The following is a 45,862-nucleotide window of genomic DNA, read 5'->3' on the forward strand; positions in this document are numbered from 1 at the left end:
CGGCTGGATCGCCGCCGCGCTGCCGGCGCTCGGCTTCCTGACGATGGTGAAGATCGCCCTCGGCCGCGCCGACCCCGCCCCACCCGAGCGCACCGACCCGCCCACGCGGGTCGCCCCAGGACCGCCGCTGATCGCGGACGCCGCGGTCCCGGACACCCGCGAGCCGGTCCCCGCACCGCCACTGCCGGTCCCCACGAACACTGGCCCGGTCCGGGACTGCATCGCCGTGGTCCCCGCCCCGGCGGTCCCGGACCCGGCGGTCCCGGACCCGGCGGTCCCGGACCCGGCGGTCCCCGCCCCGGCGGGCCGAGGACACACCGGTCCGGGACCGAGGCCCGGGGATCACCGCGCTGGTCCCGGCCGCCCGGACCGCCGCCCGTACCCTCGACGCCCACGGAACACCCCTGTCCCGCAAGGCCCTCGCCGGACAGTTGCGCGCGGACGGGCACCAACTGTCCAACGCCACGGCCTCCACGCTCGTGCGCGTCGTGCGCGGCGAGAGCATCCCACCCGTGCCGGACCTGTCACACCGGGAGGCCGCGTGACAGAACCACAATCTGCGACCTCTGTCAGCCATAGCCGTCGCCGTGAGACCAGCACACGGGTCTGTCAGGAAGCCCGTCTCCTGACAAAACCTGACCCGACCTGGCAGAGCGAACACCGGCCCGCCCGTCACGGCAAGGCGAGCAGTGCGCACCCTTGCTCTCCATCCCCTGTTCGGATCCTCGAAGGAGCAACAAGCATGCTGACCCAGCTCAGCGACCCTCACCCGCGCCACCAGAGTCGCCACCGACCTGCGGCGCACTCGCTGTCAAACCACTGTCAAGGCGGAACCGGTGTGGCCGGCCGTGTCGACGTCGGTGTCGGTCTCCGTTGCACCGTCCGCCTTGATCCTGACCCCCAAACCGACCCGCCGAGCCCGCCTACAGCCCAGGTCAGGCCCCCTTTCAGGAGTGCGGGCCGGCTCCAGACACACCCTCATGTGTGGGGTGTCCCCCCAGGGGCCGCCCATGCGTAAACCGCTACCGGATCCGGACCCGCTGCTGCGCCTACAGGCCAGCATCACCACCCGCGACGACCGCCTCCTCGGCTGGCTCTACGACCATGGAGTCCTCACCACCGATCAGATCGGCGCCGCACTGTTCCCGTCCCTGGACTTCGCCCAACGCCGAATACGCCGCCTCACCGTCCTGCATGCGACAGACCGGTTCCGACCCAACCGGGCCTACGGCGGCTCCTACCCATACCACTACGTCCTGGACCAGCTCGGCTACGACCACGTCCACGCCCAACGCCGGCTCGGACGACCACGCCGGGACCAGGCCCGCCGCCGCAAGCAGTCCCTGACCGCCCGGCCGGACCTGCCGCACCTACTCGGCGGCAACCAGGTCTTCATCGACCTCGCCGCCCACGCCCGCACCCACCCCAACACGGCCCTGGACCGGTGGCAGCCCGCGTCCGCCTTCCACGAGCCCGGCGTGTTCTACCGCCGAGGCGGCAACCCGCAGATGATGGTCCACGGACCGACCGGACTGCCCCGCCCCGACGGCGCCGGGGTGTGGACCGAGCACGGACGGTCCGTGCCGTTCTTCCTCGAGTACGACACCGGAGGCGAACACCTCCAGGTCCTCATCGACAAGGTCATCAAATACAAGCGGCTGTACACAATGAGCACCTGGGCCTGGCCGGTGCTGTTCCACCTCCCCTCCGCACGAAGAGAGGCGAACCTGCACCACCGCCTCGCCGGCATCGGCCTGGAGACGGTCATCGCCACCACCACCGCCGACCTGCGCACCGCACTCGCCGCCAGCCCCGCCCACCAAGTCTGGCAACGGCCCGGCCGTACCGGCCGTCACCGCCTCATCGACCTGCCCTACACCGACACCTGCCACGATGACCAATACCCAACCCACGAGCGACCCGCCCCGGACGAACGGGCCGCCTGATGAGGCAAGGCGGGACACGCGGCGCGTGCGGCGGCCTAGAGGCCGCACGCGCCGCCGAACCCAATTACCGCCAACCCCGGGCGGACGGCCGTCGCCCGCCGTACGGGCGCGCACCGAGGCGACGGAACGGACTGCGCGCCGGACGGGAGCTGCCAAAGTCTGCCAGCCGCGCTGTTCAGCGACAGCGCCCGCGCGCCGCGCGCACCCACACCAGCGTCACGCCGCTGCGAGCCGCTCTGAGTGGCGAACGCCTTCACTTCCGCGGTCACCAGAGGTACCGTCCGCGGCCCCTCACCACACGCCGATCCGCCGCCGACTCCGGCTGGCGGAACCCGACGATCAATCGTCAGCGAATTCCTACCACCGAGAAGGAGATGCCCATGGCCCCACGCCTTGACCTCACGTCACGAGCCGTCCTGGGAGGGACATGGCCACACGCCGTGACCAGCAATCACGCGCGAACACACCACACCCGTCGCCGCCGACCCCGCCCACGCGGACAGTCGACGGCGAGGCCCCAACCGCGCACTCCGACCCCGAACCTGCCGTTCTGCCGGGGACGCTGTCGATGGCCCGCTACCTGACCGACACCGACACCGAAACCGAGATCCAAGCATTGGCCGCCGAAGCCGGCCTCCCCACCGTCGACCAAGCCGCCACACTCGCCCGCCTGCTGCGCCTGCACCAACCCGCACCGCCACGCGCCGCGTGACCTGCGCCCGCCCCCTTCAGGGCGGGCGCAGCCCGTCTCCCCGAACGCTGGTCCCGTGAGCATTGCGCGGCAGAGGACGACCCCCGCCGCGCGGCCACACCACGATGCGAGTCGTGGACGCCCCACGCCGACGAGAGAACGCCTACTACCTGCCGCCCGAGCTGCGTGGCCAGGAGATCGCCCCGGAGCAAGTCTTCGGCCAGCCCCGCCCCGGCTACGGCACCGTCTACCTACGCACGGCCAGTGGCGACTAGCTAGCGCGGCAGGCGCTGGAGACCGGCCTCAGGATCCAAGCTCGATGGTTGCGTACGGTTCCCACACGTACATCCCCTCGTCGCGGTTGAGGACGATGAGCTGGCAGGAGTTGATCAGGGCATTCGCGCTGAGGTTCGGAGCGGAGGAGAGAGCCTCGATAAGCGGTGCCGCAGGGCCGTGGGTGTTGGTGTTGGTGTAGGCCAGGCTGAGGTGAGGGTTGTAAGGCTCGGCGGCCTCGGGTACCCGATCCTGTCCCCAGACGTCCGCGATGGCGATGCGGATGGCGGCGCGTAGCTGCCGCACGGGCTCGACTGGGTCAACGGCGATCTGGATGGACTCAGGATCGACGTGGGGGGTGCCAATGGTGAGCTTGAACGGGGTCAGCCGTGCACAGCGACTTCTGGCGGCAGCAACGATGGCGTCGACGTCGTCGGTAGCGACGTCTTGAACGAAGCCGATGCCCTGCATGGTGAGGTGCAGCCATCGGTTCGGGATGACATCGAGGCTGGGCTGCGAGGACAGCAGGGACCGGTACTGATCGGCGAGTTCCTCGACCTCGGGTTGCCCATCGAAGGTGATGTGCCAGGTGTAGAAGCGGGAGCCGATTCCCCAACCCGGTCGCCAGTACCAGTGGTTACGGACGTCGGTGGCGTGCGGGACTGCCATGGGTTCTCCAGGTCTCACGGAAGTTGACGGGCGGCGCCGGTGGCGCAGAATTCGGTGATGGCTGCTTGGACACTGCGGGCCTCGATGCTCGTGCGCAGCGACGGGTCGCTGGCGAGGCTTCGGCCGACGCTACGCAGGCGGTGCACCAGCGGGTCGAGTCGCTGTTCGGGTGGCAGAGCGAGCACCGGAGACAGGACCGAAACCGCGCCGTCGAGGCTGCCGGCTTTGAGGTGCGCTGCAGCGGCCCAGATGCGGATTTGGGCCAGTGTGCCGTAGGCGACCGAGGGATCTGCGGCGGCTTCCGTGAGGGCGTGCTGGGCGTGCTCGATGGCGTTGGCGGCCTCGCCGATGCGAAGCAGCACTGAACCGGCGTAGTTGTGTTGGCGCACTGTGCCGCAGGCTAGGAGGCCACCTACCGGGTCGCGGCTGGCACCTTGGCGGGCTTCCTCAGCCCGTTGCAGTGCCGCTCGGGCCGGCTCGGCAGCGCCGATCTCCGCCCACGCGTCGGCTTCCTGGCAAGCCAGCATGACCGCCGCGCTTCCCTCGGCGGCGTGGCCGTAGCCGCGTACGGCGGCGTTGGCCGCGTCCTCGAACCGCCGCTCCCACAGGTGAATCTTGCTGATCGTCGACAGGACCCACGCGCGGAGCGTGTTGTCGCGGACGGTTTCAGCGCACATCCATGCGGTGTTCTGGCTCTGGACGGGTCTCCTCACGGTGCTGGCCGTCAGGGCCGTAACCTACGGCGGTCGTGGGTGGATCGCGTGGTGGCTCGAGGATGTGCGGGTCAGGCGGTCGCGCCGACCTGGTGGGTGAGGAACGGCAGCACCGCCGCTGGCAGGGCCGGCGCGCCGACGATGTCGTAGTGCGTGTGCCCGGGCAGCACGGCCAGCCGGGCGGCCGGACGGTCGGTGCCGTCCCAACCGGCGTCGCGGTGCCCGCCGCCGAGCAGCCCGAAGAACTCCGCCACATGACTGGTCGGGATCGAGTCGGCGTCGGCGAAGACCAGCAGCGTCGGGATGACCAGCCGCGCCACCTCCGCGGACCAGTCGTAGTCGCGGCGCAGCAGGTCACCGGTCTTGGCCCAGAGCTGCGGCCAGTCCTGCGGGCGCGGGGCGACCCGCTCGTAGAGCTGGTGCGGCGGCGTGCCGCGCATCTGCTCGCCGACCCGTTCGTCCTGCGTGGCCATGGCGGCCAGCACCTCCGGGTACCAGCCGGCCCGCTTGCACGGCGTGGAGACTAGCACCAGCCGGCGCACCAGCGCCGGATGTTGGATGGCGGTACGCAGCGCGACACCGCCGCCCAGCGAGTAGCCCAGCACGTCGGCCGAGGACAGGTCGAGGTGCCCGAGCAGCGCGGCGATGTCGTCGGCCAGCGTCTCGTAGCGCAGCGGGCGGTCGACGTCGGCGGTGCGCCCGTGGCCCTGGAGGTCGACCGCGACGACCCGCCGGCGTTGGCTCAGCGCTGGCACGATCGGGGCGAGCATCTCCACCGACCCGTAGCCGCCGTGCAGCAGCACCAACGGCTGGCCGTCGCCGTGAGACTCGTACCAGAGCCGCAGCCCGTTGACCTCGGCGTAGCTCACCCGGCACCCCCGTTCGTCGGCGTCACCCCGTCCCGATCCAACACCGGGCGTACGACATCGACGAACGAAATCCGGCGATCCGTCCGTACCTCGATCGCGGCTAGCCAGCGCTCCCGGTGCCGCTCGCGCAGCGGCACCGTCGCGTCGCCCGGCTCGCCACCGAGCCGGCGCTGGTCGGCGTACTCCGCGGTGACGCTGGTCAGCACCGACCGGGCCGCCGACGCGACCTCCGCCGGGCCTTCCAGCAACACCAGGTTGTACGCCTCGTCCACGGCGCGCATCGCCGCGTACGCCTCGTCGTAGCCGGGCGCCGGCTCGTCCCCGCCGGCCTCGACCCACCGCCGGTCCAACCGCCGGTACGCCTGGTCGCAGGCGCTCAGGAACCCGACGTACGCGTCCCGCCGCAGCTCGTCCCGGCGCGTCGCCCGCCGCTCGGCGTTCTCCTGTCGAGCGACGGTGAGCTGGTGAGCCAGTTGCCGACGGGTGCTGAACGAGCCGACCAACCCGGTCAGGGCTGCGGCGGCCAACGTGGACAGTGCGGTGATCAGCGCGACGGCGACGGTGTCCTGCACCCGCCCATCATGGCGTTACCAGGAGCACGGGCCGTCATCGGGAGCTGCCGACGCGGGCCGACCTGGCGCGACGCATCCCCCGGGCTGTCCGCAGGATGACCTGATGCACCAGCACGCCGCCGCCGGCGTTGGCCACGGCCAGTCCGGACGCGCCGAGCAACCCCACCTCGATCTGCATCGCGTGAGTGCCGAGCAGCAGGGCTGGCCAGAGCAGCGCGGCGGCGATGAGCGTTGAGCGCCACCACCGCCCGAACGCCAGACCGAACAGGATCATCGTCGGGATCATCGGAGCCCTCCGTCGTCCCTCCCACCGTACGCCCGCCGGCCGATTCCCGAATCACTCGGCACCTGCTGGACGACCTGCCCATGGCGGAGCGGCCCGACGACCATTTCCAGGTCGACCCCGCGAAGTGGTCCTTCTACGCCATGGACGCCTACCGGCTCGCCGAGGACGACACCCGGACGGAGCGGTACGCGGCCGAGGTGATCTTGGCCGCAACGGCACCGGACGGCGTCGAACGGTCGCCGATGCGGGTGGCGGAGGCTCGACTGACGCTGGCCGCCACCGCGGCGCGCACCGGAGAGCTGGAACTGGCCGTCCACACCGGCTTGACCGCCTTCGGTGCCGGTCGCCGCCCGCTTCCGTCGCTGCTGCTCATCGCCGGCGAGGTGGACGCCGAACTGCACCGCCGGTACCCGCGCGAGCAGGCCACCGCCGAGTTCGAAGGTGCCCTGCACGTCCTGCGAGAGACGGTGCTGGGCAACGGCTCGTCGGTGCGATGAAGCCTCGCGGATCCCCAGGTCACGGGGTCACGTTCACCGCAACGGCTTGGTACAGTCGCGCTTCCCCTTGATCGAATAAAGGACATCCGCATGGCCGACACCGGGCCTGAACCTGACGCAAACCAGACTCCGGTTCCGGATCCGGCCGCGGGAGCGGCATTCAGCCCCCAGGACGAGCAGGCACCGGAGACGGGTCCGGGCACGGCTCCTGACTTCGCGCCGGCCACCACCACCTGGGTCCCCACGCCACCGCCGCCGGCCCAGCCCAACCAGACCGGCATCATCGTCGCCGCGGTCGCGGGTGTTGTGGTGCTGGTGCTGATGGCCTGTGTCGGGCTGGTCGGCGGCATCTTCCTGCTCCGCGACGGGGAGACCCCGGTCGCCAGCCCGGCGTCCCGGGCGCCCCTGCTGCCCACGACCGGCGGCAGCCCCACGGCGAGCGGTCAGCCCGACCAGAGCGAGGAGCCAGTGGCGCAGGGGCCGCAGGCCAGCGCGTACCCGGCGGAGAAGGTCGAGGACCTGAACCGGGTGTGCGACGAGGACATCTACTACCCGGAGCTGCCGAAGCGCGCCGGCAAGGCTCCGCACCCGGTCGTCCTGCTCCTCTCGGACACCCCGGGCCTTCGCTACAAGGACGACGGCTACTACTACGACCTGGGCCTGTCGAAGAAGGTCGAGCAGACGTGGGCGTCGGAGGACCCCAGGAAGGTGCAGATGGTGGCCTGCCTCGACCGGGTCAGCACCGGCTCGACGATCCGCAACTGCAAGTTCGACGACCCGAAGCCGCAGACGCTGCCGCTGGTGCGGACCGGCTGGCGACTTCGGGTGTATGAGGCCGCGACCGGGCGCAAGCTGCTGGACAAGGCCATGAACGGCGATGACCAGAAGTGCCCGTACGTCGTCATGGTCGGCGCCGACAAGAAGATCTACGCCGAGGTCAGCGATCGGGCGGCGATCGCGGCACTGCGCAACCTCGTGAACAAGTAAGCCGTTTTCAGCCGGGACGGGGCCCTCGCCGGTGAGCCCGTCCACCGACTCCCGGACGAATCGCTGATCCTAGGGCCGGTGTTTGTGATGCAGGGTGGGCGCGGCAGGTTTCGAACCTGCGACCCCCCGCTTGTAAGGCGGGTGCTCTCCCACTGAGCTACGCGCCCGGAACGCCCGTACGGCGGGCCGGAGGCTGGCAAGCTTACCCTGCTCGCCGCCGGCTCGGGCGCACGGCGTACCCCGGGTGGTCAGGCCGCCGCCTCGGCGAGGGCCCTGCGCCAGCCCCGCTGGTCGCGGGCCTGCCCCGGGCCGTTCAGCTCGGCGAAGCGGACCACGCCGGCCTTGTCGACGACGAAGGTGCCCCGGTTGGCGATGCCGGCCACCTCGTTGAAGACCCCGTACGCCTGGGCGACACCGCCGTGCGGCCAGAAGTCGGCCAGCATCGGAAACTGGTAGCCCTCCCGGTCGGCCCAGATCTTGTGGCTGTAGACCGAGTCGACGCTGACCGTCAACACCTGGACGTCGTCGTTCACGTACTCGTCGAGGTTGTCTCGCACCTCGCCCAGCTCGCCCTGGCAGGTGCCGGTGAAGGCGAGCGGGTAGAAGACCAGCAGCACAGTCCGCTTACCCCGGAAGGCCGAGAGGCGGACCTCCTGGTTGTTCTGGTCCTTCAGCACGAAGTCCGGCGCCTCGGCGCCAACCTCGACGGGCATGCGAACTCCTCGGATCGAGTCAGGAGATGACGGCACGCCAGCCACACCCGGCGGTGCGGAGGACCGCCGGGCGCGAAGGGCAACGGTTGGGCTACTTCTTGCCCTTGACCCCTCGGCGCAGCACCAGGCGGGCGCCGCTCCAGTCCCGGCCGGCGTTGACGGTCGAGGTCTGCTGGAGCCCTGCGGTGGGCGCGGACTCCGCGACCTCACTCGGCTCGACGTGCCCCTCACGCCCTGCCTTCGGCGTGAGTAGCCACACGACCCCGTTGTCGGCCAGCGGGCCGAGGGCGTCGACGAGAAGCTCGAAGAGATCACCGTCGCCGTCGCGGTACCAGACCAGAACCGCGTCGACCACCTCGTCGGTGTCCTCGTCGACCAGCTCTCCAGAGCGGTCGGTCAGGGCGTCCCGGAGATCCTGGTCGACGTCATCGTCGTACCCCATCTCCATGACGACCATCCCCGGTTCGATCCCGAACCGGTCCGCCAGGCTGCGTACCCCGTCGGCGGCCTGACCAGCGGTCGCGCTCACTGTCGCGTGCCTCCTCATCTCGTCCCTGCTCGCGGCGTCGGTGCGACGCCGTCAGGCAAAGTCCACACAGTTGTGCGTCCGCGCGCAAGTGGCGCACCGGGTGGAACGGAATTTACCGTGCCAGCAGCGTACGGGCACCGTCGGTAATGGCTTCCGCGGAGACCAGAACCTGACGTGCTGCTGGACCTAATGGTACAAACGAGTCAACTCCTGCCACACGTCGCGCCGCACCGACATATCCGGCGTCGACCAGTGCGGCGATAACTCCCTCGCCGACACCGCCGGAACGGCGTGTCTCGTCCACCACCAGCACCCGACCGGTCGCCGAGGACTCCCGGATGATGTCGGCCACCGGCATCGGGGCCAGCCAGCGCAGGTCCACCACCCGGGTGCCCACCCCCTCCTCGGCGAGGACGGCCGCGGCCCGCAGCGACATCCGCACCCCGTTTCCGAAGGTGATGATGGTCAGGTCGTCGGCCGACCCGATGCGGTAGACCCGGGCCCGGCCGATCGGCACGTGCCCGGCCACCCAGGCGCCCGGCTCCGGATAGCCGGCCGACCACTCACCGTCACCCTCCGCGTACAGGTCGCGGGTGTGGTAGAGCGCGATCGGCTCCAGGAACACGCAGACGCTGCCGTCCACCGCCGCGCTGGCCAGGCAGGTCCGCAGCATGGGCGCGGCGTCGTCCGGCCGCGCCGGCACCGCGACCACCAGACCGGGCACGTCCCGGAGTACGGCCACCGAGTTGTCGTTGTGGAAGTGCCCGCCGAACCCCTCCTGGTACGCCAGCCCGGCCACCCGCAGCACCATGGGGTTACGGAACGCGCCCTGCGAGAAGAACTGCATGGTGGCCGCCTCGCCACGTAGCTGGTCCTCGGCGTTGTGCAGGTACGCCAGGTACTGGATCTCTGGCACCGGCAGCATCCCGGCCAGCCCGGCGCCCAGGCCCAGCCCGAGCACCGAGGTCTCGTCGAGCAGGGTGTCGAAGACCCGGGCCGGACCGAACCGGTCGCGCAGGCCCTTCGTCACCCCGTACACGCCGCCCTTGGCGGCCACGTCCTCGCCGAAGATGGCCATCTGCGGGTGGTCGAGCATCCCGTCGGCGAGCGCTGCGTTGATGCTCTGCGCCAGGGTCAACGGGCCGGCCAGTTCCGGCAGCTTGCCCCCGAACGCCTCCTCCCGGGCGCCCGCGCCCGGGCCGCTGGCCCGGGCCGCCGCGTCGGCCACCGCCCGTGCCACCCGCACCGGCCGGCGGGGCGCCAGCGCCGACACCACGTCGGCCGCGGAGGCCAGCTTCGGCTCGCCCAGCACCTGCTCGGCGAGCCGGCGTACCTGCCAGCCGGTCTCGTCGTACCGGGCCAGCAACTCCTCGCCCGTGGCCACGCCGGTGTCGACGAGCAGCCGCGCGGTGGCGGCCACCGGGTCCCGGTCCAGGTCCGCGGCGAGTTCCCCCGGGCTGCGGTACGCCGACTCCGCGTCGGCCCCGGCGTGCCCCATGAGCCGGACGGTGCGCAGGTGCAGCACGGCCGGCCGCCGGTGCCGGCGCACCCAGGCCGCGGCCTCCGCCGCCACCGCGTACGCCTGCACCGGATCGGCCCCGTCGGCGGTCAGGTAGCGGATGCCCGGCTTGGACCGCAGCGTCGCCTCCACCCAGCCTTCCGGGGAGCGGACGCTGATGCCCAGCCCGTTGTCCTCGCAGACGAAGAGCACTGGGATGCGCAGTCCGGCGTGGTCGTACCAGCCGGCGGTGTTGAAGGCGGCGGTGGCGCTGGCGTGGTTGACCGAGGCGTCGCCGAACGAGCAGACCACGATGGCGTCCGGTGGCCACGGGGCGTGCGTGGCGCCGCTGCCGACCCGCACTGCGGCACCGGTGCGCCGCCCGGCGCTGTCCAGCCGGCGCAGCCGCTCCACCGCCAGTCCCATCCCGACCGCCCGGGGCAGGTGCGAGGCGATGGTGGAGGTGGTCGGGACGATGGCCAGGTCGGCCCGGCCGAACACCTTGTGCCGGCCTCCGGCGATCGGCTCCTGACTGGAGGCGACCATCCCCCGCAGCACATCCCGGGCGGCCTCCGCGTACGCCGCGAACCCGCCGCTGGGCAGCGCCGTGGCCCCGGCCGGCTCGGCTGCGGGCTCGGATCCCAACGGCTCCGGCTCGGCGGGCGACTCCTGCTCGGCAGGTGACTCCTGGTCGGCGGGCGACTCCGGGTCGGCGGTGGGGGCCGAGTCGGAGTCGGGCACCGGCTCCTCGGTGGGCACCGGCTCGGTGGCGGCCTGGGCGGCGCGCACGCAGTAGAAGGCGCCGGAGCGGTAGTGCAGCAGCGCCGGATCGGTGGGGCGCAGCGCGGCGGCGACCGCCGCGTTGCCCTCGTGCCCGGCCGAGCCGATCGTGTAGAAGCCCTCCCCGAAGCTGCGCAGCCAGCGGCTTGCCAGGTCGAGCTGCCGGCTGGTGACCTGCGCGTCGAAGAGATCCAGCAGTTGCGCGCCGGTCAGCGGGGCGTCGTCGGTGACCGGGTCGGCGGGGTCACGCCGCCGCTCGGCGGCGGGAAGGGCCGCCAGCGTCTCCCGGAAGCGGTCGTCGAGATCTTGCGGGGTGGTCACGTCGCACAGCATTACCGACGGAAGCCCTGGTCGCCCAGTAGGACACGGTCGGCGCGGGTCGACTCACTCCGGGCCGCAGGGCTCCGGACAGCCCCCGTCGGACACCTTCCACACCAGGTCGCGCAGGGTGTCCAACTCCTGGTCGGTCAGCCCGGCCAGGAGTCGGGAGTCGGACATCACCTCGGTCACCCGGGCGCGCACGTTGCGGCCTTTCACGGTCACCACCAACGTCTTCTGCCGCCGGTCGGCCGGGTCGGTGCGACGCTCGACCAGGGCGGCCTGCTCCAGCTTGTCGACCAGCGCCGTCACGTTCGACCGGTCGCAGCCCAGCCGCTCGGCGAGGTCGCGGGCCGGCAACGGGCGGTCCGGGTCCAGCTCGTGCAGCGCCCGGGCCGCCGCCGGAGTGAGCCCCAGCTCGGCGAACGCGGAGCCCTGCCGATGCCGCAGCGCGGCGGTCACGTGCGCCATCCGGCGCACCACATCGGCGGCGAGGCCGGCACGGTCCACCGGCCCACCTGCTCCGGGAACGACCTCCTGCGCCACGGCGCCCATCGTACGCATCGCGTCGGCCGCCCAGCTCACCGATCAGGTTCGGTCACGCCGGCCGGGGCGGGCGATGCCGGACGCAGCCCCGGGCGGGGGCAGCGGCCCGGGTACGGATCGATCGCGGTGATCGGTGTTCGACTGCCGGCGACGGGCCAGGGCCCTCGCCTTTACCTGGCGGCCACCGGGGCTCGCGAGGCTCCCGGAGTCACGAAAGATTGGACCCTGGGGAGGAATTCGTGTCACTGTCCCGACGTACCATCCTGCTGTCCGGCGCCGCGCTCGGCGCCGCCGGCGCGGTCACCGGGCTGCCGGTGGCGGCCGCCGCGGCGGCGGCCCGCCGGCCACTGGCCTACCCGTTCACCCTCGGCGTGGCCTCCGGCGACCCGGACCACGACGGGTTCGTGCTGTGGACCCGACTGGCCCCGCAGCCGCTCGCCGAGGACGGCCTCGGCGGCATGCCGGACCGCGACGTCCCGGTGCACTGGGAGCTGGCCGCCGACGAGCGGTTCCGGCACGTGCTGCGGCGCGGGGTCGCGGTCGCCCGCACCCGCTCGGCGCACAGCGTGCACGTGGAGCTGGCCGGCCTGCTGCCCGGCCGGGAGTACTTCTACCGGTTCCGCGCCGAGCGGCACCTCTCGCCGGTCGGACGCACCCGTACCGCGCCGGCGCCGTGGACCATGCCGGCCGCCCTGGCGATGGGCTTCGTCTCCTGCTCCCAGTACGAGCACGGCTACTTCACCGCCTACCGGCGGCTGGCCGAGACCGAGCCGGAGCTGATCCTGCACCTGGGCGACTACCAGTACGAGTACGCCCCGGACACCTACAACGTCCCGGGTGGCAACCCGCGTGACCACGAGGGGCCGGAGACCCGGACGCTGGCCAACTACCGGCAGCGGCACGCCCAGTACAAGACCGACGCCGACCTGCAGGCGGCGCACGCGGTGGCGCCCTGGGTGGTGGTCTTCGACGACCACGAGGTGGAGAACAACTGGGCCGACGAGGTGCCGGAGGCGCCGGACCCGGAGTTCCCGGCCCGGCGGGCGGCGGCGTTCCAGGCGTACTACGAGAACATGCCGCTGCGGCGCACCTCGATCCCGCGCGGCATCGACATGCAGCTCTATCGGCGGGTCCGCTGGGGGCGGCTGGCCACCTTCCACATGCTCGACACCCGGCAGTACCGCGACGACCAGGCCTGCGGCGACGGGTACGACGCCTGCCCGGCGGCCTTCGACCCGGCCCGGTCGATCACCGGGGCGGAGCAGGAGGCGTGGCTGCTGGACGGCTTCCGCCGCTCGGACGCCCGCTGGGACATCCTCGGCCAGCAGGTCTTCTTCGCCCAGCGGGACAACAACGCCGGCCCGCTCACCGTCACCAGCATGGACGCGTGGGACGGCTACGTCGCCTCCCGGGATCGGATCACCCGGGGCTGGCTGGCCGCCGGGGTGCGCAATCCGGTGGTGCTGACCGGCGACGTGCACGCGCACTGGGCCAGCGACCTGAAGCTGGACTACGCCGACCCGGCCTCGCGCACCGTCGGCAGCGAGCTGGTCTGCTCGTCGATCACCTCGGGCGGCGACGGCGCGGACTCGGCGTCCGGCTCGCACCCGTGGTTCCCGTTCAACCCGCACCTGCGCTTCCAGAACAACCTGCGGGGGTACGTGAGCACCACGATCACCCCGGGGCAGCTCGCCGCCGACTTCGACGTGCTGCCGTACGTGAGTCAGCCGGGCGCGCCCGCGTACACCCGTGCCTCGTTCGTGATCGAGGACCGGGTGCCCGGCCTGCACCAGACGGCCGACACCCCGGTCCCGTCGGCGGCCCGCATGGCCACCGACGCCGGGGCGGACGAGGGCCGGCGCACGGTGGAGCGGGAGACCACCCGCCCCTGACCCACCCCGGTCGGGCCCGCCGCTCACGTCGCGAGCGGTGGGCCCGTCCCGGTCAGGCCGGGAGGAAGGAGAAGCGGACCTGGCGGGTGGGGTTGTCGCCGTTGGTGTCGACCAGGCAGAGGGACTGCCAGGTGCCCAGGGCCAGCCGCCCGCCGAGCACCGGCAGCGTGGCGTACGGCGGGACGAACGCCGGCAGCACATGGTCACGGCCGTGGCCGGGCGAGCCGTGCCGGTGCCGCCAACGGCCGTCGGTGGGCAGCAGCGCGTCGAGCGCGGTGAGCAGATCGTCGTCGGAGCCCGACCCGGTCTCGATGATCGCCAGGCCGGCGGTGGCGTGCGGCACGAAGACGTGCAGCAGGCCGTCGCCCTCGCTGGAGACGAACCCCTGGGCCTCGGCGGTGATGTCCCGGACGGCTGGCCGGGACCCGGTCTGGACGGTGATCACGTCACTGCGCATACGTCGCATTCTGCCGCAGTGCGGATTCAGGAGCCGCCACCACCGAGCAAGCCCGGCGCGCGACAAGGGGGCCGAACGAGAGGTGAACGGCGGTCGTAGCGCTAAGTTACCGACGGGTATCTGTGTTCAGCATCGCGTCCGGGGCACCTAGACGTGACGAGGGGTGCCACCAGGGGGCAGGATGGCGCTAGAGACCTATCCCACACACAACCGAGGGAACGCCTGTGGCTACGGAACGCAAGCGCCCGGTGATCAGCGACGGCCTACCGAGCCAGCTTCCGGACATCGACCCTGAAGAGACCAGCGAATGGGTCGAGTCGCTTGACGGTGTCATCGACGAGGGCGGCGCCAAACGCGCCCGCTACGTCATGCTGCGCCTGCTGGAGCGGGCCCGTGAGCGCCAGGTCGGGGTTCCGCCCCTGACCACGACCGACTACATCAACACCATCCCGCCGGAACGCGAGCCGTGGTTCCCGGGCGACGAGCACGTCGAGCGGCGGATCCGGGCCTACGTCCGGTGGAACGCCGCCATGCTGGTGCACCGGGCGCAGCGCCCGGAGATCGGCGTCGGCGGGCACATCTCCACCTTCGCCAGCTCCGCGTCGCTCTACGAGGTGGGCTTCAACCACTTCTTCCGGGGCAAGAACCACCCGGGCGGCGGCGACCACATCTTCTACCAGGGCCACGCCTCCCCCGGCATGTACGCGCGGGCGTTCCTGGAGGGCCGGCTCAGCGAGCACCAGCTCGACGGGTTCCGCCAGGAGTTGTCGCACCCCGGTGGTGGGCTGCCCTCGTACCCGCACCCGCGGCTGATGCCGGACTTCTGGGAGTTCCCCACCGTCTCGATGGGCCTCGGCGGGCTCAACGCGATCTACCAGGCCCGGTTCAACCGGTACCTGCAGCACCGGGGCATCAAGGACACCTCGCAGCAGCACGTGTGGGCGTTCCTCGGCGACGGTGAGATGGACGAGCCCGAGACGCTGGGCGCCATCGGCCTGGCCGCCCGCGAGGAGCTGGACAACCTCACCTTCGTGATCAACTGCAACCTTCAGCGGTTGGACGGCCCGGTCCGTGGCAACGGCAAGGTGATGCAGGAGCTGGAGTCGTTCTTCCGGGGTGCCGGCTGGAACGTGATCAAGGTGGTCTGGGGCCGCGAGTGGGACCCCCTGCTCGCCGCGGACACCGACGGCGCCCTGGTCAACCTCATGAACACCACGACCGACGGCGACTACCAGACCTACAAGGCGGAGTCCGGCGCGTACGTGCGGGAGCACTTCTTCGGCCGCGACGCGCGTACCCGCAAGATGGCCGACCCGCTCAGCGACGACGAGATCTGGAACCTCAAGCGGGGTGGGCACGACTACCGGAAGCTCTACGCGGCCTACAAGGCGGCCACCGAGCACACCGGTCAGCCGACCGTCATCCTGGCGAAGACGATCAAGGGCTGGACGCTCGGCTCGCACTTCGAGGGCCGCAACGCGACCCACCAGATGAAGAAGCTGACGCTGGAGGATTTGAAGACCTTCCGCGACCGGCTCTACCTGGACATCCCGGACTCGGCGCTGGAGGAGAACCCCTACCTGCCGCCGTACTACAACCCGGGTGAGAAGTCCGAGGAGATCCAGTACCTCAAGGAGCGGCGCGAGCAGCTCGGCGGTTACCTGCCGTCCCGGCGGACCAGCACCAAGCGGCTGGCCATCCCCGGTCCCGAGCGGTTCGCCGACGTCAAGCGCGGCTCGGGCAAGCAGAAGGTGGCCACCACGCAAGCCTTCGTCCGTCTGCTCAAGGACGTGATGAAGGACAAGGAGTTCGGCAAGCGCTGGGTGCCGATCATCCCGGACGAGGCCCGCACCTTCGGGCTCGACTCGATCTTCCCCACCGCGAAGATCTACTCGCCGCACGGCCAGCGCTACACCTCGGTCGACCGGGAGCTGTTCCTGTCGTACAAGGAGTCGACCACCGGGCAGATCCTGCACGAGGGGATCAACGAGGCCGGTTCGGTCGCCTCGTTCACCGCGGCCGGTTCGGCGTACGCCACCCACGACGAGCCGATGATCCCGATGTACATCTTCTACTCGATGTTCGGGTTCCAGCGGACCGCCGACGGGCTGTGGGCGGCGGCCGACCAGATGGCCCGGGGCTTCCTGCTCGGCGCCACCGCGGGGCGGACCACGCTCAACGGTGAGGGCCTGCAGCACGAGGACGGGCACTCGCTGCTGATCGCCGCCACCAACCCGGCGGTGGTCGCGTACGACCCGGCGTTCTCCTTCGAGATCGCGCACATCATGGAGAACGGCCTGCACCGGATGTACGGGGATGCGCAGGAGAACGTCTTCTACTACCTGACGGTCTACAACGAGCCGACCCTGCAGCCGGCCGAGCCGGCCGACGTGGACGTGGAGGGCCTGCTCAAGGGCATCTACCGCTACTCGCCGGCACCGCAGGTCGACGGCCCGAAGGCCAACGTCCTCGCCTCCGGCACCGGCATGCAGTGGGCGCTCAAGGCCCAGCAGTTGCTCGCCCAGGACTGGGGGGTGGCGGCCGATGTCTGGTCGGTGACCTCCTGGACCGAGCTGCGCCGCGACGCGGTGGCGGCCGAGGAGTTCAACCTGCTCAACCCGGGCGCCGAGGCGAAGGTGCCGTACATCCAGCAGAAGCTCGCCGACGCGGACGGGCCGAAGGTCGCGGTCAGCGACTGGATGCGGGCGGTGCCGGACCTGGTCGCCCGCTGGGTACCCGGTGACTACACGTCGCTCGGCACCGACGGCTTCGGCATGTCGGACACCCGGCACGCGCTGCGCCGGCACTTCCACGTCGACGCCGAGTCGATCGTGGTTGCCACGCTGCGGCAGTTGGCCCGCAGCGGCGCGGTGGCGGCCACCGTGCCGGCCGAGGCCGCGAAGAAGTACGCGATCGACGACGTCAACGCCGCCCCGGTCGGCGAGACCGGCGGCGACAGCTGACCCAGCACCACCCAGGAAGGGCCCGGCGCACCCGCGCCGGGCCCTTTTTGGTGCACCCGCACCCTCGCCCCGTGCTCCCCGATCGACCGGGCGGACGGCGGGTGAGATGGGGCGGCGGCGGTCCGGGGTCCCTGGCGGGGACCCGGGGCCACCGCCGGGGCGGGTGACGCCGGGGTTCGGCGGTCAGCCGACGGCGGCCAGGTCGGTCAGCCGGGCGAGCGAGTCCTCGAGGTCGGCGCCGACCCGACGCAGCCCGAGGCGCAGCAGGGCCGCCTTGACCGGACCGGCCGGCCAGCGGACCACGATGAGCCGCACGATGGTCCCGCCCTCCTCCTCCTCATCGGGAGTGAGCTGGACGTAGATCTCGGTGCGCGCCTCCGCACGGGCACCGGCGCCCTTGGCCCGTTCCCGCCAACCGATCAAGGTCGGCTCCTGGTAGGCGATCACCTCGGCCTCATGCGCCGAGCCGCGCCCCGCCTGGACCAACTGCCGCCGGCCGAAGCCCTCTCCCGAGAGCACTTCGGCCGCGCGGACCCCCGCCAGCCAGGCCGGCAACTGCTCGGCCCGCTGTACGACGTCCCAGACCACTTCAATCGGCGCCGCCACGTGCGCACTTCGTTCCACGAGGATCATTTCCGTCTTCCTCCAGTGAGGACATCCCACGATATCGGCACTCTATGCGCAAAATTGGACGTACCTGGACGGGTTTGGAAAAAGACACGCCGATCAACCATTGCGCATCTCGCCATCCCGGCCTATGGCGCATTCATTCGGAGCGCCCTAGAGTCCCGAGCACATTTCACGTTGACCGGGAGGGCGCATGTCGACCGCACCGATGCCCGAGTTCCCCGCCGGCTTCCGCTGGGGCGTCAGCACGTCCGCCCACCAGATCGAGGGGGCCACCACAGCCGACGGACGCGGGCCGTCCATCTGGGACACCTTCGCCCACTCCCCGGGCCGGATCAGCGACGGCAGCACCGGCGAGGTGGCCTGCGACCACTACCACCGGCACACCGAGGACGTCGCGCTGCTGGCCGGGTTGGGCGTCTCGGGATACCGGTTCTCCATCGCCTGGCCCCGGGTACAGCCCACCGGCTCCGGCGCGGCCAACACGGCCGGCCTGGACTTCTACGACCGGCTGGTGGACGACCTGCTGGCCGCCGGCATCGACCCGGTGGCCACCCTCTACCACTGGGACCTGCCCCAACCGCTCGAGGACGCCGGTGGCTGGCTGCACCGCGACACCGCCGCCCGGTTCGCCGAGTACGCCGAGAAGACCGCCGCCCGGCTCGGCGACCGGGTCCGGCTCTGGATCACCCTGAACGAGCCGTTCGTCCACATGAGCTTCGGCTACGGCCTGGGTGTGCACGCCCCCGGCCGGATGTTGCTCTTCGACGCCTTCCCGGTCGCCCACCACCAACTGCTCGGCCACGGGCTCGCGGTCGCCGCACTGCGGACCCGCACCGCCAGCCCGGTGGCGATCGCCAACAACTACTCCCCGGTGCGGGGGCTCGGTGACAGCGACGCCGACCGGGCCGCCGGGGAGGCGTACCAGGCCCTGCACAACCGGCTCTTCACCGACCCGCTGCTCGGCCGCGGCTACCCGGAGCTGCCCGGCTTCGACGCCAGCGTGATCCACCCCGGCGACCTGGACACGATCGCCGCGCCGATCGACGCGCTCGGGGTCAACTACTACAACCCAACCGGTGTACGGGCCGCCGAGGAGGGCTCGCCACTGCCGTTCGAGCTGGTCCCGCTGGAGGGTTACCCGCGCACCGCCTTCGACTGGCCGGTGGTCCCCGACGGGCTGCACGACCTGCTCGGCTGGCTGCGCGACACGTACGGCGACGCGCTGCCGCCCATCGAGATCACCGAGAGCGGCTGCGCGTACGACGACACCCCGGACCCGGACGGACGGGTGTCGGACCCGGACCGGATCGCCTACCTCGACGGGCACCTGCGGGCGGTGCGGGCCGCCATCGACGACGGGGTGGACGTACGCGGGTACTTCGTCTGGTCGCTGCTGGACAACTGGGAGTGGGCCGAGGGGTTCACCAAGCGCTTCGGTCTGGTGCACGTCGACTACGCCACTCAGACCCGCACGCCGAAGTCCTCGTACACCTGGCTGCGGGACGTGATCGCGGCCAGCCGGCCGGGGTCGGCCCGGTGACCACCCTCGACCCGACCCCGGCGTCGCTGCCAGCCGCGCTCGCCGAGCCGACCGTGCCGGTGCGGCGCGGCTGGATCGGGTTGATCTTCGCGGCCAACCTCGGGGTGTGGATGGCGTTCTTCACGCCGATCCAGGTGCTGTTGCCGCAGCAGGTCAAGCAGATCGCGCCGGGCGACAAGGAGACCATGCTGGCGGTGGTCACCGGCCTGGGCGCGCTGGCCGCGGTGCTGGCCAACCCCCTCGCGGGCGCGCTCTCCGACCGGACCTGCCTGCGGGTGGCCGGCCGGGAGTTCGGCCGCCGGCACGTCTGGACCGCCGGCGGCGCACTGGTCGGCGCGGCGGCCCTGATGCTGCTGGCCCAGCAGCGGACCATCCTGGGCGTCGCCCTCGCCTGGGTCGCCGCACAGGTCTGCTTCAACGCGATGCTGGCCAGCCTCACCGCGGCCATCCCGGACCGGGTGCCGGTGGTGCAGCGCGGCGGGGTCTCCGGCTGGGTGGGCATCCCGCAGGCGCTCGGGCTGGTGCTCGGCGCGGTGCTGGTCACCGCCGTCGTCACCGGCAACGCCGCCGGCTACCTGGCCATCGCGGTGGCCATCCTGCTGCTGTCACTGCCGTTCGCGCTGTTCACCACCGACGACCCGCTGCCCCGCGCGCACCGGCCGGCGCTGCGGGCGCGGGCGCTGCTGACCTCGATGTGGATCAACCCGCGCCGGCACCCGGACTTCGCCTGGGCCTGGATCACCCGGTTCCTGGTCCAGCTCGGCAACGCGCTGGGCACCCTCTACCTGCTGTACTTCCTCACCGACGGGGTGCGCCACCCCGACCCCGAGGGTGGCCTGCTCGTGCTGATCCTGCTCTACACGCTCGGCATGATGCTGACCGCGGTGGTCGCCGGCCGGCTGTCGGACCGCTCCGGGCGGCGCAAGATCTACGTGATCGTGTCCGGACTGATCATGGCGGTAGCAGCGCTGCTGCTCGCGGTCGCGCCGGTCTGGCCGATGGCGATCGTCGCGGCGCTGCTGCTCGGCGCCGGGTACGGCGTCTACCTCGCGGTGGACGCCGCGCTGATCACCCAGGTGCTGCCCCGGGCCACCGACCGGGCCAAGGACCTCGGCGTGATCAACATCGCCAACTCGGCGCCGCAGGTGCTCGGCCCAGCACTCTCCGCCCCGCTCGTGGTCCACCTTGGCGGCTATCCGACGCTCTACGCGGTCACCGCCGCGGTCACCCTGGTCGGCAGCGCCCTGGTCGTCAAGATCCGCTCAGTCCCGTGAGAGGGGGCCGTGGCGAAAAGCGGTCGCCGACCGCCGTAGGCTGGGGCACGTGACGGTACGTGTGCGCTTCGCCCCCTCCCCGACCGGTATGTTCCATGTCGGCGGCGCCCGCTCGGCGCTGCAGAACTGGATCTACGCCAAGCAGCAGGGCGGGGTGTTCGTGCTGCGCGTCGAGGACACCGACGCGGCCCGCAACAAGCCCGAATGGACCGAGGGCATCCTCTCCGCGCTGGACTGGATCGGCATCTCCCGCGGCAGCTACGAGGGGCCGTACTTCCAGTCGCAGAACGCTGGCGAGCACCGGGCCGCCGCCGCCCGGCTCTACGACTCGGGCCGCGCGTACTACTGCGACTGCACCCGCGAGGACGTGCAGGCCCGCACCGGCTCGCAGTACCAGGGCTACGACGGCTACCACCGCGACCTCGGCCTCGGCCCGGGTGAGGGGCGGGCGCTGCGCTTCCGTACGCCCGACGAGGGCGCGACCGTGGTGGTCGACCTGATCCGCGGCGAGCCCACCTTCGAGAACCGCCTGATCGAGGACTTCGTCATCGCCCGGGGCGACGGTTCGCCGGTCTTCCTGCTGGCCAACGTCGTCGACGACATGACCATGGGGATCACCCACGTGATCCGGGCCGAGGAGCACCTGCCCAACGCTCCCAAGCAGCAGCTGCTCTGGGACGCCCTCGGGGTCAAGCCGCCGATCTGGGCCCACGTGCCGGTGGTGGTCAACGAGAAGCGGCAGAAGCTCTCCAAGCGCCGGGACAAGGTCGCCCTGGAGGCGTACCGGGACGAGGGCTACCTCGCCGACGCGATGCGCAACTACCTGATGCTGCTCGGCTGGGCGCCCTCCGGGGACCGGGAGATCGTCCCCTGGTCGGTGATCGAGGACGAGTTCCGGCTGGAGGACGTCAACGCCTCCTCGGCGTTCTTCGACGAGAAGAAGCTGCGCGCGTTCAACGGCGACTACATCCGTGCGCTGCCGGTGGCCGAGTTCATCGACGCCTGCCAGCCGTGGCTGACCGGCACCGGGACCATCGCGCCGCCGCCGTGGCAGCCCGAGGAGTTCGACGCCGAGGCGTTCGCTGCCGTGGCGCCGCTGGCCCAGACCCGGATCACGGTGCTCAGCGAGATCGTGCCGAACGTCGACTTCCTGTTCCTGGCGTCACCGTTGATCGACGAGGCCGCCTGGGCCAAGACCATGAAGGACGGCTCCGCCGAACTGCTGGACGCCGCCATCGTGGCGTTCGACGCGCTGGAGTCCTGGGACGCCGAGTCGCTGAAGTCGACGCTGGAGGCGGTCGGCGCCGAGCGCGGCCTCAAGCTCGGCAAGACGCAGGCGCCGGTCCGGGTCGCGGTCACCGGTCGCACCGTGGGCCTGCCGCTGTTCGAGTCGCTGGAGGTGCTCGGTCGAGAGCGCACCCTGACCCGAATGCGCGCCGCCCGGCTCCGCCTGGTCTGACCGTCGGCCGCCAGCCAGCCAGCCAGGCTGGTGCCCGGCCGGCCAGCCGCGCGTGGTGTTCGCCGTCGGTCAGCGGCGCCGGGCTCGGTACCGTCGCTGCAACCCGACGACGAACGCGCCCACCAGCAGAGCCGCCGCGACCGTCCACAGCCAGCCGCGCAGCTGGCTGCTCTCCTGCGCGGTCGGCACCGGGGTGCCCGCCGGAGTCGCGCCGACGGTCGCGGTGGCGTCGGGCGTCCCCGAGGGCGCCACCTCTGCGGTCGGACCCGCCGCCGCGGCGGTCGGTGCGATGCCACCGGCGGGCGCGGACGGGTCGGCGGCCGTGCCGGTGGTGAGGGTGAACCGCACCTCGCCCTTCACCGGATGCCCGTCACCGGAGGCGACCTGGTAACCGACGATGTAGAGCCCTGCGGCACCGGGCCGGAACGGCACACGCACCCGGCTGCCGTCGAAGACCGGCGGGCCGCCAGCGACCACATTGTCCGGTCCGGTTACTGTGATCTTCGTCGTGGCCGGGGCCGGCTTGGCCAGGAAACGGAGCTCGATCCGGGTGGGCGCGGTGGCCACCCGGGCACCGTCGCGCGGGTCGCTGCCCGTCAGTGAGTTGTGCGCAGCCGCCGGCGTCGCCGGAACCAGCAACGACACACCGAACGCCACGCCGAGCACCACTGGCACGACCCGCGCCAAACGTGTAACCCTGCCCCCCATGAACCCCTCCGTAAGGGTACGATCCGCCCGCTGATCAAACAGCTCCTCATTAGTCGAGCAGAGATCGCAGATAGTTCCAATTACTGTTCCACAAGCTGTAAATCATCGACGTTCTGCGACTCTGTGAGAGTGGCTCCGACCGCCCGGTCGGTCCCGCCACCGACCAATCGATCCGGACGTCACGGCGAAGCCATCCATCGAACGGGGCGAGGAGGCGGGATGGTCCGACAGATGAGGCGCGGGGCCGCCGTGCTGACCGGCACGCTGACGGCGGCACTCCTGTCGCTCGGCACCGCCGGTCCGGCAACGGCGGCACCGAAGCCGGCACCGGCCGGGGTGGACATCACCGGCGTGGGGCTGTCCGAGCCGCTGCGGCTGCGCGCGGACACGCAGCCCACGCACGTGGTGGCGGTCATCGACCAGGTCAACTTCCTCGGACGCACCGGCCAGCCGACCGGGCCGAAGGCGGCCAACCTCGGTCCGAAGTACACCGTCGTGGTGCTCGTCGGGGAGACGCCGAAGCAGACCTACGACCTCTACCCCAAGGCCGTCGGCGGCCCGCGCATCCACCGGCCGGCGAAGCAGCCGGACGGGCGCAAGACGAGCGCCGGTTGGTTCCTCGGCCGGCTCAGCATGTCCGAGACGCTGCGCACCGCCGGGGTGCCTCTGGAGCGGCAGTTCGACACGGTCAGCGGCGGCGTCGGTGGCGGCGAGCGGGTGCTCCCGGAGGACACTCTCGACCCGGCCAAGGACCTCGACGAGGCGCTCGGCGAGTTGCAGCGACTGCTGCTGCTCAACGTCGCGGTGATGTTGACCATCACGGTCGGCCTCGCCGGGATCGCGCTGCTGATCCGCCGCCGCACCCGCTGACCCACCGCCGGGCCCGCGCACTGCCGGTCGGACCTCCAGGATCAGCTTGCCCCGGCGTGGCCCGCCTCGACGAGGCGGCGCGCGTCCGCGGGCCTGCGCCAGCGGGACCGTGTCACGGCTGGCCGCCGCCGCACGGCCGGGTGGTCAGCACCAACGGCGCGGCGGGCGCTCCCGGCGGGTGGCCCGCTGCCGTGGCCGGACCGGGCCGTGCCGGTGCGCGCCCGCCCAGCCGGGTAGGTCGCTGAGGCAACCAGCGGCGATGTCGGGCTCCGGCTCGCCGAGGGCCGCCGGCTCGCCGGACCGCTGGCGCGGGAGCGAGGTCTCCTCGTCGGGCCGAGCGGCGAGCGGCTCCGCCGGATGGGGCGGCACGCCACCGACCGGCCGACGGTGCTTGGCAGCCGACTGCGGGTCGTGCCCCGGCCGGCAGGGCTCGCCCTGGGCGCAGCCGTGATCGGCCTCCCCATGCGCCATCCCCGGTCTCCTCACGCTCGCACTCACCCCCGGGTGCTCCCCCGACGTGCCCTGACACCGTACTGGCCGGGACCGACGGGTCGTGCACGGCGTACCCCGGGGTCAGCGCTTCGGGCGGCGCGGGAACAGGGTCTCCCAGACCGGGAAGGCGACCAGCCAGATCACGATGGCGACGGTGAGCCTCTGAATCCAGCCCACCAGTTCGCGGGTCCTTTCCGCGTCGTTCACCCAGAGGATCGCGGCGCCGAGCAGACCGCAGGCGATGACCCAGCCGAGCAGAGCCTTGGCCCACTCACGCCACTCGTAACGGGTGCGCGCCCAGCCGTGGCGGGGCGGCCGGACCGGCGGCGGACCGCCGGCGAACCGGTGGGCGAAGCGTTGGTCCGCCCAACGCACCATCGAATGGCCGAAGGCCACCGAGAAGCCCAGGTAGGCGGCGGCAAGACCATGACTGAAGCCGGCGGTCGCGCCGCGGCGCAGGTCGATCACCGTCGCCGCGAGCAACGCCAGGTCCACCAGGGGTACGCAGACCAGCAGCGCCGCGCCCAGCCGTGGCCTGCGCAGCGGGTAGCGGGCCACCAGCCCGGCGGCGAGCACCACCCAGAACCCGATCTCACATCCGATGATCACCGCGACCAACACGTCGACCTCCCCGTTCCGTCACCCAGCGTCGCCGCTCGGCGGGGTCCGAGCCTCGACGTGGAAGAGGAGATCCGGGTCCGTCCTTCGGTGGACCCGCCGCCGTTGACGGTCGGTGCGGGCGGCACCGCCGGAGCGGGTCAACGGGTCCGGTGGGCCTCCAGGTCGGCGCGGGTGAACAGTGCCCGCAGCGCCACGCCCTGCTCGGCCAGCAGGGCAGCGCCACCCTCCGCGCGGTCGATCACGCAGAGCGCGTGATCGACCCGGGCGCCCAGCTCGCGCAGCTGCCCGGTGGAGCTGACCACCTGCCCACCGGAGGTGACCACGTCCTCGACCACCAGCACCCGTCGGCCGGCCAGCTCCGCCCCCTCGGCCAGCCGGGCCGTGCCGTACGGCTTGGCGGTCTTCCGGACGAAGGCGCAGGGCAGCCCGGTGTGCCGGCCGAGCGCGGTCACCACCGGGATCCCGCCCAGCTCCAGTCCAGCCAGCACCTCGGTGCCGGTCGGGACCAGGTGCGCGAGGTGGGCAGCCACCCGGTCCAGCAGGCGGGGATCCGCCTCGAACCGGTACTTGTCGAAGTACTCGTCGGCGGTCCGCCCGGAGCGGAGCACGAACTGTCCGGTCAGCCGGCAGGTGCTGTCGATCTCTCGGGCGAGTGCGGCTGTGGTCTCTGCAGGAGTCATGATGATCATTCTGGCCGGATCGGCGCGTGGTGGGCGTACCCCTTTCGGCGCATGCCGGGGCCGGCCAGGTCGTCCCGGGGGCGGAGTCCGACGGTCGGCGGCTGTGGTGGGATCGGGGGCATGCGACCGCCACCGTGGCTCGGCTCCGGCACCCGCGGCCGGGACCTCACCCTGGCCGGCGCGTCGCTGGCCGGCGGCCTGGTGCTGTGGGCCCTCGGTTGGCAACCGCAGATCCGTCCGCACCCGGAGGTGCCGCCCGCGCTGTACCTGCCGCCGCTGCTGGCGATGTGCGTGGCCGTGGGCCTGCGCCGCGTCGCCCCGCGCACCAGCCTGGCCGTCGGCACCGGGGCGCTGGTCGCGGACACCGCGCTCGGCGGCTCGCTGGGGACGATCCTGATCTACACCCAGGTGCTCTACGACGCCTGCGTGTACGGCCCGCCCCGGCTGTGGCGGTGGCTGCTGCGGGTGACCATCGGGCTGAGTCTGGTCGGCGCGGTGGTCGGCGTGCTCATCTTCGACCAGTGGCGTGGGGTCGCCGTCGGGGTGCCGGTGGTGCTCGCCGGCCTGCTGCCGGTGCTGACCGGGGTCAGCGTGCGGCAGTACCGCGACCAGGCCGCCGCCGAGCGGGCCCGGGCCGAGCAGACCGCCCGCCTGGTCGAGCTGGACCGCTGGCAGGCGGTCAGCGCCGAGCGGGCCCGGATGGCCCGGGAGCTGCACGACCTGGTCGCCAACCACCTCAGCGCGGTTGCCATCCACGCCACCGCCGTGCTGTCGGTGAAGGGGCTGGACCGCGGCCAGGTCGAGTCGGCGTTGCGGGTGATCCGGGAGAGCAGCGTGCAGGGCCTGGCGGAGATGCGGCAGATGATCGAGCTGCTGCGGGAGCCGGGCTCCGGCGGCGGCCGGGCGCCGGGGGCCGGCGGCGGCCGGGCGCCGGGGGCCGACGGCGGCGCGCTGCCGGAGGCGGTCACCGCGCGGCTCGCCGAGGCGGACCGGCTGGTCGAGCGGATCCGGGCCGCCGGCCTCGCGGTGCGGGTCCGCACCGACGGCACGCCGGGCCCGCTGCCGGTGGGGGTGGATCTCGCGGCGTACCGGATCGTGCAGGAGTCGCTGACCAACGCGCTCAAGCACGGCGCGGGCGAGGCGGAGCTGACCATCGCGTACCGGCCGGCGGAGGTGGTGCTGACGGTGGAGAACCCGGTCCGCCGGGGCGGGGCCGGGCTGCCCGGCGCCGGTGCCGGGCTGATCGGCATGCGGGAGCGCGCCACGCTGCTGGCGGGCCGGTTCAGCGCCGGACCGCACGACGGCCGCTGGCAGGTCCGGGCGGCGCTGCCCACCCGGGAGGACGGATGACCGCGTCGGCCCGGGAACCGGCTGGCGTCGGCGCTGCGGAGCCATCGGTACGGGTGGTGCTGGCCGACGACCAGCCGGCGGTACGGGCCGGGCTGAGGCTGATCCTGGCCGGCTCGCCGGGCGTCGAGGTGGTCGGCGAGGCGGGCGACGGCGACGAGGCGGTCCGGCTGTGCCGGGAGCTGCGCCCCGACGTGGCGGTGCTCGACATCCAGATGCCGCTCCGGGACGGGATCTCCGCCACCCGGGCGATCGTGGCCGAAGAGCTCGCCGACGTGCTGGTGCTCACCACCTTCGACCTGGACGAGTACGTCTTCGGCGCGCTGCGCGCTGGCGCGGCCGGTTTCCTGCTCAAGGACACCGACGCCCCGGGGCTCGTCGCGGCGGTGCGGACGGTGGCGCGCGGTGACGGGTTCATCGCCCCCGCGGTGACCCGCCGGTTGATCGCGGCCTTCGCGGCCACCGCGCCGGGCGCGTCGGCGGCCACCCGGGCGGCGCTGGAAACGCTCACCCCGCGCGAACGCGACGTGCTGGCCTGCCTCGGCCTGGGCCTGTCGAACCAGCAGATCGCCGACCGGCTCGTGATGGCGGAGAGCACCACCAAGACACACGTGAGCCGGATCCTGGCGAAGCTGGACCTGCGCAGCCGGGTGCAGGCCGCGATCCTGGCCCAGGAGCTGGGCCTGCCCGCCCCTGCCCCGCCATCCTGAGCCCGGACCAGCCAGCCCGGCGTGAAGATCCAGGTCAGGACGTGCCAGGCTGGTGGTGTGGGGAGTACGCCGGGGGGTGGGGAGCTGACGGCCACGCTGCGCCGGATCGAGCGGGCAGCGGGGTCGCTGGCCACTGCCAGCGTCGCCCGCATGGACGAGACGCTGCCCTGGTTCCGCGCCCTGCCGGCCGACCAGCGCTCCTGGGTGATGCTGGTGGCCCAGGCCGGCGCTCAGTCGCTGGTGCAGTGGCTGCGCGAGGGCGGCGGCACGGCGGACAGCACCCAGGAGGTCTCCGACGAGGTCTTCGCCGCCGCCCCGCAGGCGCTGGCCCGGTCGATCACCCTTCAGCAGACCGTGGCGCTGATCAAGGTGACCATCGACGTGGTCGAGGAGCAGGTGTCACACCTGGCCGCCGAGGGCGAGGAGCACCAACTGCGCGAGGCGGTGCTGCGCTTCTCCCGGGAGATCGCGTTCGCCGCGGCCCGGGTGTACGCGCGGGCGGCCGAGTCACGCGGCGCGTGGGACGCCCGGTTGCAGGCGCTGCTGGTCGACGCGCTGCTGCGCGGTGACTCGCCCGACGTGCTGGCCAGCCGGGCCGCCGCACTGGGTTGGGCGGACGCGCCGCCGGTCGCGGTGGCGGTGGGCCGCTCCCCCGGTGGCGATGTCTCCGCCGTGCTGCACGTGGTCTACCGGCTGGCCCGCCGGATCGGCGTGGAGGTGATCGGCGGGGTGCACGGCGACCGGCTGGTGATCGTGCTGGGCGGCGCGGCGGACCCGCTGGCCGCCACCGGCAAGCTGCTGAGCGCGTTCGGCGACGGCCCCGTGGTGGTCGGTCCGGCCGTACCCAGTTTGGACGAGGCCACGGAATCGGCGCGGGCCGCGCTGTCCGGCTTCCGGGCGGCGCCGGCGTGGCCGACCGCTCCCCGGCCCGTGCTGGCCGCGGAGCTGTTGCCGGAGCGGGCGCTCGCCGGCGACGCTGAGGCCCGCCGCCGGTTGCGGCACGACGTGTACGCGACGCTGGTGCGCGCCGGCGGCGAGCTGCTGGAGACCCTGGACGCGTTCCTGGCTGCCGGTGGCACGTTGGAGAGCGCCGCCCGTGCGCTGTTCGTGCACCCGAACACGGTGCGGTACCGGCTGCGCCGGATCGCCGACGTGACCAGCTTCTCGCCGCTGACTCCCCGGGACGCGTTCACCCTCCAGGTGGCGCTGACCGTCGGCCGGCTGGATCCGGTGGTCTCGGTAACCTCGCCCGTCCCGACCCAGACATTGACCCCGGCCGTCCGGAAATCCGCCCAAACCGGCGACGACCACCGCCGATCTTTGTAGGAACCCTCCAAAGGTCCTAGTGCGGTTTGGTCGGGGCCGGCACAGCGTTACCCACGCGTATCCGGGAGAGTCATAGGCGTGCTCGCCGTACTTAGTCCCGGCCAGGGTTCTCAGAAACCCGGCTTCCTGACCCCCTGGCTCGACCTGACCGGCACCGAGGCGCGCCTGCGCTGGTGGTCAGCGTTGGCCGGGGTCGACCTGCTGCACCTCGGCACCGCCGCCGACGCCGACGAGATCAAGGACACCGCCCGCACCCAGCCACTGCTGGTCGCCGCGGCCCTCCTCGCCGCCGAGCACCTCCCGCTGTACGACGTGACGCTCACCGCCGGGCACAGCGTCGGCGAGCTGGGCGCCGCCGCGCTGGCCGGAGTGCTGCCGGCCGAGGCCGCGATCACCCTCGCCGGCGTGCGCGGCCGAGAGATGGCTGCCGCGTGCGCGCTCGAACCGACCGGGATGGCGGCCGTCCTCGGCGGCGACCCGGACGAGGTGCTCGCCGCGATCGCCGCACACGGGCTGCACCCGGCCAACCGCAACGGCGCCGGGCAGATCGTCGCCGCCGGTGCGCTGGACGGGCTGGACAAGCTCGCCGCCGATCCGCCAGCGAAGACCCGGATCATCCGGCTTCAGGTGGCCGGCGCGTTCCACACCCCGTACATGGCCCCGGCCGAGACCGCGCTGGCCGCCGTCGCCGCCGGGATCACCCCGGCCGACCCGGCCCGGATCCTGCTGTCGAACCTTGACGGCGCTGCCGTCAACCACGGCCGGGACATGGTGCAGCGCCTGGTCCGCCAGGTCACCGCCCCGGTGCGCTGGGATCTGTGCATGCGCACGCTGGCCGACCTCGGGGTGACCGGCGTGATCGAGCTGCCCCCGGCCGGCACGCTCGCCGGGCTGGTCAAGCGAGAGCTGAAGGGCGACGGCGCCCCGGAGATCGTCACCCTGAACACCCCGGACGACCTGCCGGCCGCGCGCGACCTGATCGCCCGGCACGGCATGGCGCCCAGCCACGAGCCCACCATGCAGTTCCGCGTGGTGGTGGCACCGTCCGCCGGCACCTTCGCCCCGGCCGATGACCTGACCGAGGGCGAGACGATCCGCGTCGGCCAGGTCATCGGGCACGTCGGCACCCGCCAAGGGCCGGTCGAGGTGGCCGCGCACCAGGGCGGCATCCTCACCGAATGGCTCGCCCACCACGACGACCCGGTCGCGCCGGGCCAACCGCTCGCCCGCATCGGAGGACACTCATGACTGGCAGTCGCATCGTCTCGATGGGGCACTACCAGCCCTCCCGGGTGGTGACCAACGACGAGATCGCCCAACTCGTGGACACCAACGACGAGTGGATCCGGGACCGGGTCGGCATCGTCACCCGGCGGATCGCCGACAGTGAGACGGTGGCCGACATGGCCACCGCCGCCGCCGGCAAGGCGCTGGCCAACTCCGGCCTGACCGCCGCCGACATCGACCTCGTCGTGGTCGCCACCTGCTCCTCGGTCGACCGCAGCCCCAACGTGGCCTGCCGGGTCGCCGCCAAGCTGGGCATCACCGCGCCGGGCGCGTACGACGTCAACACCGCCTGCTCGGGCTTCGGCTACGCGCTGGGCACCGTCGACCACGCCATCCGGGCCGGGGCATCGCGCAACGCGATCGTCATCGGCGCCGAGAAGCTCTCCGACTTCACCGACTGGACCGACCGCTCCACCTGCATCATCTTCGCTGACGGCGCCGGCGCGGCGGTGGTCACCGCGACCGCCGACGACGAGCCGGCCGGGATCGGTCCGGTGATCTGGGGTTCGGTGCCGGAGAAGAGCGACGCGGTCCGCATCGAGGGCTGGCGGCCGTACATCCAGCAGGAGGGGCAGGCCGTGTTCCGCTGGGCCACCACCGCGCTGGCGCCGCTGGCCCTGCAGGCGTGCGAGCGGGCCGGGGTCGACCCGTCGGAGCTGGCCGCGTTCGTGCCGCACCAGGCCAACGGCCGGATCATCGACGGCATCGCCAAGCGGCTCAACATTCCCAACGCGATCATCGCGAAGGACATCGTCGAGTCCGGCAACACCTCGGCGGCGAGCGTGCCGCTGGCCCTGTCCAAGCTGGTCGAGCGGCGGGAGGTGCCCTCGGGCGCACCGGTGCTGCTGTTCGGCTTCGGCGGTGGCCTGACCTACGCCGGTCAGGTCATCCGCTGCCCCTGAAGACCCCCTCCGGCGCGTACGCGCCGAGGAGTGGCGGCTGGCGACGCCAGCCGCCGGAGAACCCCCGATGAAAGGAACCAACCGCAATGACCCGTGACGAGATCACCACCGGCCTCGCCGAGATCCTCGAAGAGGTTGCCGGGGTGAACCCGGACGACGTGGCCGAGGGGAAGTCCTTCACCGACGACCTCGATGTCGACTCGCTCTCCATGGTGGAGGTCGTGGTGGCGGCCGAGGAGAAGTTCGGCGTCAAGATCCCGGACAACGAGGTGCAGAACCTCAAGACCGTCGGAGACGCCGTCAGCTACATCGAGGCGCAGTCCTGATCATGAGTCGTCCTGACGTCGTCGTCACCGGGCTCGGCGCGACGACCCCGCTCGGCGGGGACGTCGCGTCGACCTGGGACGCAATGCTCGCCGGCCGCTCCGGGGTGAGTGCCCTCACCCAGGAGTGGGCCGCGCAACTGCCGGTCCGGATCGCCGCCCAGCTGGCCGTGGATCCGTCCGAGGTGCTGGACCGGGTCCGGCTGCGCCGGCTGGACCGCTCGGAGGCGATCGCCATCATCGCCGCGCAGCAGGCCTGGGCGGACGCCGGCCTGGCCGACTCCGGCCTCGACGGGGAGCGGCTGGCCGTCAGCGTCGGTTCCGGCATCGGCGGCGCCACCACCCTGCTCGCCCAGGACGACATCCTGGAGGCATCCGGGCCGCGGCGGGTCTCCCCGCACACCATCCCGATGCTGATGCCGAACGGTCCGGCCGCCTGGGTCGGGCTGGAACTGGGCGCCAAGGCCGGCGTGCACTCGGTGGCCAGCGCCTGCGCCACCGGCGCCGAGGCCATCGCGCTCGGCCTGGACATCATCCGCGCCGGCCGGGCCGACGTGGTGGTGGCCGGCGGCACCGAGGCGGTCATCCACCCGCTGCCGATCGCCGGGTTCAGCTCGATGCGGGCCATGTCGACCCGCAACGACGACCCGGAGCGGGCCTCCCGCCCTTGGGACAAGGGCCGCGATGGCTTCGTCCTCGGCGAGGGCGCCGGCATCGTGGTGCTGGAGCGGGCCGAGCACGCCGCCGCCCGGGGCGCCCGGGTGTACGCGCGCCTCGCCGGCGCGGGGATCACCTCCGACGCGTACGACATCGTGCAGCCGCACGCCGAGGGCGAGGGCGCCGTCCGGGCCATCGCGAAGGCGATCGCGGACGCGGACGTGGCCAAGCGGGACATCGTGCACGTCAACGCGCACGCCACCTCGACCCCGGTCGGCGACATGCTGGAGATCGGCGCGCTGCACAAGGCGCTCGGCGATCACCCGGTGCTTGCCGCGACCAAGTCGATGACCGGTCACCTGCTCGGTGCGGCCGGCGCGCTGGAGTCGATAGCCACGATCCTCGCCATCCGCGACGGTGTCGTTCCTCCGACGATCAACCTCGACGACCCGGAGGACGGCCTCACCCTGGAGGTGGCCGCCCAGAAGGCGCGCCACATGGAGATCCCCGCCGCGTTGAACAACGCGTTCGGCTTCGGCGGCCACAACGTGGCTCTCGTCTTCACGCGGGCCTGAAACCCACAGCCTTGGAGGCTGACGTGACCACCACCGCCGTCGGTGCGGACACATCCACCGTGGACTACCGGGATCCCGAGGTCCGGCTCCGGGCCCTGTTCGACGCCGGCTCGCTGCGCCTGCTGGCACCCCGGGACAGTTCCGGGGTGCTCTGGGCGCGCGGCGAGATCGAGGGCACGCCGGCCATCGCGTACGCCACCGACGCCACCCGGATGGGCGGCGCGATGGGCACCGACGGGTGCCGGCACGTCGTCGACGCGATCGACACCGCCGTCCGGGAGCGGGTGCCGGTGCTGGGCCTCTGGCACTCCGGTGGTGCGCGGCTGGCCGAGGGCGTGGTCGCGCTCGACGCGGTGGGGCAGGTCTTCGCGGCAATGGTCCGCGCGTCGGGCCGGGTGCCGCAGATCTCCGTGGTGCTCGGGCCGGCGGCGGGTGGTGCGGCGTACGGGCCGGCGCTGACCGACATCGTGGTGATGAGCGGCGCCGGGCGGATCTTCGTGACCGGGCCCGAGGTGGTCCGTAGCGTCACCGGCGAGCAGGTCGACATGGAGCGCCTGGGTGGCCCCGAGCCGCACGGCCGGCGCTCCGGGGTGGTGCACGTGACCTGCGCCGACGACGAGGCGGCGATGACCGAGTCGCGCAAGCTCGCCGCGCTGCTCGGCCACCAGGGCCGGCTCTCCCCCGACGACGTGCCGGCCACCGACGCCGACGGGCACGACCTGGCGGCCAAGATGCCGGCCGAGACCAACCGGGCGTACGACGTCAAGCCGGTGGTCAAGGCGCTGCTCGACGCCCCGGGTGTGGAGTTGCACGCCAAGTGGGCGCCGAACGTGGTGACGACGCTGGGCCGTTTCGGCGGCCGGACGGTCGGCGTGATCGCCAACAACCCGCTGCGTTTGGGTGGTTGCCTGGACGCGTCCAGCGCGGAGAAGGCGGCCCGGTTCGTGCGGATGTGCGATTCGCTGGGCGTGCCGCTGATCGTGCTGGTCGACGTGCCCGGCTACCTTCCCGGCCTCGGCCAGGAGTGGGACGGCGTGGTGCGGCGCGGTGCGAAGTTGCTGCACGCGTTCGCCGAGGCGGTGGTGCCGCGGGTGACCCTGGTGACCCGCAAGGCGTACGGCGGCGCGTACATCGCGATGAACTCCCGCTCGCTGGGTGCCACCGCGGTCTTCGCCTGGCCGAACGCGGAGGTCGCGGTGATGGGTGCCAGCGCGGCGGTCAACATCCTGTACCGCAAGAAGCTGGCGGCCGCTCAGGCGGAGGAGCGGGAGACGCTGCGCGCGCAGCTGATCGAGGAGCAGACCCGCACGGCGGGCGGGGTCAACCGGGCGCTGGAGATCGGCGTGGTGGACGACGTGATCAAGCCGGCGGAGACCCGCCGGCGGATCGCCGAGGCGCTGGCCGCCGCTCCGGCCGCCCGCGGTGCGCACGGCAACATCCCGCTGTAGCGGTGTGCGAAAGGGCCCCTTCTTGTGAAGGGGCCCTTTCTGACGTTCAGGCCCGGTTGCGGGGGTGCTGTTTGGCGGTGCGCTCGTTGCCCCGGCGGTAGTTGCCGGTCCAGCGGGCCATCACCAGCTGCGGGTCGTCGTCCACCTCGGCGAGGAACTCCGCCGCCCGGCCGCCGCGCAGCGTGGTGGCCACCCGCCCGTGGTGCGTGATCACCACCGTGCCGTCGGCCCGTTCCACCCATTCGAAGTCCTGCGCCTGACTCATGGCCGCGACCGTGCCAGACCCGGGTGGTCGGCGCGACCGGTTTCCCGACTCCCGCCCACCGCAGGGACCCGGCGGACTGGTTGCCGACGGCTACCATGCGGGCGTGCCCGACGAGAGCGCGGACGGCGTCGATCTGGATTCCGGTCGGCGGTTCGTGGTCTGCGGGGACAACGCACTGGCCCGCCGGCTGGTCAACGAACTGGTCGACCGGTACGGCGTGGCGGTGACCGTGGTGTTGCCGTCGCTGACCGACAACCACGCCCCGGACATCGCCGAGTTCGCCGCCGAGGCCGCCGCGGACCTACGCCCCGAGGTGGTGGTGGCCCGCCGGCTGACCAGCGAGGTGCTGCAGCGGGTGGGCGTGTGCGGGGCCGCCGCGGTCGCGCTGGTGAGCGCGGACGACGTGGCCAACGTGGATGCCGCGCTGATCGTCCGGGAGTTCGATCCGGATGTGCGGATCGTCGTGCGGCTGTTCAACCCGGTGCTCGGCGAGGGCGTGGCGACCATGCTCGGTGACTGCGCGGTGCTGTCCGGGTCGGAGATCGCCGCTCCGGCGTTCGTGGCCGCGACGCTCGGCGATGACACGCCGACCTACCTGCGGTTGCCCGACGACGAGCTGCTGCGAACAGCCAGCCGCGCCGCGCTCGACCCTGCCACGGCGGACGTGGTCTGCGCGCTGGCCGACACCAGCGGCCCCGAGCCGGTCACCCTCCCCGCCGACGAGGAAGCAGCCGACCTGGTGCTGGTGCGGGCGTACGGCCGCCGGCGGTCGGCGCCGGCCCCACCGCGCCGCCGGCTGCTGCGGACCGCCCGGTTGGTGCTCGGCCGGCGCCTGCGCCTGGCGCTGGGCGCGACAGCCGCGGTGCTCGCCGTTGGCAGCGTGCTGCTCGGGCAGGCCCGGGACCTGGACCCGGTGCAGGCCGGCTACCTGACGCTGCTGACCGCCCTGGGCAGCGCGGACGCGGACCCGGCCGGATCACCGGTGGAGAAGATCACCGCCCTGCTGCTGGTGGTCACCGGCGTGGCGCTGGTCCCCACGGTGACCGCGCTGGTGGTCGATTCGGTGGTGCGGGCCCGGCTGGCGGTTGCGGCCGGTCGGCTCACCGACCCGCTCGACGACCACGTGATCGTGGTCGGGCTGGGCAACGTCGGCACCCGGGTGGTGCAGGAGTTGCACTCGTTCGGCCTGACCGTGGTGGCGGTGGACCGGGCGACGACGGCCCGCGGCGTGGCGGTGGCCCGGGAGCTGGGAATTCCGGTCCTGATCGGCGACGCGTCCAGCCCGGAGACGTTGCGGGCGGCGTCCGTGTCGACCTGCCGGGCGCTGGTGGTGCTCTGCGCCGACGATGTGACCAACCTGGAGACCGCGCTCCTCGGGCGCTCGCTGCACCGCGCGGCGGCGGGCGAGACGGCGGCTCCACTGCGGGTGGTGCTGCGGCTGTTCGACGAGGGGTTCGCGCAGCGGGTGCAGCGCGCCTTCGGGATCAACCACTCACGGAGTGTCTCCTACCTGGCCGCACCAGCGTTCGCGGCGGCCATGATGGGCCGTGAGGTGATCGACACGATCTCGGTGGGGCGGCGCGTCCTGCTGGTCGCCGAACTGCCGGTCGGGGCCGGCTCGGATGTGGAGGGCACGTTCTGCCCGCAGATCAGCCGTCCGCGCGAGGCCCGGGTGATCGCCATGCGAACTGGCCGGGTGGGGCAGACCATCTGGACCCTGCCGCAGCGGCGGCCACTGGTGCGCACCGACCGGCTGCTGGTCGTTGCCACCCGGGCCGGGTTGGCGGCGCTGCTGGCACGGACGGTGCCGAGCGACGATCCGCCGCCGATGTCGCCGGGCACGGTCGGTGGGACGCCGTTGCGGTTGCTCACCCCACCGGCGCCACGCCGGACGGGCACGGACACCGCGCCGCCACGCCCGCCCACCGGTGACGCCGCCATCGACCGGCCGGTGGCCGGGGACGGCCGTTGACCCGGACGGGCGGTGCCGCCCAGGTGCTGCCGGCGGCCGGCGCAACCGGCGCGATCGGTCAGGCCGCGCAGGTGGTGGCGGGCAGCCCGGGTACGGCCACCGGGGACCGGCCGCCGGGGCGGGCCTTGCCGGCCAGCACGGCGGCCAGCGCTGTCATCGACGCCCGGCTGGAGGAGTACGTGGCCAGCAGCGTCGGCGACGCCGCCGTGGCCAGGACGTACGGGGTGTCCATGGCCACGGTGACCGCGGCGTCGGCGCGCAGGTCGCCGGTGCCGTCGCCGTAGCCGACCAGGTGCACCACCGTGCCGCCGCTGGGCTTGACCGGCACCCCGGCGGCGGTCAGCGCGGCGGTGAGCGCGGCCCGGGTGCCGTCCCGGCCGCCGGACGAGGTGACGGTGACCGGTCCGCGCACCGCGCCACCGCAGGCGCCCTTCAGCACGGTGACGGCGCCAGCGGCCAGCGCGTCCGCCGCCGCGCGGTGCGCCGGGGCGTTGAGCGTGGACATCTGCGCGGGCGGGAGCGCCGCCAGCCGGAACTTCATGGTCAGCACCCGGGTGACCGCCTCGACCAGCCGGGGGCGGGCCAGCGACCCGCCGCGCAGCGCGGCGAGCAGCCCGTCGTACGCCTGACCGACGTTCGGGGTCATCAGGATCAGGTCGTTGCCGGCGTTCAGCGCCCGGACGGCGGCCTCGCCGGGTGCCCAGCGCTTCGCCGGCGGCATGTTCATGCCGTCGGTGATCACCACACCCTTGAAACCGAGCTGACCACGCAGCACGTCGGTGAGCAGCTTGTGCGAGAAGGTCGCCGGGGTGCCCGGGTCGATGGCCCGCGCGTCCAGGTGGCCGGACATCACCGCCATCGCCCCGGCGTCGATCCCGGCGGTGAACGGCGGCCACGCGCCGCTCTGCAGCGCCGCTGCGGACTGGCTGAGCACCGGCAGGTCCTGGTGCGAGTCGTCGGCGCTGTGGCCGTGTCCCGGGAAGTGCTTCAAGGTGGCCGCGACCCCGGCCGCCTGCAGGCCACGGACCGCGCCCCCGACCTGTGCGGCGGCCTGCTTCGGGTCCGCGCCGTACGACCGGGAGCCGATCACCGCGCTGCGGGTGGCCAGCACGTCGGCCACCGGAGCGAAGTCGACGTTGATCCCCATGGCGGCCAGCTCGGTGCCGGCGGCCCGCCAGGCGGCCTCGGTGAGCGCCGGGTTGCCGGCCGCCCCGGCCGCGAGGGCGCTGGGCAGCACGGTGACCCCGTCGGTGACCCGGGTGACAACGCCGTACTCCTGGTCGGTGCCGATCAGGAAGGGCGCCGGGCCGGCGGCGAGCCGGCCGGCGGCGGCGCGCAGCCCGCCGGTCAGCTCGTGCACCTGCTTCGGGTTGTCGACGTTGCTGGTCTCCTGGTTGCCCTTGGTCGGGTCGTCGGCGCTGAACCCGACCAGGATCAGCCCGCCCAGCCGGTACTTGGCGATCATCTCGGCTGGGGTGTCGACCCCGGCCAGCGCCCGGTTGCCGGCCGCCGAGCCGGGTGAGACCTTCGTCGCCGAGTCGCCGTAGGCGTACGGCATCAGCACCTGGCCGACCAGATCCTCGTCGGGAAGCGTGGCGACCAGCGCGGCGGCCCGCACGGCCGGGTCGGCCGGGTCACCGGCCGGTGTCGCGCCGGGAGCGCTCGGGCCGGCGGACGTACCGCCCGAGCCGGGCGTCGGGGCGGGGCGGTCCGGCGAACCCGAGCAGCCGGAGACGAGAAGGGCGGTCAGGGCGGCGACGGCGACGCTTGCGCGGCGCGGGCGAATCGACACGTCGCCCATCCCACCAGTTCACCCTTATCGGGGCAACTTGACCTTACTGGCCAGCCGCCCCGCGTCACCGCCCCGACGACGTGCGGGCAGGTGGCCGGGTCGGTGGCTGCCGGGTCAGCCGACCCGGGTGAGCAAGGTCACCGGGGCGCCGTCGCCGGCGTACCGGTAGGGCTCCAGGTCAGCGTCCCACGCGGTGCCGAGCGCCTTGTCGAGGGCGTGCGCCAGCGCCTCCGGGGCGCGGGCGCCGGTCATCAGTGCCCGTAGCCGGTCCTCGCCGAGCTGGATGTCGCCGGCCGCACCGACGGTGGCCCGGAACAGGCCGCGTGCCGGCACGTACATGAAGCGCTCGCCGTCGGCGCCGGGACTCGGTTCCTCGGTCACCTCGAAACGGATCATGGGCCACTGCCGAAGGGCAGCAGCCAGCTCGGCGCCCGTCCCCGGACGACCGGTCCACCCGCATTCGGCCCGGCGTACGCCGGGGTCGACGGGCTGAGCCGTCCACTGCAGGTTGACCGGCGCGGCTAGGACGCGCGCGATCGCCCACTCGACGTGCGAGCACACGGCGAGCGGGGTCGAGTGGACGTATACGACGCCACGCGTTGGCACGGTGACCTCCCGGAGAGCGAGGTGCGTCTTCCCCTACGACCTCGTCCACCCAGGTGGTTGCTGCAACACATGATGACTCGTGTGACGGATGTTGCGCCAGGGAATCGGAAAAATCGCCGGTCGGAATAGCCGGACGGGTGGTCTCCGTTACCCCTCAGGACACCGCGACGACCAGCATGATGTCGTGGTCATGTACAGTTCCATCGGCGGCTTCTGCCGCGTTTCACCTTCGCGGGCCGACCCAGTGTCGCCCCGCACACAGCCCCCGGACGTCCAGTCCTCCCGTACGTCTTGCAAGGAGTACCTCCGTGGCGAGCAACACCTCTAAGACCGCGCGCGCGTCCGTCCGGGCCGGCCAGGCTGGCCAGGGTGGCGCCCTCAGCGTGCTGGGCGAGTTCAAGTACCTCATCCCGCTCAACGGCGGCAAGCACGCCTACGTGCGGAACCTGACCAACGGCAAGACCGCGCACCTGCGCACCGACTCCGACGCTTTCGTCGAGGAGATCCGTGTGCTGGCCGCCGCCGGCCACGCCGCCAAGATCCGGGCGGAGATCAACAACCTGGCCGAGACCCACCCGGGTGACGGCTGGGAGGCGACCGAGAAGCGCCTGGTCGCGGCCGGCGTCTTCGAGGGCTGAGCCCTCCCCCACCGCATCATCGGAAACCGCCCGCCGGGAGTTCCCGGCGGGCGGTTTCGCGTCCGGCCCCGCCGGAGTGACCGGGGTTCAGGCCGGGTCCAGCAGGGCGACCTCACCGGTGGCCAGGTCGTAGAGCCCGCCGACCACGGCGACCTGGCCGGCGGCGACCGGCCCCACCAGCAGGTCGTCGGCGCGCAGGGTCCGCACCGTGCGCCGGACGTGCCGGCGGATCGCCAGCGGATGCACCGCCGGATCGTTCAGCCCCGCCTCGGTCACCGCCGGGGCGATCTCGTCCACCAGGTGCGCGAGTGAGCCACCGGGACGCACCCCGCTGCGCAGCGCGTCCACCGCGGCCTCCACCGCGCCGCACCGTTCGTGGCCGAGCACCATCACCAGCGGTACGCCGAGCTGGCCGACCACGTACTCGATCGAGCCGCACACCGCGCGGTCGAGCACGTGCCCGCCGGTGCGGATCACGCAGATCGCACCGAAGGTCTGGTCGAAGATCGCCTCCAGTGGCACCCGCGAGTCGATGCAGCCGAGCACCACGGCGTACGGCTGCTGGTCGCCGGATGCGGCAGCCGCGGCGGCTGTCACGTCGTGACCGTGCACCGGCTGGCCGCTGACGAACCGCCGATTACCGGCGAGCAGCTCGGCCAGCGCGGCGCGGGGCGTACCACCGGCCTGTCGCCCCTGTGCGGAAGGTCCGCCCAGCGGCGGGCCGGGCGTTGCCCCCGACGACCCCATGCCGTCCAGCTTGGCCCGAGCCGGGCGGCCACGGGCGCGGTCGGGAATGTTCACACGGACGCGATTGACGTGGTGCGATGGCGGGTAGCCGGTGTTACCGCCGGGTATCCCGGTGCTCGTGGTACCGGACGGCCCTGGGGAGGTGGCGATGCCGGAGCGGTTCGAGGTCGGTCTGCCTGATGAGGTGCGGCTCCACGTCGAGGCGACGGGGCCGGCGGATGCCCAGGTCACCGCCATTCTGCTGCACGGTTGGACACTGGACGGGCGCAGCTGGCACCGGCAGGTCGACGCGCTCACCGAGCCGGCCGGCGGCGCGGTGCGGGTGATCACCTATGACGCGCGGGGGCACGGCCGGTCCAGCTGCATGGCGCTGCCCACGGCCACCCTGGCCCAGCTCGGCGACGACCTGGCCGCGGTGATCGACGCGGTGGCGCCGGTCGGGCGGGTCGTCCTGGTCGGGCATTCGATGGGCGGCATGACGATCATGGAGTACGCGCACCGCCACCCCGCACACTTCGCGGCCCGCACCGCCGGCCTGGTCTTCGTCTCGACCACCGCCGAGGGGCACACGCACACCGTCTACGGGCTCTCGCCGCGGATCGCCCGGCTGATCCGGCTGGCCGAGACGACCGGCGCCGGAGTGCTGGCCCGGTGCGGCTCGTGGCGACCGCCCCGGGCGCTGCTGCGCGCTCTGCAACCGAGCATCCGGTGGATGCTCTTCGGCGACCGCTGCGAGCCGGCCGACATCCGGTTGGTGACCTCGGCGGTGGCCCGCGCCTCGCTGCGCTCGATCGGCGGGTTCCGCGCCTCGATCGGCACCCAGCACCGGCTGGACACCCTCGCCGCGCTCGCCCACCTGCCGGCGGCCGCCCTGGTCGGCGACCGGGACCGGCTGACCCCACCGCCGTGCGCCGAGTCGATCGCCGAGGTCCTGCCGGCCACCGATTTGACCGTCTGCCCGGGTGCCGGGCACATGCTGATGATGGAACGTCCGGACGAGGTGAACGCCGCGCTGACCGGCGTCCTGCGCCAGGTGCTCGCCGAGCCGTCGCCACCCGCGAGTGGCGCGAGCGTCATCGGGGCGGGTGCCTGACCACGTTCCCGCACCTCGGGCGCGGCGGGCCTGGCCCGGGGCCGTACCCTTCTGCGGTTGGCCCGCGCGGTTCGCGCCGCTTGCCGGCGACATCGAAGGAGCGTGCGTTGACCGACCAGACCACCCTGGAGCAGGAGATCGCCGTCGAGCAACGGCACCTCGACCGGGTGTACGCCCGACTGGCCGAGTTACGGCGATCGGCGGTCCGCGCCGAGCGGGACGGCTACCGGATGGCCCGGGTGGGCACGTTCGGCGCGCTGGTCGAGCGCGACGCGATGGTCTTCCACGCCGCGCAACGGCGGCACACCCTGGACGCCGAACACGAGGGGCTGGTCTTCGGCCGGCTGGACCTGCGGGACCGACAGGTGCTGCACGTCGGGCGGCTCGGCATCCGCGACGAGGACGCCACCACACTGGTCGTCGACTGGCGGGCGCCGGCCGCCGCCGCCTTCTACCAGGCCACCCCGGCCCAGCCGCAGGGCGTGGTGCGCCGCCGCACGATCCAGTCCCGCAACGAGCGGGTCACCCGGATCGAGGACGACCTGCTGGACCCGACCGCCGCCCCGGAGGGGATGACGGTGGTGGGCGACGGCGCGCTGCTGGCCACCCTGTCCCGGGCCACCGGCCGGGGCATGCGCGACATCGTGGCGACCATCCAGCAGGAGCAGGACGAGGCGATCCGGTCGCCCGGTTCCGGGGTGACGATCGTCGCCGGCGGCCCGGGCACCGGCAAGACGGCGGTGGCCCTGCACCGGGCCGCGTACCTGCTCTACTCCGACCGCAGCCGGTACGCCGGCGGCGGCATCCTGGTGGTCGGCCCGTCCTCGGTCTTCGTCGAGTACATCGCCTCGGTGCTGCCCTCGCTCGGTGAGGACACCGCGACCCTGCACTCGCTGGGCACCCTCTTCCCGGGGATGACCGCCACCCGCACCGACCCGCCCGAGGTGGCCTCGGTGAAGGGCTCGTTGCGGATGCGCCGGGTGCTGGAGCGGGCGGTCCGGGACGCGGTGCCGGGTGGTCCGGGCGAGCTGCGGCTGCTCTACCGGGGCGGACTGCTGCGGCTGGACCGGGCCGAGCTGGACGGGATCCGGGACCGCGTGCTGCACCGGGGCGCCCGGCGCAACGAGGTACGCCGGGCCGGTTTCGACGGGGTCTTCGCCGCGCTCTGGGCGCAGGCCCGGCGGATGAACCTCCGGCTGCCGGAGCAGCCGGCGTTCGAGGCGGAGATCGCCGAGCGGCCGGAGTTCCGGGAGTTCCTCAAGGCGTGGTGGCCGCGGCTGCACCCCCGGCACGTACTCGGCTGGCTGGCCCGGCCGGACCGGCTGCACCGGTACGCCGGCGGGATCCTCTCCACGGCGGAGATCCGGCTGCTCAGCGCCGCGTACCAGAGCCTGGACGACGCCGGGCTGACCATCGCCGACGTGGCGCTGCTGGACGAGTTGGACGCGTTGCTCGGCAAGCCGGCGCAGCCGGCCCGGGCGCGGCGCGACCCGTTCCAGCTCGCTGGCGGGGTTCGCGAGCTGAGCACCTTCGCCGACCGGCAGCGGGCCGCCCGGGCGTCGGCCCGGGAGCGTCCGGCGGACTATCGGGAGTACGCGCACGTGGTGGTGGACGAGGCACAGGATGTCTCGCCGATGCAGTGGCGCATGATCGGCCGGCGCGGCCGGTTGGCCTCCTGGACCGTGGTGGGCGATCCGGCGCAGACCGCGTGGACCGGCGACCCGGAGGAGCTCGACCGGGCCCGGGACCACGCGTTGGGCCGGCGCAAGCGGCACGATTTCACGCTGACCACCAACTACCGCAACTCGTCGGAGATCTTCGCGGTGGCGGCGGCGGAGATCCGCCGGCTCTACCCCGACCTGCTGCTGCCGACAGCCGTCCGCTCCACCGGGGTCGATCCGGTCGAGCTGGTGGTGCCCCCCACCGCGCTGGAGACCGCGATCGTGGAGGCGGCCACCGGCCTGCTGGCCGAGGTCGAGGGCACGGTCGGGGTGATCACGCCGGTCCCCCGCCGCGACGAGGTCGCCGGTTGGCTCGGCGCGCTCGGCGCGCCGCGGCTGCAGGTGGTGACCAGCCTGGAGGCCAAGGGCATGGAGTACGACGGGGTGGTGCTGGTCGCCCCGAGTGAGATCCGGGCGGATCCGGGCGCTGGTGTGCGCACCCTCTACGTCGCGCTCTCCCGGGCCACTCAGCGGCTCACCACCATCGACCCGATCGGCTGACCTGCGGCGGTAGCCCTCACCGGGCGGCCGCCGGCCTTACACTTGCATACATAGCGATGTGCGCATACATTTGACCAAATCCAGACCGACGGCGGAGGGTGGTTTCGTGGGCGCAGGTCATGACCACCACCATGCGTCGGTCGCCAACGCCGCGCACCAGCACCGGGGCCGACTCTGGACGGCGTTCGGGCTGCTCGCCGCCCTGATGGTGGTCGAAGCGGTGGCCGCCTTCCACACCGGCTCACTGGCCCTGCTCTCCGACGCCGGGCACATGTTCACCGACGTGCTCGGCATCGGGATGGCGCTCGCCGCGATCACCGCCACCCAGCGGACCACGGGCGACCCGCAGCGCACCTTCGGGCTCTACCGGCTCGAGGTGCTCGCCGCACTGGCCAACGCCGTCCTGCTCTCCGGCGTGGCGGTCTACGTGGTGATCGAGGCGATCGGCCGGTTCGGCGACCCGCACGAGGTGCTGGCCGGCCCGATGCTCGCGGTGGCCACGCTCGGCCTGCTCGCCAACCTGGCCGCCTTCGCCCTGCTCCGCTCAGGTGCCCGGGAGAGCATCAACCTCCAGGGCGCCTACCTGGAGGTGCTCGGCGACCTGCTCGGCTCGCTCGGCGTGATCGGCGCGGCGCTGCTCATCCAGGTCACGGACTGGTGGTGGGCCGACCCGCTCGTCGCGGTCGCCATCGGCGTGTTCATCCTGCCGCGCACCTGGCGGCTGGGGCGGGCCGCGGTCCGCATCCTGGTGCAGGCCGCCCCGGAACACCTCCAGGTGACCGCCGTACACGACCGGCTGGCCGCGGTGCCCGGCGTGGTCGAGGTGCACGACCTGCACGTCTGGACGCTCACCTCGGGCATGGAGGTGGCCTCCGCACACCTGACGATGGCGCCCGACGCGGAGGTCGGCGCGGTGCTCACCGCGGCGCGTACCGCCCTGCACGAAGACTTCCGGATCGAGCACGCGACGTTGCAGATCGAGCCCGGCGCCGCCCCCGGGGCCTGCGGTTCGACCCGGTGGTAACGCCTTTTTCTGGAGCTTTCCTCAACTTCGCCCGAATTTGCCGTGACGACGCACGCACCGTCCGTCACATCGGCTGCATCAGTCCCACCGGCCCCGGTAGGCTCGGTCCCGGCCTCCACCCGGCGGCGCCCTAACGGCGCCGGTGGCGGCCGCCGCCTAATCGCCCGAGCGGGCGAACCGGGGAACCATGTTCCTGGGGTGCATCCGCGTCAGCGGTAGGGATCTTCCGTCCCGAACCCGTCAGCTAACCCGGTCGGCGGCTGACGGAAGGACATGCGTAGTGGCACCAGCACGACCGCCCGCCGCCCGACTGGCGGCCCTGATCGTCGCGATGCTCGCCCTCGGCGTCGCACTCCCGGCCGGCGCCGCCTCGGCCGCTCCCCAGACCGCCCTGCGGGCCGCCGCGGCACCCGACGGCGACGAGGAGGGTGGCACCCCGGCGCTGCGGGCCCAACTGGAGGCGGCCAGCAAGGGCTACCTGGACGCGAAGCGCGCCCTGGACACCTCCGTCCAGCGGCAGCAGCAGCTCACCACCCAACTGAAGACCACCGAGACCGAGCTGACCGAACGCAGCGGCAAGGTCGGCGAGATCGCCGGGATGGCCTACCGCACCGGCCGGCTCGGCACGATGTCGGCGTTGCTCAACAGCAACACCCCGGAGGGCTTCATGGACCGGGCCGCCGCGCTGGACGCGGTCGCCGCCAACGAGGACCGGGTGCTGCGCGAACTGCTCGCCACCAAGGACGAGGCCAACCGCACCCGGGTGGCCCTGGACGGCGAGATCCGCGAACAGCGCAAGCAGGTCACCGTGATGGCCAAGCGCAAGGACCAGGCCGAACGGGCCCTGAAAGTGGCCACCACCAAGCCCCAGACCACGGCCGACAGCGGCTCCAACCGGGGCACCTCCGCCGCCAACGCCCAGGCCGCGCCGCGCAACTCCGACGGCTCCTGGCCGTCCGAGTCGTGCAGCGTCAACGACCCCACCCCGGCCACCGGCTGCATCACCCCGCGCACCCTGCACGCGCTCAACCAGGCCAAGGCCGCCGGCTTCACCCGGTACGTGTCCTGCCACCGTTCCGGCGGCTCCGGTGAACACCCGAAGGGCCGGGCCTGCGACTTCGCCGCGCAGACGAACGGCTTCGGCGGGGACGCCACCGGCGGCGACAAGACGTACGGCAACAACCTGGCCGCGTACTTCATCCGCAACGCCGACCGGCTCGCCGTGCTGTACGTGATCTGGTACCGGCAGATCTGGCTGCCCAGCAGCGGGTGGAAGTCGTACAGCGGGGCGGGTGGCGACCCGTCCAGCGACCACACCAACCACGTACACCTGTCGGTGTACTGACCCGACCCGGCCGGGGGCCCCCCCCCCCGGGGTGGGGGGGGGGACAACCGGCGCGGGGGGGGGGGGGCGCGGCCGCGCGGGCCGCGCGCGACGGGGAGTTGGAGCGTGCC

Annotated in this window: 44 protein-coding genes, 1 tRNA gene and 1 riboswitch; of the genes, 25 read left to right on the forward strand and 20 right to left on the reverse strand. The window is 72.8% G+C overall.

The window, feature by feature from the left end; genetic code table 11:
* The first annotated feature begins 1,010 nt into the window (after window positions 1–1,010).
* The 3 genes from ABZV00_RS32505 (at window position 1,011) to ABZV00_RS32515 (ending at window position 2,912) form a co-directional block, all read left to right on the forward strand.
* Window positions 1,011–1,946, forward strand: coding sequence for a replication-relaxation family protein (locus ABZV00_RS32505; RefSeq protein ID WP_355613330.1), 936 nt, complete (start codon window positions 1,011–1,013; stop codon window positions 1,944–1,946).
* 568 nt (window positions 1,947–2,514) lie between these two features.
* The gene (locus ABZV00_RS32510; protein ID WP_355613332.1) at window positions 2,515–2,658 is read left to right on the forward strand and encodes a hypothetical protein; all 144 of its coding nucleotides are present in this window, start codon (window positions 2,515–2,517) and stop codon (window positions 2,656–2,658) included.
* A 113-nt stretch (window positions 2,659–2,771) separates the two neighbouring features.
* Window positions 2,772–2,912 carry a hypothetical protein gene (locus tag ABZV00_RS32515; RefSeq protein WP_355613334.1) on the forward strand — a complete coding sequence of 47 codons (141 nt, stop codon included), beginning with the start codon at window positions 2,772–2,774 and terminating at the stop codon, window positions 2,910–2,912.
* 28 nt (window positions 2,913–2,940) lie between these two features.
* On the opposite strand, the gene ABZV00_RS32520 is transcribed toward ABZV00_RS32515, so the two are convergent.
* The 5 genes from ABZV00_RS32520 to ABZV00_RS32540 all read right to left on the reverse strand — a co-directional run bounded on the left by ABZV00_RS32520 (window position 2,941) and on the right by ABZV00_RS32540 (window position 6,019).
* The gene (locus ABZV00_RS32520) at window positions 2,941–3,579 is read right to left on the reverse strand and encodes a 2'-5' RNA ligase family protein (RefSeq protein ID WP_355613336.1); all 639 of its coding nucleotides are present in this window, start codon (window positions 3,577–3,579) and stop codon (window positions 2,941–2,943) included.
* A gap of 14 nt (window positions 3,580–3,593) precedes the next feature.
* A complete protein-coding gene (locus tag ABZV00_RS32525; RefSeq protein WP_355613338.1) occupies window positions 3,594–4,256 on the reverse strand; it encodes a hypothetical protein in 663 nt (220 codons plus the stop codon).
* Between the two features lie 107 nt (window positions 4,257–4,363).
* Entirely contained in the window at window positions 4,364–5,161 is a 798-nt protein-coding gene (locus tag ABZV00_RS32530; protein ID WP_355613340.1) for an alpha/beta fold hydrolase, read from the reverse strand.
* Window positions 5,158–5,733, reverse strand: coding sequence for a hypothetical protein (locus ABZV00_RS32535; protein WP_355613342.1), 576 nt, complete (start codon window positions 5,731–5,733; stop codon window positions 5,158–5,160). Before ABZV00_RS32535 ends, ABZV00_RS32530 begins: the two co-directional genes overlap by 4 nt.
* Before the next feature lie 34 nt (window positions 5,734–5,767).
* Window positions 5,768–6,019, reverse strand: coding sequence for a hypothetical protein (locus tag ABZV00_RS32540; protein ID WP_328419057.1), 252 nt, complete (start codon window positions 6,017–6,019; stop codon window positions 5,768–5,770).
* Between the two features lie 80 nt (window positions 6,020–6,099).
* Here ABZV00_RS32540 and ABZV00_RS32545 point away from each other — a divergent pair, with 80 nt between their 5' ends.
* Window positions 6,100–6,516 carry a tetratricopeptide repeat protein gene (locus ABZV00_RS32545; RefSeq protein WP_355613344.1) on the forward strand — a complete coding sequence of 139 codons (417 nt, stop codon included), beginning with the start codon at window positions 6,100–6,102 and terminating at the stop codon, window positions 6,514–6,516.
* A 90-nt stretch (window positions 6,517–6,606) separates the two neighbouring features.
* Window positions 6,607–7,503: a hypothetical protein gene (locus ABZV00_RS32550; protein ID WP_355613346.1), complete on the forward strand. Its 897-nt coding sequence runs from the start codon at window positions 6,607–6,609 to the stop codon at window positions 7,501–7,503.
* A 95-nt stretch (window positions 7,504–7,598) separates the two neighbouring features.
* On the opposite strand, the gene ABZV00_RS32555 is transcribed toward ABZV00_RS32550, so the two are convergent.
* The 5 genes from ABZV00_RS32555 to ABZV00_RS32575 form a co-directional block, all read right to left on the reverse strand.
* Window positions 7,599–7,670 (reverse strand) — tRNA-Val (locus ABZV00_RS32555).
* 81 nt (window positions 7,671–7,751) lie between these two features.
* Window positions 7,752–8,216, reverse strand: a complete 465-nt coding sequence (locus tag ABZV00_RS32560; protein WP_355613348.1) for a peroxiredoxin — start codon at window positions 8,214–8,216, stop codon at window positions 7,752–7,754.
* 91 nt (window positions 8,217–8,307) lie between these two features.
* Complete coding sequence (locus tag ABZV00_RS32565; RefSeq protein WP_328419061.1) at window positions 8,308–8,745, reverse strand: DUF3052 domain-containing protein; 438 nt, start codon at window positions 8,743–8,745, stop codon at window positions 8,308–8,310.
* Between the two features lie 112 nt (window positions 8,746–8,857).
* Window positions 8,858–11,356, reverse strand: a complete 2,499-nt coding sequence (locus tag ABZV00_RS32570) for a thiamine pyrophosphate-dependent enzyme (protein WP_355613350.1) — start codon at window positions 11,354–11,356, stop codon at window positions 8,858–8,860.
* 51 nt (window positions 11,357–11,407) lie between these two features.
* Window positions 11,408–11,812, reverse strand: a complete 405-nt coding sequence (locus tag ABZV00_RS32575; protein WP_355613399.1) for a MarR family winged helix-turn-helix transcriptional regulator — start codon at window positions 11,810–11,812, stop codon at window positions 11,408–11,410.
* Between the two features lie 314 nt (window positions 11,813–12,126).
* Between ABZV00_RS32575 and ABZV00_RS32580 the strand changes: the two genes are divergently transcribed.
* Complete coding sequence (locus ABZV00_RS32580) at window positions 12,127–13,779, forward strand: alkaline phosphatase D family protein (RefSeq protein ID WP_355613352.1); 1,653 nt, start codon at window positions 12,127–12,129, stop codon at window positions 13,777–13,779.
* Window positions 13,780–13,831: 52 nt separating this feature from the next.
* Here ABZV00_RS32580 and ABZV00_RS32585 read toward each other — a convergent pair whose 3' ends face one another.
* On the reverse strand, window positions 13,832–14,236 hold the full coding sequence (locus ABZV00_RS32585; RefSeq protein ID WP_355613354.1) for a YjbQ family protein: 405 nt from the start codon (window positions 14,234–14,236) through the stop codon (window positions 13,832–13,834).
* 224 nt (window positions 14,237–14,460) lie between these two features.
* Here ABZV00_RS32585 and aceE point away from each other — a divergent pair, with 224 nt between their 5' ends.
* Window positions 14,461–17,199, forward strand: coding sequence for a pyruvate dehydrogenase (acetyl-transferring), homodimeric type (aceE, locus tag ABZV00_RS32590; protein WP_328419065.1), 2,739 nt, complete (start codon window positions 14,461–14,463; stop codon window positions 17,197–17,199).
* A gap of 183 nt (window positions 17,200–17,382) precedes the next feature.
* On the opposite strand, the gene ABZV00_RS32595 is transcribed toward aceE, so the two are convergent.
* Window positions 17,383–17,832: an SRPBCC domain-containing protein gene (locus ABZV00_RS32595; RefSeq protein ID WP_328419066.1), complete on the reverse strand. Its 450-nt coding sequence runs from the start codon at window positions 17,830–17,832 to the stop codon at window positions 17,383–17,385.
* 187 nt (window positions 17,833–18,019) lie between these two features.
* Here ABZV00_RS32595 and ABZV00_RS32600 point away from each other — a divergent pair, with 187 nt between their 5' ends.
* From ABZV00_RS32600 to gltX, 3 genes are read left to right on the forward strand one after another with little or no spacing between them, the layout of a single operon-like run.
* On the forward strand, window positions 18,020–19,369 hold the full coding sequence (locus ABZV00_RS32600) for a GH1 family beta-glucosidase (RefSeq protein ID WP_355613356.1): 1,350 nt from the start codon (window positions 18,020–18,022) through the stop codon (window positions 19,367–19,369).
* Window positions 19,366–20,643, forward strand: a complete 1,278-nt coding sequence (locus tag ABZV00_RS32605; protein ID WP_355613358.1) for an MFS transporter — start codon at window positions 19,366–19,368, stop codon at window positions 20,641–20,643. The genes ABZV00_RS32600 and ABZV00_RS32605 overlap by 4 nt, the downstream gene beginning before the upstream one ends.
* Window positions 20,644–20,692: 49 nt before the next feature.
* Window positions 20,693–22,102, forward strand: coding sequence for a glutamate--tRNA ligase (gltX, locus tag ABZV00_RS32610; protein WP_355613360.1), 1,410 nt, complete (start codon window positions 20,693–20,695; stop codon window positions 22,100–22,102).
* A 69-nt stretch (window positions 22,103–22,171) separates the two neighbouring features.
* Here the strand turns inward: gltX and ABZV00_RS32615 are convergent, their stop codons facing one another.
* Entirely contained in the window at window positions 22,172–22,789 is a 618-nt protein-coding gene (locus ABZV00_RS32615) for a copper resistance CopC family protein (protein ID WP_355613362.1), read from the reverse strand.
* Window positions 22,790–23,029: 240 nt separating this feature from the next.
* On the opposite strand from ABZV00_RS32615, the gene ABZV00_RS32620 reads away from it, so the two are divergent.
* Window positions 23,030–23,680, forward strand: a complete 651-nt coding sequence (locus ABZV00_RS32620; RefSeq protein WP_355613364.1) for a hypothetical protein — start codon at window positions 23,030–23,032, stop codon at window positions 23,678–23,680.
* A 144-nt stretch (window positions 23,681–23,824) separates the two neighbouring features.
* On the opposite strand, the gene ABZV00_RS32625 is transcribed toward ABZV00_RS32620, so the two are convergent.
* From ABZV00_RS32625 to pyrE, 3 genes are all read right to left on the reverse strand, one after another.
* Window positions 23,825–24,151, reverse strand: coding sequence for a hypothetical protein (locus tag ABZV00_RS32625; protein WP_355613366.1), 327 nt, complete (start codon window positions 24,149–24,151; stop codon window positions 23,825–23,827).
* A 102-nt stretch (window positions 24,152–24,253) separates the two neighbouring features.
* Window positions 24,254–24,793: a hypothetical protein gene (locus ABZV00_RS32630; RefSeq protein WP_355613367.1), complete on the reverse strand. Its 540-nt coding sequence runs from the start codon at window positions 24,791–24,793 to the stop codon at window positions 24,254–24,256.
* Between the two features lie 137 nt (window positions 24,794–24,930).
* Window positions 24,931–25,473 (reverse strand): orotate phosphoribosyltransferase, encoded by a 543-nt coding sequence (gene pyrE, locus ABZV00_RS32635; RefSeq protein WP_355613369.1) that lies wholly within the window; start codon window positions 25,471–25,473, stop codon window positions 24,931–24,933.
* Window positions 25,474–25,593: 120 nt separating this feature from the next.
* Between pyrE and ABZV00_RS32640 the strand changes: the two genes are divergently transcribed.
* The 8 genes from ABZV00_RS32640 (at window position 25,594) to ABZV00_RS32675 (ending at window position 34,048) form a co-directional block, all read left to right on the forward strand.
* Window positions 25,594–26,823 carry a histidine kinase gene (locus tag ABZV00_RS32640; protein WP_355613371.1) on the forward strand — a complete coding sequence of 410 codons (1,230 nt, stop codon included), beginning with the start codon at window positions 25,594–25,596 and terminating at the stop codon, window positions 26,821–26,823.
* Entirely contained in the window at window positions 26,820–27,530 is a 711-nt protein-coding gene (locus ABZV00_RS32645) for a response regulator transcription factor (protein WP_355613373.1), read from the forward strand. Before ABZV00_RS32640 ends, ABZV00_RS32645 begins: the two co-directional genes overlap by 4 nt.
* A gap of 57 nt (window positions 27,531–27,587) precedes the next feature.
* Entirely contained in the window at window positions 27,588–28,856 is a 1,269-nt protein-coding gene (locus tag ABZV00_RS32650; RefSeq protein WP_355613375.1) for a helix-turn-helix domain-containing protein, read from the forward strand.
* Window positions 28,857–28,934: 78 nt separating this feature from the next.
* Window positions 28,935–30,104, forward strand: coding sequence for an acyltransferase domain-containing protein (locus tag ABZV00_RS32655; protein WP_355613377.1), 1,170 nt, complete (start codon window positions 28,935–28,937; stop codon window positions 30,102–30,104).
* Window positions 30,101–31,045, forward strand: coding sequence for a beta-ketoacyl-ACP synthase III (locus ABZV00_RS32660; RefSeq protein ID WP_355613379.1), 945 nt, complete (start codon window positions 30,101–30,103; stop codon window positions 31,043–31,045). The genes ABZV00_RS32655 and ABZV00_RS32660 overlap by 4 nt, the downstream gene beginning before the upstream one ends.
* An 86-nt stretch (window positions 31,046–31,131) precedes the next feature.
* The gene (locus tag ABZV00_RS32665; protein ID WP_053653162.1) at window positions 31,132–31,371 is read left to right on the forward strand and encodes an acyl carrier protein; all 240 of its coding nucleotides are present in this window, start codon (window positions 31,132–31,134) and stop codon (window positions 31,369–31,371) included.
* Window positions 31,372–31,373: 2 nt separating this feature from the next.
* Window positions 31,374–32,600, forward strand: a complete 1,227-nt coding sequence (gene fabF / locus ABZV00_RS32670) for a beta-ketoacyl-ACP synthase II (protein ID WP_355613380.1) — start codon at window positions 31,374–31,376, stop codon at window positions 32,598–32,600.
* A 23-nt stretch (window positions 32,601–32,623) separates the two neighbouring features.
* Window positions 32,624–34,048: a carboxyl transferase domain-containing protein gene (locus ABZV00_RS32675; protein ID WP_355613382.1), complete on the forward strand. Its 1,425-nt coding sequence runs from the start codon at window positions 32,624–32,626 to the stop codon at window positions 34,046–34,048.
* 46 nt (window positions 34,049–34,094) lie between these two features.
* Here ABZV00_RS32675 and ABZV00_RS32680 read toward each other — a convergent pair whose 3' ends face one another.
* Window positions 34,095–34,313 (reverse strand): hypothetical protein, encoded by a 219-nt coding sequence (locus tag ABZV00_RS32680; protein WP_355613384.1) that lies wholly within the window; start codon window positions 34,311–34,313, stop codon window positions 34,095–34,097.
* 103 nt (window positions 34,314–34,416) lie between these two features.
* Between ABZV00_RS32680 and ABZV00_RS32685 the strand changes: the two genes are divergently transcribed.
* A complete protein-coding gene (locus tag ABZV00_RS32685) occupies window positions 34,417–36,285 on the forward strand; it encodes an NAD-binding protein (RefSeq protein ID WP_355613386.1) in 1,869 nt (622 codons plus the stop codon).
* Between the two features lie 58 nt (window positions 36,286–36,343).
* On the opposite strand, the gene ABZV00_RS32690 is transcribed toward ABZV00_RS32685, so the two are convergent.
* Together ABZV00_RS32690 and ABZV00_RS32695 are read right to left on the reverse strand one after the other, a co-directional pair.
* Complete coding sequence (locus ABZV00_RS32690) at window positions 36,344–38,086, reverse strand: glycoside hydrolase family 3 N-terminal domain-containing protein (RefSeq protein WP_355613388.1); 1,743 nt, start codon at window positions 38,084–38,086, stop codon at window positions 36,344–36,346.
* Between the two features lie 105 nt (window positions 38,087–38,191).
* Entirely contained in the window at window positions 38,192–38,683 is a 492-nt protein-coding gene (locus tag ABZV00_RS32695; protein ID WP_328419084.1) for a DUF3145 domain-containing protein, read from the reverse strand.
* A gap of 308 nt (window positions 38,684–38,991) precedes the next feature.
* On the opposite strand from ABZV00_RS32695, the gene ABZV00_RS32700 reads away from it, so the two are divergent.
* Window positions 38,992–39,321 (forward strand): hypothetical protein, encoded by a 330-nt coding sequence (locus ABZV00_RS32700; RefSeq protein WP_328419085.1) that lies wholly within the window; start codon window positions 38,992–38,994, stop codon window positions 39,319–39,321.
* Window positions 39,322–39,408: 87 nt separating this feature from the next.
* Here ABZV00_RS32700 and ABZV00_RS32705 read toward each other — a convergent pair whose 3' ends face one another.
* Window positions 39,409–40,122 carry a carbonic anhydrase gene (locus ABZV00_RS32705; RefSeq protein ID WP_355613391.1) on the reverse strand — a complete coding sequence of 238 codons (714 nt, stop codon included), beginning with the start codon at window positions 40,120–40,122 and terminating at the stop codon, window positions 39,409–39,411.
* Between the two features lie 94 nt (window positions 40,123–40,216).
* Between ABZV00_RS32705 and ABZV00_RS32710 the strand changes: the two genes are divergently transcribed.
* The 4 genes from ABZV00_RS32710 to ABZV00_RS32725 all read left to right on the forward strand — a co-directional run bounded on the left by ABZV00_RS32710 (window position 40,217) and on the right by ABZV00_RS32725 (window position 45,752).
* Window positions 40,217–41,161 (forward strand): alpha/beta hydrolase, encoded by a 945-nt coding sequence (locus tag ABZV00_RS32710; RefSeq protein WP_355613393.1) that lies wholly within the window; start codon window positions 40,217–40,219, stop codon window positions 41,159–41,161.
* 107 nt (window positions 41,162–41,268) lie between these two features.
* The gene (locus ABZV00_RS32715) at window positions 41,269–43,383 is read left to right on the forward strand and encodes an AAA family ATPase (protein ID WP_355613395.1); all 2,115 of its coding nucleotides are present in this window, start codon (window positions 41,269–41,271) and stop codon (window positions 43,381–43,383) included.
* Window positions 43,384–43,489: 106 nt separating this feature from the next.
* Window positions 43,490–44,407 carry a cation diffusion facilitator family transporter gene (locus tag ABZV00_RS32720; protein WP_355613397.1) on the forward strand — a complete coding sequence of 306 codons (918 nt, stop codon included), beginning with the start codon at window positions 43,490–43,492 and terminating at the stop codon, window positions 44,405–44,407.
* Window positions 44,408–44,550: 143 nt separating this feature from the next.
* A riboswitch (cyclic di-AMP (ydaO/yuaA leader) is annotated at window positions 44,551–44,682 on the forward strand.
* Between the two features lie 56 nt (window positions 44,683–44,738).
* Entirely contained in the window at window positions 44,739–45,752 is a 1,014-nt protein-coding gene (locus ABZV00_RS32725) for a hypothetical protein (protein WP_355613401.1), read from the forward strand.
* The last annotated feature ends 110 nt before the right edge of the window (window positions 45,753–45,862 follow it).

Origin of the sequence: Micromonospora sp. NPDC005173 (genome assembly GCF_040608515.1) — a bacterium.
Classification (GTDB): Bacteria; Actinomycetota; Actinomycetes; order Mycobacteriales; family Micromonosporaceae; genus Micromonospora.

Bases quoted from the DNA above. Each gene is read 5' to 3' on its own strand.
- ABZV00_RS32545 (WP_355613344.1), top strand. From the start codon at position 6,100: ATGGCGGAGCGGCCCGACGACCATTTCCAGGTCGACCCCGCGAAGTGG.
- ABZV00_RS32510 (WP_355613332.1), top strand. From the start codon at position 2,515: ATGGCCCGCTACCTGACCGACACCGACACCGAAACCGAGATCCAAGCA.
- ABZV00_RS32710 (WP_355613393.1), top strand. From the start codon at position 40,217: ATGCCGGAGCGGTTCGAGGTCGGTCTGCCTGATGAGGTGCGGCTCCAC.
- pyrE (WP_355613369.1), bottom strand. From the start codon at position 25,473: ATGACTCCTGCAGAGACCACAGCCGCACTCGCCCGAGAGATCGACAGC.
- ABZV00_RS32625 (WP_355613366.1), bottom strand. From the start codon at position 24,151: ATGGCGCATGGGGAGGCCGATCACGGCTGCGCCCAGGGCGAGCCCTGC.
- ABZV00_RS32665 (WP_053653162.1), top strand. From the start codon at position 31,132: ATGACCCGTGACGAGATCACCACCGGCCTCGCCGAGATCCTCGAAGAG.
- ABZV00_RS32520 (WP_355613336.1), bottom strand. From the start codon at position 3,579: ATGGCAGTCCCGCACGCCACCGACGTCCGTAACCACTGGTACTGGCGA.
- ABZV00_RS32540 (WP_328419057.1), bottom strand. From the start codon at position 6,019: ATGATCCCGACGATGATCCTGTTCGGTCTGGCGTTCGGGCGGTGGTGG.
- ABZV00_RS32680 (WP_355613384.1), bottom strand. From the start codon at position 34,313: ATGAGTCAGGCGCAGGACTTCGAATGGGTGGAACGGGCCGACGGCACG.
- ABZV00_RS32505 (WP_355613330.1), top strand. From the start codon at position 1,011: ATGCGTAAACCGCTACCGGATCCGGACCCGCTGCTGCGCCTACAGGCC.
- ABZV00_RS32620 (WP_355613364.1), top strand. From the start codon at position 23,030: ATGGTCCGACAGATGAGGCGCGGGGCCGCCGTGCTGACCGGCACGCTG.
- ABZV00_RS32600 (WP_355613356.1), top strand. From the start codon at position 18,020: ATGTCGACCGCACCGATGCCCGAGTTCCCCGCCGGCTTCCGCTGGGGC.
- ABZV00_RS32525 (WP_355613338.1), bottom strand. From the start codon at position 4,256: ATGTGCGCTGAAACCGTCCGCGACAACACGCTCCGCGCGTGGGTCCTG.
- ABZV00_RS32560 (WP_355613348.1), bottom strand. From the start codon at position 8,216: ATGCCCGTCGAGGTTGGCGCCGAGGCGCCGGACTTCGTGCTGAAGGAC.
- ABZV00_RS32725 (WP_355613401.1), top strand. From the start codon at position 44,739: ATGCTCGCCCTCGGCGTCGCACTCCCGGCCGGCGCCGCCTCGGCCGCT.
- ABZV00_RS32660 (WP_355613379.1), top strand. From the start codon at position 30,101: ATGACTGGCAGTCGCATCGTCTCGATGGGGCACTACCAGCCCTCCCGG.
- ABZV00_RS32575 (WP_355613399.1), bottom strand. From the start codon at position 11,812: ATGGCGCACGTGACCGCCGCGCTGCGGCATCGGCAGGGCTCCGCGTTC.
- ABZV00_RS32645 (WP_355613373.1), top strand. From the start codon at position 26,820: ATGACCGCGTCGGCCCGGGAACCGGCTGGCGTCGGCGCTGCGGAGCCA.
- ABZV00_RS32690 (WP_355613388.1), bottom strand. From the start codon at position 38,086: ATGGGCGACGTGTCGATTCGCCCGCGCCGCGCAAGCGTCGCCGTCGCC.
- fabF (WP_355613380.1), top strand. From the start codon at position 31,374: ATGAGTCGTCCTGACGTCGTCGTCACCGGGCTCGGCGCGACGACCCCG.
- ABZV00_RS32550 (WP_355613346.1), top strand. From the start codon at position 6,607: ATGGCCGACACCGGGCCTGAACCTGACGCAAACCAGACTCCGGTTCCG.
- ABZV00_RS32585 (WP_355613354.1), bottom strand. From the start codon at position 14,236: ATGCGCAGTGACGTGATCACCGTCCAGACCGGGTCCCGGCCAGCCGTC.
- ABZV00_RS32595 (WP_328419066.1), bottom strand. From the start codon at position 17,832: ATGATCCTCGTGGAACGAAGTGCGCACGTGGCGGCGCCGATTGAAGTG.
- ABZV00_RS32570 (WP_355613350.1), bottom strand. From the start codon at position 11,356: ATGCTGTGCGACGTGACCACCCCGCAAGATCTCGACGACCGCTTCCGG.
- ABZV00_RS32640 (WP_355613371.1), top strand. From the start codon at position 25,594: ATGCGACCGCCACCGTGGCTCGGCTCCGGCACCCGCGGCCGGGACCTC.